The 57,671-nt window shown below is 54.8% G+C and carries 45 protein-coding genes (1 of these 45 running past the window's edge); 11 read left to right on the top strand and 34 right to left on the bottom strand.

The window, feature by feature from the left end:
• Nucleotides 1-1,342, top strand: partial view of an AsmA-like C-terminal domain-containing protein gene (locus HY913_22060; protein ID MBI4965980.1) — the final stretch only. Its footprint begins 1,991 nt before the window's first position; 1,342 of the gene's 3,333 nt are visible here — the last part of the coding sequence; its start codon lies off the left edge, out of view; the stop codon is at nucleotides 1,340-1,342.
• A gap of 47 nt (nucleotides 1,343-1,389) precedes the next feature.
• Here HY913_22060 and HY913_22055 read toward each other — a convergent pair whose 3' ends face one another.
• From HY913_22055 to rpsP, 6 genes are all read right to left on the bottom strand, one after another.
• The gene (locus HY913_22055; GenBank protein MBI4965979.1) at nucleotides 1,390-2,088 is read right to left on the bottom strand and encodes a ribonuclease HII; all 699 of its coding nucleotides are present in this window, start codon (nucleotides 2,086-2,088) and stop codon (nucleotides 1,390-1,392) included.
• Between the two features lie 102 nt (nucleotides 2,089-2,190).
• Nucleotides 2,191-2,550, bottom strand: coding sequence for a 50S ribosomal protein L19 (rplS, locus tag HY913_22050; protein ID MBI4965978.1), 360 nt, complete (start codon nucleotides 2,548-2,550; stop codon nucleotides 2,191-2,193).
• Complete coding sequence (trmD, locus tag HY913_22045) at nucleotides 2,544-3,302, bottom strand: tRNA (guanosine(37)-N1)-methyltransferase TrmD (protein ID MBI4965977.1); 759 nt, start codon at nucleotides 3,300-3,302, stop codon at nucleotides 2,544-2,546. The genes rplS and trmD overlap by 7 nt, the downstream gene beginning before the upstream one ends.
• Nucleotides 3,295-3,801: a 16S rRNA processing protein RimM gene (gene rimM / locus HY913_22040; protein ID MBI4965976.1), complete on the bottom strand. Its 507-nt coding sequence runs from the start codon at nucleotides 3,799-3,801 to the stop codon at nucleotides 3,295-3,297. The genes trmD and rimM overlap by 8 nt, the downstream gene beginning before the upstream one ends.
• Before the next feature lie 60 nt (nucleotides 3,802-3,861).
• Nucleotides 3,862-4,092 carry a KH domain-containing protein gene (locus tag HY913_22035; protein ID MBI4965975.1) on the bottom strand — a complete coding sequence of 77 codons (231 nt, stop codon included), beginning with the start codon at nucleotides 4,090-4,092 and terminating at the stop codon, nucleotides 3,862-3,864.
• Between the two features lie 64 nt (nucleotides 4,093-4,156).
• The gene (rpsP, locus tag HY913_22030; protein ID MBI4965974.1) at nucleotides 4,157-4,414 is read right to left on the bottom strand and encodes a 30S ribosomal protein S16; all 258 of its coding nucleotides are present in this window, start codon (nucleotides 4,412-4,414) and stop codon (nucleotides 4,157-4,159) included.
• Between the two features lie 307 nt (nucleotides 4,415-4,721).
• Between rpsP and HY913_22025 the strand changes: the two genes are divergently transcribed.
• The 3 genes from HY913_22025 (at nucleotide 4,722) to HY913_22015 (ending at nucleotide 7,237) form a co-directional block, all read left to right on the top strand.
• Nucleotides 4,722-5,534 carry an inositol monophosphatase gene (locus HY913_22025; GenBank protein MBI4965973.1) on the top strand — a complete coding sequence of 271 codons (813 nt, stop codon included), beginning with the start codon at nucleotides 4,722-4,724 and terminating at the stop codon, nucleotides 5,532-5,534.
• 156 nt (nucleotides 5,535-5,690) lie between these two features.
• The gene (gene hrcA / locus HY913_22020; protein MBI4965972.1) at nucleotides 5,691-6,737 is read left to right on the top strand and encodes a heat-inducible transcription repressor HrcA; all 1,047 of its coding nucleotides are present in this window, start codon (nucleotides 5,691-5,693) and stop codon (nucleotides 6,735-6,737) included.
• A gap of 290 nt (nucleotides 6,738-7,027) precedes the next feature.
• The gene (locus HY913_22015) at nucleotides 7,028-7,237 is read left to right on the top strand and encodes a YgiT-type zinc finger protein (GenBank protein ID MBI4965971.1); all 210 of its coding nucleotides are present in this window, start codon (nucleotides 7,028-7,030) and stop codon (nucleotides 7,235-7,237) included.
• Between the two features lie 146 nt (nucleotides 7,238-7,383).
• Here HY913_22015 and HY913_22010 read toward each other — a convergent pair whose 3' ends face one another.
• The 4 genes from HY913_22010 to HY913_21995 all read right to left on the bottom strand — a co-directional run bounded on the left by HY913_22010 (nucleotide 7,384) and on the right by HY913_21995 (nucleotide 16,121).
• Complete coding sequence (locus HY913_22010) at nucleotides 7,384-8,583, bottom strand: 2-hydroxyacyl-CoA dehydratase (GenBank protein MBI4965970.1); 1,200 nt, start codon at nucleotides 8,581-8,583, stop codon at nucleotides 7,384-7,386.
• Nucleotides 8,584-8,707: 124 nt separating this feature from the next.
• Entirely contained in the window at nucleotides 8,708-10,921 is a 2,214-nt protein-coding gene (locus tag HY913_22005; GenBank protein MBI4965969.1) for a hypothetical protein, read from the bottom strand.
• 65 nt (nucleotides 10,922-10,986) lie between these two features.
• Nucleotides 10,987-13,185 (bottom strand): hypothetical protein, encoded by a 2,199-nt coding sequence (locus HY913_22000; protein MBI4965968.1) that lies wholly within the window; start codon nucleotides 13,183-13,185, stop codon nucleotides 10,987-10,989.
• Nucleotides 13,182-16,121, bottom strand: coding sequence for a bifunctional proline dehydrogenase/L-glutamate gamma-semialdehyde dehydrogenase (locus HY913_21995; protein ID MBI4965967.1), 2,940 nt, complete (start codon nucleotides 16,119-16,121; stop codon nucleotides 13,182-13,184). The genes HY913_22000 and HY913_21995 overlap by 4 nt, the downstream gene beginning before the upstream one ends.
• 240 nt (nucleotides 16,122-16,361) lie before the next feature.
• Here HY913_21995 and HY913_21990 point away from each other — a divergent pair, with 240 nt between their 5' ends.
• Nucleotides 16,362-16,922, top strand: a complete 561-nt coding sequence (locus HY913_21990) for an ankyrin repeat domain-containing protein (GenBank protein ID MBI4965966.1) — start codon at nucleotides 16,362-16,364, stop codon at nucleotides 16,920-16,922.
• 87 nt (nucleotides 16,923-17,009) lie between these two features.
• Here the strand turns inward: HY913_21990 and HY913_21985 are convergent, their stop codons facing one another.
• From HY913_21985 to HY913_21930, 12 genes are all read right to left on the bottom strand, one after another.
• Nucleotides 17,010-18,275 carry a hypothetical protein gene (locus tag HY913_21985; GenBank protein ID MBI4965965.1) on the bottom strand — a complete coding sequence of 422 codons (1,266 nt, stop codon included), beginning with the start codon at nucleotides 18,273-18,275 and terminating at the stop codon, nucleotides 17,010-17,012.
• Nucleotides 18,272-19,240: a nuclear transport factor 2 family protein gene (locus HY913_21980; protein ID MBI4965964.1), complete on the bottom strand. Its 969-nt coding sequence runs from the start codon at nucleotides 19,238-19,240 to the stop codon at nucleotides 18,272-18,274. Before HY913_21980 ends, HY913_21985 begins: the two co-directional genes overlap by 4 nt.
• Before the next feature lie 123 nt (nucleotides 19,241-19,363).
• A complete protein-coding gene (locus HY913_21975) occupies nucleotides 19,364-20,140 on the bottom strand; it encodes a mechanosensitive ion channel (GenBank protein MBI4965963.1) in 777 nt (258 codons plus the stop codon).
• A 94-nt stretch (nucleotides 20,141-20,234) separates the two neighbouring features.
• On the bottom strand, nucleotides 20,235-21,254 hold the full coding sequence (locus HY913_21970; GenBank protein MBI4965962.1) for a haloacid dehalogenase-like hydrolase: 1,020 nt from the start codon (nucleotides 21,252-21,254) through the stop codon (nucleotides 20,235-20,237).
• 116 nt (nucleotides 21,255-21,370) lie between these two features.
• Nucleotides 21,371-22,966, bottom strand: coding sequence for an arylsulfatase (locus HY913_21965; GenBank protein ID MBI4965961.1), 1,596 nt, complete (start codon nucleotides 22,964-22,966; stop codon nucleotides 21,371-21,373).
• A 240-nt stretch (nucleotides 22,967-23,206) separates the two neighbouring features.
• Nucleotides 23,207-24,898 carry an arylsulfatase gene (locus HY913_21960; protein MBI4965960.1) on the bottom strand — a complete coding sequence of 564 codons (1,692 nt, stop codon included), beginning with the start codon at nucleotides 24,896-24,898 and terminating at the stop codon, nucleotides 23,207-23,209.
• Between the two features lie 272 nt (nucleotides 24,899-25,170).
• The gene (locus HY913_21955; protein MBI4965959.1) at nucleotides 25,171-26,478 is read right to left on the bottom strand and encodes a metallophosphoesterase; all 1,308 of its coding nucleotides are present in this window, start codon (nucleotides 26,476-26,478) and stop codon (nucleotides 25,171-25,173) included.
• A 236-nt stretch (nucleotides 26,479-26,714) separates the two neighbouring features.
• Complete coding sequence (locus HY913_21950) at nucleotides 26,715-28,436, bottom strand: arylsulfatase (GenBank protein MBI4965958.1); 1,722 nt, start codon at nucleotides 28,434-28,436, stop codon at nucleotides 26,715-26,717.
• A gap of 158 nt (nucleotides 28,437-28,594) precedes the next feature.
• On the bottom strand, nucleotides 28,595-31,000 hold the full coding sequence (locus HY913_21945; GenBank protein ID MBI4965957.1) for a tetratricopeptide repeat protein: 2,406 nt from the start codon (nucleotides 30,998-31,000) through the stop codon (nucleotides 28,595-28,597).
• 341 nt (nucleotides 31,001-31,341) lie between these two features.
• Nucleotides 31,342-33,549, bottom strand: a complete 2,208-nt coding sequence (gene katG / locus HY913_21940) for a catalase/peroxidase HPI (GenBank protein MBI4965956.1) — start codon at nucleotides 33,547-33,549, stop codon at nucleotides 31,342-31,344.
• Nucleotides 33,550-33,590: 41 nt separating this feature from the next.
• Nucleotides 33,591-34,994, bottom strand: a complete 1,404-nt coding sequence (locus HY913_21935; GenBank protein ID MBI4965955.1) for a cytochrome B6 — start codon at nucleotides 34,992-34,994, stop codon at nucleotides 33,591-33,593.
• A gap of 311 nt (nucleotides 34,995-35,305) precedes the next feature.
• Complete coding sequence (locus HY913_21930) at nucleotides 35,306-35,767, bottom strand: transcriptional repressor (GenBank protein MBI4965954.1); 462 nt, start codon at nucleotides 35,765-35,767, stop codon at nucleotides 35,306-35,308.
• Between the two features lie 186 nt (nucleotides 35,768-35,953).
• Between HY913_21930 and HY913_21925 the strand changes: the two genes are divergently transcribed.
• Both HY913_21925 and HY913_21920 read left to right on the top strand, forming a co-directional pair.
• A complete protein-coding gene (locus HY913_21925; protein ID MBI4965953.1) occupies nucleotides 35,954-36,478 on the top strand; it encodes a hypothetical protein in 525 nt (174 codons plus the stop codon).
• A gap of 168 nt (nucleotides 36,479-36,646) precedes the next feature.
• A complete protein-coding gene (locus HY913_21920) occupies nucleotides 36,647-38,230 on the top strand; it encodes an FAD-dependent oxidoreductase (protein MBI4965952.1) in 1,584 nt (527 codons plus the stop codon).
• 544 nt (nucleotides 38,231-38,774) lie between these two features.
• On the opposite strand, the gene HY913_21915 is transcribed toward HY913_21920, so the two are convergent.
• The 7 genes from HY913_21915 to HY913_21885 form a co-directional block, all read right to left on the bottom strand.
• Nucleotides 38,775-40,886: a sigma 54-interacting transcriptional regulator gene (locus HY913_21915; GenBank protein MBI4965951.1), complete on the bottom strand. Its 2,112-nt coding sequence runs from the start codon at nucleotides 40,884-40,886 to the stop codon at nucleotides 38,775-38,777.
• Nucleotides 40,868-41,350, bottom strand: a complete 483-nt coding sequence (locus HY913_21910; GenBank protein MBI4965950.1) for a response regulator — start codon at nucleotides 41,348-41,350, stop codon at nucleotides 40,868-40,870. Before HY913_21910 ends, HY913_21915 begins: the two co-directional genes overlap by 19 nt.
• Entirely contained in the window at nucleotides 41,334-42,836 is a 1,503-nt protein-coding gene (locus tag HY913_21905) for a HAMP domain-containing protein (protein MBI4965949.1), read from the bottom strand. Before HY913_21905 ends, HY913_21910 begins: the two co-directional genes overlap by 17 nt.
• 10 nt (nucleotides 42,837-42,846) lie before the next feature.
• Nucleotides 42,847-43,860, bottom strand: a complete 1,014-nt coding sequence (locus tag HY913_21900; GenBank protein MBI4965948.1) for an ABC transporter substrate-binding protein — start codon at nucleotides 43,858-43,860, stop codon at nucleotides 42,847-42,849.
• Nucleotides 43,861-44,706: 846 nt separating this feature from the next.
• Nucleotides 44,707-46,707 (bottom strand): FAD-dependent oxidoreductase, encoded by a 2,001-nt coding sequence (locus tag HY913_21895; GenBank protein ID MBI4965947.1) that lies wholly within the window; start codon nucleotides 46,705-46,707, stop codon nucleotides 44,707-44,709.
• Nucleotides 46,708-46,727: 20 nt separating this feature from the next.
• Complete coding sequence (locus tag HY913_21890) at nucleotides 46,728-47,558, bottom strand: enoyl-CoA hydratase/isomerase family protein (GenBank protein MBI4965946.1); 831 nt, start codon at nucleotides 47,556-47,558, stop codon at nucleotides 46,728-46,730.
• A gap of 47 nt (nucleotides 47,559-47,605) precedes the next feature.
• Complete coding sequence (locus tag HY913_21885; protein ID MBI4965945.1) at nucleotides 47,606-49,996, bottom strand: radical SAM protein; 2,391 nt, start codon at nucleotides 49,994-49,996, stop codon at nucleotides 47,606-47,608.
• A gap of 152 nt (nucleotides 49,997-50,148) precedes the next feature.
• Here HY913_21885 and HY913_21880 point away from each other — a divergent pair, with 152 nt between their 5' ends.
• A complete protein-coding gene (locus HY913_21880) occupies nucleotides 50,149-50,442 on the top strand; it encodes an SEC-C domain-containing protein (GenBank protein MBI4965944.1) in 294 nt (97 codons plus the stop codon).
• Between the two features lie 15 nt (nucleotides 50,443-50,457).
• Here the strand turns inward: HY913_21880 and HY913_21875 are convergent, their stop codons facing one another.
• Nucleotides 50,458-51,018, bottom strand: coding sequence for a hypothetical protein (locus tag HY913_21875; protein ID MBI4965943.1), 561 nt, complete (start codon nucleotides 51,016-51,018; stop codon nucleotides 50,458-50,460).
• 341 nt (nucleotides 51,019-51,359) lie between these two features.
• On the opposite strand from HY913_21875, the gene HY913_21870 reads away from it, so the two are divergent.
• Nucleotides 51,360-51,845 carry a response regulator gene (locus HY913_21870; GenBank protein ID MBI4965942.1) on the top strand — a complete coding sequence of 162 codons (486 nt, stop codon included), beginning with the start codon at nucleotides 51,360-51,362 and terminating at the stop codon, nucleotides 51,843-51,845.
• Between the two features lie 346 nt (nucleotides 51,846-52,191).
• On the opposite strand, the gene purD is transcribed toward HY913_21870, so the two are convergent.
• The 3 genes from purD to HY913_21855 form a co-directional block, all read right to left on the bottom strand.
• Nucleotides 52,192-53,472, bottom strand: coding sequence for a phosphoribosylamine--glycine ligase (gene purD / locus HY913_21865; GenBank protein ID MBI4965941.1), 1,281 nt, complete (start codon nucleotides 53,470-53,472; stop codon nucleotides 52,192-52,194).
• 1 nt (nucleotide 53,473) lies between these two features.
• Nucleotides 53,474-53,965 (bottom strand): thermonuclease family protein, encoded by a 492-nt coding sequence (locus tag HY913_21860; protein ID MBI4965940.1) that lies wholly within the window; start codon nucleotides 53,963-53,965, stop codon nucleotides 53,474-53,476.
• Between the two features lie 337 nt (nucleotides 53,966-54,302).
• The gene (locus tag HY913_21855; protein ID MBI4965939.1) at nucleotides 54,303-54,527 is read right to left on the bottom strand and encodes a hypothetical protein; all 225 of its coding nucleotides are present in this window, start codon (nucleotides 54,525-54,527) and stop codon (nucleotides 54,303-54,305) included.
• 662 nt (nucleotides 54,528-55,189) lie between these two features.
• Between HY913_21855 and HY913_21850 the strand changes: the two genes are divergently transcribed.
• Nucleotides 55,190-55,936, top strand: coding sequence for an ABC transporter ATP-binding protein (locus HY913_21850; protein ID MBI4965938.1), 747 nt, complete (start codon nucleotides 55,190-55,192; stop codon nucleotides 55,934-55,936).
• A gap of 10 nt (nucleotides 55,937-55,946) precedes the next feature.
• On the opposite strand, the gene HY913_21845 is transcribed toward HY913_21850, so the two are convergent.
• A complete protein-coding gene (locus HY913_21845; protein ID MBI4965937.1) occupies nucleotides 55,947-56,255 on the bottom strand; it encodes a hypothetical protein in 309 nt (102 codons plus the stop codon).
• A 253-nt stretch (nucleotides 56,256-56,508) separates the two neighbouring features.
• On the opposite strand from HY913_21845, the gene HY913_21840 reads away from it, so the two are divergent.
• Nucleotides 56,509-57,084: an ankyrin repeat domain-containing protein gene (locus HY913_21840; protein MBI4965936.1), complete on the top strand. Its 576-nt coding sequence runs from the start codon at nucleotides 56,509-56,511 to the stop codon at nucleotides 57,082-57,084.
• The last annotated feature ends 587 nt before the right edge of the window (nucleotides 57,085-57,671 follow it).

Here is a 57,671-nt window from a genome sequence, read left to right as displayed (position 1 = left end):
GGCCTCTGGGAGTCGGGGCCCCGACGGCCTTACCATTGAGGATGCCTATTTGGTGGCCAACCAGAGCCGAATCTCGTCCAAGATAACTGTAAATGGCAACAGAAGGGCCACTATCTTAGTGAACCTCCCACCCAAAGGCATTCAGACCGACGAATTGGTGTCCATAGTTGACCCTGACTTGGAACTTCAACCCGGTGGCCGTCTGGAAGGAGATGCGGTCATAAGGACCAGCCTCGACAGGTTCCAGGACCTTTCACTGGAAGCCAATCTCCTGCTCAACCACGTGTCCTTGCGCCTTCCCGGGTTTCACAAACGCGCGGAAGGCCTGACAGGGAGCATTCATCGCCGTCCAAAATCCATGAACATCACCCTGGAAAGAGCTAAAATCGGCAGCTCGTTGATCCAGGGGACCATGTCCATCCTGGATTTCGAAAACCCCAAAGTCGATATAAACCTCGAGTCCTCTTTTCTCGATACCACAGACTTCACGGCTCCGCGCGGGTACATTCCTAAGATGACGTGGGGCGAATGGATTCGCGTCAACCCGGTATTCAGGTTTTTGGCCCGGAGCAGGGGCGCAGGCCTGGTCAAAATAGCTAAAGGCAAGACTGAAGTAAGGACTTTTTCAAATTTCCAGGCCCAGTTCGAAGGCGCGAACGGGTTGATAAAGTCGCCGAAATGGCAAATGAACTACGCGGACGGAACTATCACGGGCTCAGCGCTGTTCGACATACGGATGAACACCCAGACGCCGTTGACACTGGATTTCCAGGCAGATCATCTAAAAATGGACCGCGTGATGTTGTCGGATCCCAACCGACTAAAAGTGGAGGGAGATACCCTGGTTGAGGGCCGCATGAAATGGAATCTGGGCGATACTGGCCCGAAGAACAACGGATTGTACAAGACCGGGACCATGGAAGTGCGATTGCGTGACGGCGCAGTCCATCGTTTCGAGACACTGTCCAAGATTTTCTCCCTCGTAAACCTGGGGTCATTGCTTAGAGGCCGTTTGCCGGACGTCCTCAGCCAGGGGCTTCCCTATCAACACTTCACATGGAAGATGGAAGTATTCGACAGCAAGTGGAAGATCAAAGACCTTAAGCTGGAGGCCGACGCGGCACGAATCAATTCCACCGGGATGTATTTCGGGGACCAGGACCGGGTTGACTTCAAGGTTGATGTCTCCCCCTTGGTAGGACTCGATACCCTGGTTTCAGGGCTGTTCGGAAATCTGATCACCAAAGACGGGAAGATTCTCACAACCACCTTCAGAGTAAGAGGCCCGTCCGCGTCTCCTGACGTCCGCCTCGAATTCGAAAACTTAAAACAGCCGGATTAATTTGAATAAGGGGAGACCCTTTTGCACAAAGGGTTTTCCATGAAAACTCAGTGGTCGGACCGAAAAAGCGGGGGCTCGATGAATTCCTTGACCCCGCTGAAGCATGTTCGGTGGACAGAGCACGGGCCGTGTTTGATGATGGCTTCTCGATGAGACGCGGTGGCGTAGCCCTTATGCTTAGCGAATCCGTATAGGGGGAACTTTTCGTGCAATTCCATCATGATGCTATCGCGCGTCACCTTGGCGACTATCCCCGCGGCGGCTATCGAGAAACATAGTCGATCACCCTTGATTATTGACTTTTGGGGAATGTCCATTTCCAGGCGCATATTTCCATCAATCAGGAGATAATCGGGGGCAGGGCCCAAATCTGCCACGGCCCTTTTCATGGCCAGTAGAGTGGCCTGGTATATGTTTACCTCGTCAATGGTTTCAGAAGGGATTATTCCGATTCCGAAGGCCGCGGAGCAATCGCGGAGTTTTTGGAAGAGCTTGTCGCGCATTGCAGGGGTGAGGAGTTTGGAATCGTTCAGGTCTGGAATGCAATCGGCGACAGGCAAGATAACGGCTGCGGCTACTACGGGGCCTGCGAGCGGCCCTCTGCCTGCCTCGTCAATGCCCGCGATGCGCCTGGCGCCGCAGCGACGGGCCTCATCCTCGAATCGCGAGGACGGTGAACTTTTCGAGGTTAATTTGTGAGCGGTTCCCGTGAATGAGTCTCTGAAGCTGTCACTCGGCTTCCTCAAAGCAACGGGTCCTCTTTCAATAATTAAGGGAATTCTTGGGAAGGGAGTGCGGGGGAAAACTCTTATGCAAAGAAGTTTTCCCACGCATGCATTTGTTTGGCTTTACCTCGGAGCGCTGTAAACGCGCTCCTTGATCCTTGCGGCCTTCCCTCTGAGCTTCCGTATGTAATACAGCTTGGCCCGGCGCACTTGGCCTCGGTTGACCACTTCCACCTTGTCGATCATAGGCGAGTCGCGCGGAAACACTCTTTCCACGCCGATGCCGTAAGAGACCTTTCTCACGGTGAAGCTGGTTCCGGACCCTTTCCGATTAATCGCGATCACGGTCCCCTCGAATACCTGGATTCTTTCTCGGGTTCCTTCCACTATCCTCACATGGACTTTGACCGCATCTCCTGGGCGGAAATCAGGGAGGTCCAATCTCATGTTCTCTTTTTCAATCTGTTCAAGCACGTTCATGATTCTTCTCCATGCGCCCTATATTGACCATCCGATCGGACTTCCTCCAGGAGTTCTTGCTCCTCAGCGTCCAGTGGCCTACCTTTCAAAAGATCGGGCCTTCTGGCAAGCGTCCTGGCCAGGGCTTGTTTTTTTCGCCATTTTCGTATTTTTTCGTGGTGTCCTTCCAACAGGATAGGCGGAACTTCCATTCCCTCGAAAACCCGCGGTCTCGTGTACTGAGGGTACTCCAGCAACCCCTCGTAGAAGGACTCTCCTTCGATATGGCTGTCTGCTCCAAGGACTCCGGGGATCAACCGGCTGAGCGTGTCAATGATGACCAACGCCGCAGTCTCTCCGCCGGAGAGAATATAATCTCCTATTGAGATCTCGTCGTCCACAAAGGACCTGACTCTCTCATCAAGCCCTTCATACCTGCCACAAACGATGACTACGCTATCCAGCGCCGCCAGCTCTTCGGCCGCGGCCTGGTCAAAAAGCCTGCCCTGGGGCGTCATGAGAACCACTCTGGGGCTTGCCGTCAATTCCTTCACCTGACGTATCGCCCGCACAATCGGTTCCGGCTTCATGACCATGCCGGTTCCGCCGCCGTACGGATAATCGTCGGTGCTCCGATGCCGGTCTTCGGTGAAATCTCTCAGGTCTACGGTTTCCACTTTGAGCAATCCCGCTTCAGCCGCCCTTGCCGGATTGCCGTAGCTGAGAAACGAATCAAAGATCCTGGGAAATATGGTCAGGATCCTTATGTCAAGCATCGGCTATGAGTCCCTCGAGAGGGTCCACGACCATTTTTTTCTTTTCAGTGTCCACTTCCAGCACCACGTCTTCGATCATGGGAAGCAGGACCTCACCGTAAGCTCCTTGCACATGAATCACGTCATTGGCGCCGGTGGCTGTAATTTGGGTAATCTCGCCCAGGTCGCGTCCATCCACCGTGGAGACCTTCATCCCGATCAGTTCAAACCAAAAATACTCGTCTTCCTCCTTGGCAGGAAGGTTTTCCCGATCGGTTTTGACGAGGCTCCCTGAAAGCGTATCGGCCTGTTCAGGTGTGTTCATGCCTTCGAGCGCAACCAGAGCGAAAGTCTTATGGGCCCTAACGCTCACCACTCGGTGGGGGGTTTCTCCGAAGATCAGGATGGAGGAATTGTCAAATGCTTCCAGAGTCTCGGTAAAAACCTTGATTTTGATTTCGCCCCGTATCCCGAATGGTTTGAGGGCCTGCCCTATGACGACGAACGTTTCTTGCGACATCTGTGGCTGAATATGAGAGAAGGCTGCCCCACTTGCCCGTTCGGCCTGTTGGTTCGCGCTCTACTCTATGATCTCGAGGACGGCCCGTTTATCCGCCCTGGTGGAAGCGGCGCTGAGTATGGTGCGTAGGGCTCTGGCAGTGCGGCCTTGTTTTCCTATCACCTTGCCCAGGTCTGTTTTGGCCACCTTCAGTTCTATTACCGCGACCGAGTCGCCTTCCACTTCAGAGACTGATACCTCGTCGGGATTGTCCACAAGCGCTTTGGCAATGTATTCGATCAGGTTTTTCATTCGTCCCCTCTCTTCCCCTGGAAGGGATTCCTCCGGACTGTGAACAACCACATCGGTCAGAGCATTAATTCTGGGCCGTGGCTTTCTTCTTCGCTTCTTTCACGATTCTCCGCACGGTGTCGGAGATTTCCGCGCCTTTGGCGATCCATTTATCGACATCTTCGGTTCTGACGTTGATGCCTCTTTGTTTATTTCTAGGGTCGTATGTTCCCAGCACTTCCAGGAATCGGCCATCCCTGGGGAATCGGGAGTCTGATGCCACGACCCTATAGAAGGGTTTCTTTTTGGCGCCGTATCGCGCCAGGCGTATTTTGACGGCCATATATGGACGCACCTCCAGCCTGGAAATTAATCCTCAAATCATAATCGAACAATATTAGTCAAGTGCCGCGGGACTGTCAAGGGAAAACGTGTTGTTATTCATGTACGCAGTCTTCCTTGACATCAAGCCGGTCATGCCGGTAAATTACAGGCTGGATTCTCAGACACCACCTCTTCTATTTTGAATCGGTGACAAATTCACGAATGGCAGGGACAAAGGCCTGACCGGAGTTGGTCGATTGTGACCACGTGTCCGGGCCCAAAATCGGCCCCTGAGCCGAAGCGTGGTTTTGTCAATGAGGTAAGTAATGGCCAAGAAGAAGGATCAATCTTTGAGTGAACCGGAACTCCGGACCCTTAAGGAATTTGTGGAGAACGCTCTTAGAAAGAGCGGCGCTCTGCTCATGGACATGTACGGCAAAGGGAATCGGCACCTGAAATTTGATGACGAGTTGGTGACCGAAGGCGACAATGCGGCATGGGACCTGATGTCGAAGAAAATCAAAGGCAGCTTTGAGGGGCACTGTTTTTTAAGGGAACTCACCGCGGAGCAAATGGCCGATGATAACTATTGTAGATTCCTGTGGATTATAGATACCCTGGACGGAGCAGCCTCTTTTCAGGCAGGCATGCCCGTGTGGGGCGTGAGCGCTGCGCTTTTCGAGAAGTTCTGGCCGATCATGGGATTTCTATATCTTCCGGTGACCGGAGAACTCTACTCGGCTTACGCAAGTCGAGAAGCCCTATTGAACGACAAGGCCATCCAGGTGAGGGAAGACCCTTCCGTGGACAATGAAAGCCTTGTGCTGGTTTATTCACGGTTCCACCAGGACTTTACCAGCAACTTCCCCGGTAAAATCAGGAACTTCGGGTCTTCTGCCGGTCACATGGCGTATGTAGCCAGAGGCGCTGCAGACGCGTGCCTGATCAAGAACGTGACGGTTCAGGACTTGGCCGCGGGCAGTATCATCCTGGAGGCCGCAGGGGGCGAGATCACCTACCTGGACGGCCGTGCTTTCCACGTGGGTGATTACATGGACGGGAGGAGAGTGGAAGAGCCCCTTATTGCGGCGCCTAAAGGGAGCCACAAATCATTTGTCAAGTATTTCAAGCGCATATAAGGAAATCCGTTTAGCGGAAAACCTTCCCGGAAATAGGGTCTCCCCGTAAGTCCTTCCGAATGCGTTTCGGGCCACTGTTTTGCTTGACGAGTGGGAACACTACCGCTAACTTGGTTGTCGCATCTTACGCAAGGTTTCGCGGCAGAGGCATGGTACATGCACGGTCTGGGAAAACGAGAAGAAAGAATTCTCAGGGCTATCATAGTTGAATATATAGCCACGGGCGAACCTGTGGGGTCGAGAACTCTTTCCAGGGACGACGACATAGGCCTGTCCGCGGCCTCCATCCGGAACGTGATGAGTGACCTCACTGAGGCAGGCTATATTACTCAACCGCATGTCAGCGCAGGAAGGGTCCCCACAGATCAAGGGTACCGTTTTTACGTGGATAGCCTGGTGCAACCGGAACCCTTGGATGTGCCCCAGCAGGTCGCGATAAGGTCACTGATAGAGGGCGCGGGACTTGACGTGCGGGATGTCCTGCGACAATCCTCGTCAATTCTGGCTGCTTTTTCCAAACAGGCAGGAGTGGTGATAGCCTTGCCTGCGGCGGAGCAAACTTTCAAGACTATCGACCTTATCAAGGTAGCTGACGACAAGATCCTGGTAGTGCTGGTGTCCATGAGCGGGTTCCTCCAGAACAAAATGATTTTCGACGAGGACAACATCGGGCAGGAAACGCTGGAGCGCTACGGCCGAGTGCTCAATGACATGCTCAAAGACTTGGACTTGCGGCAGGCCCGCGAGAAAATCGAACAGGAACTGGCCCGTGAAAAGACCAGAGTTGACGCGATGCTGGCAAAGGCCTTGAGATTAGGGCACATAATCCTGTCTCAGCACGTCACAAGGGACATATTCATCGAGGGTCAGACCAATATTATTGACGAGCCTGAATTCGCTGACATTGAGACGCTGAAGGCAGTGCTCCTCACGTTTGAAGAAAAAAGCAACCTTCTCAAAATACTTGATAAAACTCTGGAAGCTCGTGGAATTCAAATCCTGATCGGGTCCGAACATGGCCTCGGCGAGATCCAGTCCTGCGCGATCGTGGCTTATCCAATCCGAACCGAAGAAACCATCCTGGGCAGCATCGGCGTCATCGGCCCTAAACGCATGAACTATCAGAGGGTTGTCCCGATCGTAAACACCACCGCGCGCATTCTAACCCGCCTTATGAAAAGAATAATAGAACACGCCGCTTAAAACCAAGTCTCGTTAATACGAATTTGCGTTCAAGATGCCACCGCCCAGATCGTCGTGGCAGCGTGAGGCGCGCGGTAGGGGCGACACATGTGTCGCCCGTGCGGGCGAGGCATGCCTCGCCCCTACAATTGGCGTCGCATCCTTGCCGGTTTGATCGCAAATCCGAATGCGCTGAGCAGATTAGTGCTACCTTGAACGCAACAGGGTATACGACCGGGAAATTGCCAAGCCCTTTCCTTGACTTGTGGATCGATTTTCGGATCAGGAAATGAGATGAAGGGAATTCCGGGATGAAAGAGACAATGGTAGATACCAAAGTGACCTACACACTGGAATATGGTGGAAAGCTCTTCATGGTTGAAAACGTCCCCGCACGCGTGTGCAGGGAGACGGGCGAGCAGTACTTCGCTCCTGAGACAGTGGAGCATATCCAGGCCATTATCAAGAGCAGGAAAAGGCCTGACAGAGTGATCGAGACTCCAGTGTACGAGTACGCATGAGAGCACCAGCCAACTGGCCCTGCAACCGGGCCGCTGCATACGCAGGGCGGTAGACAGCAGTCGGGCAACATGAGAACTTGTGGCATTTTGGCCAGGCAGGATAGCTTTTTCGGCTCGCCCCTTGTTTTTCTAGATAGGGCAATGCTTCATTTTCTTGAAGCGAGCAATTCCAAGAAGTTGCTTATTTGGGTCTCCAGGGATTCGATGCTGTAAAGCCTCGGGTCGTTGTGGTCCGCCTCCAGGATTACGCCGGGGACGCCGGAACGCTTTGTCACTTCGGCCCTCACCTCCGGAATGTCCTGCGAAACATACTTGCAGCTCCTATTGGAATGATAGAGAAACCCGTCGAGCTGATACTCACGGGCCAATTCCAAATACTGCTCGACTCTCCTATCGAGATACAGATTCGCTGTGTAGAGGTACTGTTTGGTCCAATCCGTGAAAGGATCTGATTCTCCTACAGCCAGCCTTGCCCATGCCCAGGTATACAATGAGGTCACCAGGGAAGCCTTTCGCTCTTCCAAGAAAAGGGACAGGCGGCGCAACTCCGGCCATATAGGCAGATTGTCCCAGAAAAGCCTGAACTGCTCATTCTCAATTGTGCCAATTCCAGCGGCCACGCGCTGTTCAAGCTCCTGGACAAGCTCGCGGTAAAAATCCACGGCAACCTGCGTGCCTCTCTGAGCAACTATAGGCGCCATGGAAATGAACTGATCAAAAACCGTTATAGGTGACGGCTTGGCTGTTCCCGCCTCCAGGACCCTTGTCCAAAGAGCCGACGCTTCCTGAGAAAGCAGGATCGTCTGTCGGAGTCTGTCCTTATCAAGCTTGCGGCCTGTGATTCCCTCGACGACCCCCACGAGATCCAGCAACTGTGATCTTACATAAACCTCCGCGGCCTCATCGCGTTCCCCGCGGCCGGAGTGAGGCACATCGATCAGGAACATAGGGGCGTTGTACATCCGGCTCAGGACCTCAAACCACTTGGTAAGAGTCCCGCATTGGCTGTTTGAGATCACAATAAGGTCGGGCTTGGGCAGGCCCCAAGTCGGGCTCATACCGGTTTTGATAGAGCCGATATCGCACCTGGCGTACGCACATAGGTCCATGGAATATCCCATGCCCTCCGCGGCAGTTGCCAATTCTACAGTCATCTTGCGAGCCCCGATAATAGCAGCGTGATTCTCCGGATAAATGGGAATCATGTCCATCGCGTAAAGCAGCTCCACCGGGGTGAAGGCATTCACATAAGCGATGAACTTACCGTTCTGGCGCGCCATATGAGCGGCGCCGTAGTAATCGACATTTACCTGTTTGAGTTGCTTGAGGGACTCGATGGGCTGCATTTGTGCGTCCTTTTTGTTGATATGTTTTCCGGGGCGGCCGGCGTCTCCTCGAACTTTACAAAAAAAGCCTCCCGGATGAGTTCTCTACCTGGAAGCGTATGCGTGTTAATCTTTTGGTCCGTCTTCAGCGCGAATCGGTGCAATCATCGCACGCTACGGTCCTAATGGCAATCTCTTCATTGGCCGTGCTGTCGAAAATTATTACTCTGCAAAACCCTTTTTGCCTCACGGCCGCGCACAACTCGGCTGAGGTGTCCAAACCCTGATGTCGAGGGCCACCACGGGGGCCATAAATCTCATAACCGTACCCTCTTGTGTCAGTGCATTCCTTGCCGGGCAAGCCATCAATCATGGCTATGCCGGTAATGGCCGGAGCGATAAACGGCAAAGCTTTGCACACGGTCGCAGGCAACCCCCAGTACAGCCTGTTTGTTTTGGGTATGAACAGCAGCGAGCGCCGTTTCTCGTCTGCCGGAAGGGCAGCCAGTTGCTTCAAAGCTGCAATTACCTTGCTGTTTTTCAGATTAGCCGCAGACCATGAGGAACGATCTATGGGGCCAAAAATATCAGGCGCAAGAGCCGTAAATCTGCGGGCCATTTCAATGACCGGCAGTCCGGATAAGGATTTGGTGAATTCCATGGCGATCTGGCCGTCTGAACGCAGCGCTATTCTGGTCCGCGTTTGGCCCCCCAAAAACGTCCGGGTCACCCCGATCCACAAATTCAGCAATGCAGCGATGATCAGAATCAGACTTATCAAGCAGACCACCAAGCCCTGCGGGTGAACTTGATTCAACCATGTGCCTGGTCCTCCGGCCGGCTTCTCGGTCCAAGACCAATCGGCTGTGAATGATGACAGATTTGCAAGGAGAAGAGCTGCGGCCAACCACTTTTGGGGGTCGACAAAGTAAAGACCGCTGGCGTCCGGGATGCCCAGTAGCAACGCGGGAATCGCGCCGCCGACACTCATTACCACGACCGCCTCGGCATCAAGAATTTTGTTGTCGCGCAACGCTCCCCGGATCCCTGCCAATGACGCCAGCCTTTTCTTCCAGATAGTCAATCCTATGAAAAGCCATGACCAAGTGAACGCAGTTATGAGAAAAAAAGGCCACCAGTAAGGATACCAGTTCATCGCGTAAAGCGGCGCCAACTTCAGTCCCTCGGACGATGGAAACACCGTCAACTTCAGAGTGACAACCAGGCCTGCAATCATCACCCCAAAACCGGCCATCACCACGATGTTCTTGTACAGCCGAAGCCTGGCCACAAAATAGAAACACGTCAAACCCAACAGGCCGATCATTGACACCTTGCAGAAGCCGATGACGCAGGCCAAAGCGGGTAAAGCGAGCACCGCGAGAACCACCATCGCCGGCGTGGTCGGACTGCGATCACCCGCGACCCAATCTGCAAGGAAGAGGCAAAGTGACAGGAAAATGAAAGAAAAAGCCAAGGCAGGGACCTGCGACTGGGAAGCCAACACTCCGTTTTCGCCTGGGAAAACGCCTACGCAGACTATGGTCAGTACGGCCCAAAAAATAAAGTCTCTCTTCAGGTCCCACCCGTTCGGACGGAAAGAAAGGCAGCTTTTCAGATCCACCACGGCAATCAACATGCAGTTCAAAAAGAACGGGACGAAAAATACCAGATGGCCCACAGTGACCATCTGGAGAACAGGCAAGTCTGTCAGCGCTGACAGTTGAGCCAATATCCAGTGCGAGCCCATGTGGTAAGGCACATAGGGAACGCCGTCAAGGCCTGTGCTGGGGATTCCGTAGGTCTGTATCATCCCGGTTATGGCCGCGTGCATGAGCGTGTCTCTATGTGCGAGCCCGACGGTCACAAGCTCATCTACCAACGGGTCCTGATAAACGTGAAAAAAGCTCATGAGCGCGATAGGAACCGCGGCGGCCAAGGCGCAAAGGAGGAACAGGCACGACTTCGCGACTCCCCCGGCGCTCAGCCACTTGATGAAGGCCAAGCCAAAGACCGAAACACCAAGGCAGTAAAACAACGGCCCCAAGGTAAAGCCCAGGCGGGACGACAAAAGCCCGCCCAGCGCCAGCATCAGAAGGCCCCACAATGCCATGGCGGCTTCGCTGGCATACCATTGGGGGCCCTTCGGGTTCCGAAGTAGTCGATAACAGTGGGGAAAAAACAGAACGAACAGGGAGAGGACCAGGACCTTTACGAGGGGCAAAATCGAATAATTCGGGAACCCGAGTCTCCAAATCCAAAAAAAAGCGGCCAAAGCAAGTGCAAGTAGTGCGCAAAAGACGCTTGCAGTCAGCTTGGCGTAACTCCAGGTTTGACGCAATCCATCTTCTTCTTGCATTGGAATCCTGTCGTCTCCGTAATACCAACCCGACGGAAAAAGGCTTTCCGCGTCCGAAAACCGTGTCACCGCTTCTTCAGCGAGAACGGCCGGTATAGGAACTCAACCTGGCTCGTGCCGGCAGTCAGTCGAACCGACTTGAAAGTGCCGAAAAGCTTCTCTATCTCGACCGGCCGGCCATTGACCAAGGCCACCCAATCCGGGTCCCAGTTATCGATGAAGCTCAAGAAGACCGACCCACTCGTTGAAACCTGAAGCTCCAGCCGCTCACCGTCATAGGCCTGCACGGTTACCTGCGGGCTAACCAGACGAACCGTCCAGTCCGAGTCTTCAAAAAACTCCCCGACCGTGTTGTGGTCAAGTCGGGTTGACACGAACACTCTGGTTCCATCGACCATGCCCAGTAGGCGACGCATCCCCAGCAGTTCCCCCTCCTGGCCGACGATTTTCGAGAAATCATATGGCCAGAAGACTCGAGCGTGGAAAGACGTGTACCGATCGTAGTGCCAGTCCCACATGTACCCCGCGTTGAAATGCCGGTCCAGCGAAATTGTGTCCAGCAAATTATGTCGAGCGGCCCACATTGACTGGCCTATGGCCTGGGAAATGCCTAGCCGTTTCCTTGCTCCGTACTCTTGCGGAGCCGGATAAGTCCATTGCTGTGCGCCAACATAACGCATGTCGGCTGTGGCCGCGGCGAGGCATACCACAAGTACCGCCAGCCGTGTCCAAGTCCAGCCCAATGGCCGCCGCATGGCTAGGATCAGCAACCCGGCAAGCAACAGGGACGAAACAGCAGTCGCGATTATAAATACGGCTTCGTGGCCTTGGAAATTGCTAAAAGCGTATCCCCAATAGAAGTTGAAACTCTTGTGTGCGTATAACCATGCCTGGGCTGCCATGATTGTTGCTGCGGAGACGGCAACCACTATCAATGCCCACGAGAGTGTCGAGCGTTTTTTGTCGGCCCCTTTCGACCGACCCAGTAGTTCCTCAAGGTTGCCGTAAGACCTGGCCAACAGAAGCGCGATTATCGGCAACAGAGTTATATTCAGCCTTCCCCAGGCTCGCAATTGTGAGAACCCCGGCAAATAGCTCCAGAGCAAGTCGAAAAGATAAGAATCCCTGCCATAGGAAATGTATGAAATGACGGCAGCCCAACCTAGCATAAGAAAGACAAACCACTTGGTGAGGCTTGACGTTTGCTTGATCAGGAAGCTCGTTGCCACGAACAGAACAATAAGAAGCAGGCCCAATATGCTGAAATAGTACCACCCTTCGGTCGACGCCAAGGGTGGGAAGATAAGCGATCCTATGGTGTCGGCAAAATGAAACGGATACGAAGTGGAATAGTCATAGTTCATGCCGCCGCGGCCTGTGGTCTGACGCATAAGGTCGACCATCTTATAAAGGTACGGCGAACAAAGCGCGGTAGCCGCTACAACAGGGACCGCGATAGTGCCCAAGTAACCCCGTCGATCAACTATCGGCCCCGGGCGTTCGAGACGAATCAAGCGTCCGGTGGTGGGGAAAAAGAGAAAAGCAGCGTAAGGAACGACAAGAAACAGGCAGTAGTACGCGTAATACGGGTACCCAGCGGTCAACATCAGCAAGCTGCTGACGAAAAGGACCAGGGAAGCAGCGAGTCTTTTCCCGTCTTCCGCGGCCAAAGTGGTTCCGTAAAGCAGCCACGGCATCCATGCGGCTGCATGCGCGGCATGAGGGAACCGAACAAGCTCGGCCAACTTGAAGCTCACGCCGACCACCAGAACAGCAAAGATCACGGACCGCTTGTTGGACACCAATCGTGATAGCCACAGGTACAGCCCCAGCGCATAGAACGACATGGCCAGCACGGTGAAGGCCTGGTGGTCGAAAACTGAATACCCCCCGGCAGCGTTTGAGAAAAGAAACAACGGCAGATTGAAAGGGTACAAAGCCTGAGCGAACGGACTGGAAAAAAAAGGGAAGCCTCCTCCTTCGGACGGGGACCAGAGCGGAAAGCGCCCGTCTACCAGAAGATCGAGCAGATACGCTTTATATTTGTAAAACCAATAGAAATCATTTCCGATAGTGAGGGAAAAAGAACGGCCGGGAATCAGCAGTCGATAGAAATACACCAGCGGCCAGATAAAAGCCACCGCTGCCAAGGCCAAACCGATCAATTTGGAGAACCGGCCAACATCATTGATGGTTGAGGACGACGAATTCACCCGTCGCCCGCGTTTGTCAGACGGCTGTTCATGCTCTCCCGTAACAGTCATGATGCTTCCGGCGCCTTTGGTGCGAATCCTCTCCTCAAGGTGTTCTCGCTGATGCTCCTGATATTTGTAAATTGGAGCAGGTAGTCAGGACCGCCGGCCTTGGAACTGACCCCGGACATCCCGAATCCCCCGAAAGGCTGTCGCCCTACTAAGGCTCCGGTAATCTTTCTGTTTATGTAGAGATTGCCGACCATGAACTCGGCCTTGGCTTTCCGAATATTGCCGGGACTTCTCGAGAATATGCCCCCTGTCAACGCATATGGGGTGCTGTTGGCAATTTCTATGGCCCTCTCTATGTTCGGGGCCTTGAAAACAATCAACACAGGTCCGAATATCTCTTCTTGTGCAATCTTCGCGTTGGGACTCACATCCGTGAAAATCGCCGGACCCACGAAGCATCCTTCCTCCGGCGCCTTTCTCTTGAGAAGCGGTCTACCTTCGGTTTCCCCCAGCTCTATGTAGCGCAGGATTTTTCGCTTGGCTGCTTCGTCCACTACAGGGCCCATGTAGGTCTGCGGATCTTCGGGCGGCCCGATCATTATGCTCACCATAGCTTCCTTGAGCCTGTCGCAAAACTCTTCGTACAGGTCTCCCACCACTATGGCCCTGGAGCATGCCGAACACTTCTGGCCCTGAAAACTCAGCGCCGACTCAAGGACCCCTTTCACCGCCTCATCCGGGTCCGCCGTGTCGTCTATTATGATGGCGTTCTTGCCGCCCATTTCAGCGATCACTCGCTTCACGCTCCGCTGCCCGAGATGGGTCTCGCCTGCGAGCTTCACAATATTCAACCCCACTTCTTTGGAGCCTGTAAACGCGATGAAGTCCACTCCAGGGTGGGCAACCAGATATTCCCCAACCGCTGCTCCGGGGCCTGGAACAAAATGCAGAACACCAGCCGGCAGTCCTACTCCTCTGAAGATTTCGACAAGCTTCCACCCGAGGATCGGCGAGAGTCCGGAGGGTTTAAAGATAACACAGTTCCCTGCTACAAGACCCGCAGACACCATGCCGGTAGGTATGGCCAAGGGGAAGTTCCAGGGAGATATGACCACGCCTATGCCTCGCGGCTCATAAAGGTATTCGTTAGCCTCACCGGGATAATTCCCCAGGATCTTTGGCTGTCCGAGCTTTATCATCCCCCGTGCATAGTATTCGAGATAGTCTATTGCCTCAGCTACATCGCCGTCGGCATCCGCCCATGTCTTGCCTACCTCGTAAACCTCCAGGGCCATGAGTTCAAAGCGCTGCATTCTCATTTCTTCCGCTGCTTTAAAAAGGTACGCGGCCCGGCCTTCTGCTGGGGTCTTGCTCCACTCTCTCCAAGCTCGCGTCGCCTCGTGGACCGCCTTTTCCGCGTCGTCCTTTGTCGCGACACCTACCTTGCCAACGACTTCAACAGGCGCTGCGGGATTCAACGACAGGCTGTATTTGTCTTTCCAGACTTCGTCATGGCCTATGAGGAGCGGGTAAGTCTTGTTGAATCCCTTCTTGACCTTTTGGAGCGCTTCTTTCATGCGCTGCGGATTTTGGCTGCGGGAAAAGTCCGTGGCCGGTTCGTTAGCGAAATCACGGTCGGGGACTTCATCTGACGCCGGTTCCTCCGGCGGTTGGGGGGCCTTTATCAATTCGTCAAACGGCAGCTTTTCAGAGAAGGATTTTCTTAAGAAAGACTCGTTGGACGTGTTTTCAAGTAGCCGCCTGATGAGGTATGCCATTCCCGGGATGAGTGCTCCCACCGGGGTGTAAGCCCTCACTCTGTAATTCATCTTTTGCAGGGCGGAACGGATCGGTTCCGCCATACCGTAGATCACCTGGAACTCTAGAGCCTCTTTCGGCAGGCCGAGAGAATTCGCTACTGCTATGGCCTGACTGATGCTCCTTATGTTGTGGGTGGCGATAGCAGGCCGAACATATTGGGGATTTTCTAACAGAATACGCGTCAGATCTTCGAAGTTCCGATCCGTCTTCTCCTTTTGGAGGAAAACCGGAACCGGCCATCCTTTCTGGCGGTTTATCACCGTCTCATAGTCCCAGTAGGCCCCTTTCACTAGCCGGACAGTCACTCGTCTGTTGTTCAGTTTCGCCCATTCTATTATTCCCAAAAGATCCGATTTCGTTTCGGGCAGGTACGCTTGGAGGGCTATTCCGCCGAAGGATAGACCGCTGTGTTCTTCGAGTAAGCTTTTCAGAACAGCAATCGTCAGATCCTTGTAATAATACTGTTCCATATCAATCGTGACTGCTGCGCCCAATTCCACAGCTCGTTTGATTACAGGGGCCAGTCCGGCCTTTGCGCGCTGTATGGACACTTCCCAGTCCGTTGGGTCCAGTTGAGAATAGAAGGAGGACACCTTCAGAGAAATGTCTATTCTAGGCAATGGCCCGTGTTGGTCCGCGTCAAGCGTGTGAATTTCCGGCCAGTTCAGCACTTCCGGGCTGAGAGAATTGAGCAAGTTCAAGTACCTCTCCACATATACGGCCGCTTCTTTTTCACTCAAAACCTCTTCACCCAACAAGTCGATGGTAAATCCAATCCCCTGGTCCCTGAGACGCAGAACCGATTTGAGGGTATCCGTATGGTCTCGTCCGGCAATGAACTGAGCAGCCAGGGACTCTACACTCCTTCGGGCGACCTTTGCGGAAATGCGCGGGAGCATGGTTGAAACACGCCCAAGTCCTTGGAGCAGTGGATTGTCTTTTACGCCCTCGAAATATTCGTTGAGCATTCTCACCACCAGGGCGTCGGACTTGAGACAAGGCAGAACGTCCACAAATCTGAATAACTGGACCCTTACGTCCTCATCTTTCATGGCCCATTCCATCAGCCGTCCGTTCCATGTCTTCCGATCGAAGATGGAGGGGACTTCCTGGGTCATCAGTGAGTAAATTTCGCGTCCTATCTTTCTCACCGAGTCTTCCAAGTCTCGAACCATGAATCGCACCTCATTGCCTTGTCGAGCAATCTCGCGGCTATAAAGGGAATGTTCCGGAAAGGCCTTCCTGCAATTAGGTTCCCTCAGCATCTCTCCAAACCAATAAACACGACCTCCCGCGGCCCAGCCTTGACACGGCCGGGTCTTCGGGCTAATTGGTTTATAGTTAGACCGCTGACGCGAAGAATGCAATCTCTTCCCGAGCGTAAGAAGACGGGAATATCTGCCGGGAAACAGTCCATGATCGTAGAAAAACCGCAAACATGGCGAGATTGGGGCCTGAAAGCTCTTCTCTGGATTCTTGTGCCACTTGGAGCGCTGTTTGCTAAAGATATTTACGATTATACGAAATCCGCGATCGAAACCCCAAAGGCCAAACCGGCTGCGGAGTCCAAACCCGAGGCTCGCAAGCCCATAGGGCTTCCCAAGGAGATCGGATCGGGCGCATTGCTGGAGAAGTTCAAAACAGTGGCACCCCAAGCATCGGAAAGGCCTGAGGCCAAAGAGGCCCTGATTAAGGCCCCGATTCCTTTGATATTGGCCGCACGAAACGGTCAAGTCGGAGTGGTCAAGTTGCTGTTGGACAGGGGCGCGGATGTCAATGCCAGGGACAAAGAAACTGAAACCACGGCATTAATGGCGGCAGCCCACCAAGGGCACATCCAGGTGGTGGATCTCCTCCTCCAAAAGGGCGCGGACGTCAACGCCAAGGACAAGGCAGGCAAAACGGCCTTAAGCGAAGCCACGCTATACAAACACGAAGAAGTCGCCAAATTGTTAAAAGAGCGAGGCGCGAAGTAATAGGCATTATCTTGGCGCGGTGCAGCCCTGCCCGAGGAGGTCAGGGCTTCTTCGCTGCGATGTTCCAAGTTTCACTGCAAATCAATATCACGAACCCTGGGCCTTCTTGTCCGCTTGCTGCTTGTCCTCCGGCTGATGAAGCCGAACCATGAGCCACTGCTGCGTCTTGTCTTTGCCGAAGTGAACTAATGCCTCCGTCTGGTCCTGCGTCAGATTGTAGATCCCTGTTTCCATGATGATATCTGTGTTCTTGCCGTCGGCAAACGTCCATGCGGCCCGCTGAGACTTCTTGTCGACCATGCCTTTGATAGGACGAGCCGTATCAGTGGTTGTATTGTAGTACGTCCCGGAAATTGCACCTTGCTTGTTCACAGAAAGCTGAAGCACCGTGTTTGAATCCGCTGCATTGCCTTGACTCAAGGCAAAAACCCCAAGAGGGAGCCAGTCGTCTTCCGGAGTACTTGTGGGTTCCGGGGCTGCAGTCGCTATGTCGCTGGCCTGCTGATAATATTGTTGTGCTGTGGCCACTTGGCTACCGGAAACATAAACGTCGTCGCCATCGTAATAGACGTTTTCTCCATAGTCGTAATAGATGGGATCACCGTAAGACGCAGCGGCTCCGGCAGTCCAACCGGCTATAGCGCCCCAGGTTGCCGCGCGCCACCAGTGATTCCAGGGATGATGGTGATTATCCCAATGGGCTCGGGCGGCATTTGGATGATCCTTCCACCACTGGGGAGTGAATGCGTGGTCGTACTTGTGCTGCAAGTTGTCTCGAATCTGGTTACTAACATGCCTTTCCGGAAGGGTGGACGGTCTGCCCGGCTCGCCGGGTCGGATACCCGCGCCGGGACGTTCGCCCGCAGGTCTATCCAAGCCACCGGGTCTTTGTCCTTCAAGAAGTCTCCGTGCTCCCTCAGCACCCAGGGCTCCTGCAGCCGCGGCGCCCCCCAATTTGGCCAAATCGGAACCTTTACCGGGCGGCAAATGGAGAAACTGCTGAACCTGCCCCTGCGTGGGCCTGCTCATTCGGTCTCCCGGAAGGCCTCCCCCGGGCCTTGTGCCCACTTCCGGCCTTGTTGCGGGTCGCGTGGCGATCTGCTGCTTGGGCGTTGCCTGCCGGCTTACAGGCCTGCTTGGTTGATAAGTCGAAACGCGGTCAAATGACGACCGACTCATGGACGGGGTCCTGACAGCTGCTCCCCCGCCGTGGAACCCACCGTAAGCCGCGCCTCCCCCTCGAAATCCGCCGCCGCCACCACCACCACGAAATCCCCCGCGAGCCATTATCTCCGAGGCTGACACTGAAAGCACGAACAAACAACCTAGCGATATTATTAAAAATCTTTTCATCGTCCACCTCGCTTACTTGTGGCTGGTTGAGGCGCAGGTTGCTTGCGAACAACCGTCACTTCTTCGATGTTCGGCAGAAGTTCGCCGCCCGCTTCGCGTCCGATGGATTGAAAGGTGAACGTGTTGTCGTCCACGTGAGTAAAGATGTTGATGGCGGAAGCTTTCTCGCCACTAGCAAGCACAATGGAGGATTTCGCCTGCCATTGATTGCCCTGCTTAGTCCAGACGCCTTCTCCAAATCCGCCATGAGAGTCAAATACCCATGATCTGATGGTTTTCTTCACAGGGTCCCACCCTATGACTTGCGCCCCCTCGATGTTTAAGCGGCCTTGCACGTTCACAGTGAACGATGAGGTAATAAAGCTCTTATCTCGTGCCCATTGATAAGTCGTCTCTACCGTAGAGTGCTCGTCCGTGTCGGTCCACTCTCCGATGAGCCACTCCAGGTCCTTGAGATGTTCGTAACTGGGTGCTATTACAGGAGCTTCTTCCTCTTTCACACTTGTCAGCTTCCATTGGGCACCCTTTTTCACGTAGGTTGCAGCGTATCGAGTTTCTTCCGGGGTCTGGCCAGGTCGAGTGACAACGGCAGTGCCGGTCTCTGCGGCACGCGTCCTAGATGGGAACGTCAGGGAGGCAGTAGTGACTTGAAGTTGCAGCCCCTGGTTTTCTTTGAAGAAAGCCTTCAGCGCAGCCTCAATTTTCTTGCGTCCTTTAAAGGATTCGCCCGAAGGACTGACATATTCGCCATCATCGCTCCAATGGGCCGCCACTGCCGCGGCATCCCCGCGGTTGTACGCTTCAACGTACGACTGGACAGCTTGCTTGATAGCGTCTTCATCAGCTGTTGGGTTTTGCTGTCCTTCAGAAGCGGCTGGAGCCAAGATTGCCACTAGAATTGTCACAATCACCAGTATTTTAGCCATCGCCCGTTCCTCCGGGTGCTCGTAATTTCGAAGAGCCATGAACAGTTTCTCCTTAGTGTTTTAGATGTCCAATTCTGGTGCAGGATTCCCTCTTTGCCCAAAACAACCCGGGTGACTCCGCACCAAACCTTTCTTTGGGCAAGACCGGTCATGCCTGGGAGTTCAAGGGAACTGGATTTCTTCGGAATCAAAGCGTTCCTTAATTTTTTCGTTCATAGCGACCTTGACTTTCCAATAATCTTGGGATCTTACCCAAATTCCGATTTCAATTTTCACGCTCTTGTCTCCAAGTTCCTTGACGGTAATGTTCGGTTCCGGCTCTTTTAGGATAAGATCGTCTTCGTCGATTAAATTTCGCAAAACCTCTCGGACCTTCTTGAGATCTGTCTTGTAACTCACTCCGACTATTATATCCAAGCGTCGCGTGTCTCTACTGGAATAGTTGACGATTTTGTCAGACATGAGCTTGGAGTTCGGGAGAATTACAGTCAAATTGTCGGCCGTACGAATCTCGGTGCTCATCAATTGAATCTTCTCAACTGTTCCGGCCGATCCTCCGCCCTCGATCTCCTGTCCGAGACTGAATGGCCGAAAGACGATCATGAGCAACCCTGCGGCAACATTGGCCAAGTGTCCCCTTAAGGCGAACCCGATGGCAAAACCCACTGCCCCGATAAGAGCTATCAGGGAGCTGCTTTCCACCCCCAGCTTGTAAAGCACCTCGATGATCACCAGGCCGTATAAGATGACCTCGACGGCACTGTCGACAAAACCAACGATAGTCGGGTCCACCTTCTTCGAGGTGAGGGTTCGATGTATCGTGTTCCTGATGATTTTGGCCAACCAAAGCCCGACTACAAGAATGATGACGGCCGCGGCAACTTTCCAGGCATAAATCCCCAACGTATGAAGTAGTTGTCCTTGAAACCGTTCCCACATAAGGATTCTCCTCCAGGATTATGCGGCCGGCCCGCGGTTTGGCTTTCCATGTCCCTGCGGGGCCATTCGCATGAAGTATTCAGTTGGAGATGATTCACTTGGTGTCGGCCGGGAAAATCACCTTCCAGTCCTTTTTCATGCTGATTACGATCCATCCCTTGTTCTCTGCTTCGGCCATGAGCGCTACCGGGAACGTGCCGACCTTGGTCTCCGGGAGTCCGCCAGCAGGTCCATAAGCATACTCGCGCTCCGCGTCATCGTGCAGCACGAGCATGCCGAGCCGTGCGCCCGCGCCCGCGGTGGTCCATTCCAGCATCTGGCGATCGCCGTCGGAATTGCCGAAGGCAGCGTATGGGCGCTTTCCGATGAAGAGATTGATGCCGACAGGTTTACCCGCGCGGTCGTTGATGAAGAACACCTTGGGCTCACGCATGAGCACGGGCTGGCCTTTCTGGTAGTCATACTTTGTCGCGATGCTCGATCCTACCACCTGCTCCGGCGGAACTCCGTACACCTTCGCTGCGTACGCGCGCACGAATTCCTGTCCCCCGCCCGTGACGATGAAGGTCTTGAAACCGTTGGCTCGGAGGTAATTCAGGACTTCGAGCATGGGCTGATAAACGAGTTCGGTGTACGGCCGCTTAAAACGCGGGTGCTCGCCTTTTGTCAGCCACTGCTTTGCGATTTCGAGAAACGCCTCAGTGGTCATCCCCGCGTGGGTTGCACCTATGATTTGCGCCCAATCCTGTTCGTGGAATTTGGCCATGGCCGCCTTGTCGCCTTCGAGCACCGACCTGAACGGCTCCGTGGTTTGCCATTGTGGATGTTCAGGTGCCAGCGTCCTGACCCTCTCCAACGCAAACATAGCCTGGGTGTAAAGCGGATGCTCGACCCACAGTGTCCCGTCGTTGTCGAAGGTGGCGATGCGATCCTCGGGCTTGACATAGGTATCACGAGAAGAATCGGTTAATTGGTCCACAAAATTCACGATCGCCTGCTTCGCACGACCGTCATTCCACGAGGGCAACGGGTCGGCAGCCTGGGCGGTGGTAACCAGCCAGATCGCCAGCAGCGCGGCGACTAACCTGATAGGAGGTGACTTCATGGTGCTCATCCTGTCGTTGCGGGGTGATGGCACAGCCATGGTCGGGAGGGGCGCCCTTCCCGACCACAGGTGATGTGCAGTTGAATCTTCCGTGGCCGAATGGGACTGGCACGGATCTGGTAAGGTTACTTGTACTGAGACGGAATCATCTCGGTGAAACCAGGGCCATAAGGCTGGTACGGAATGTTCGGGAACTTCCTGAGCCCTTCGAAGAATTCCGCGGCAACTCCCCCGACAAAGAGGGCCATCCAGCCGTTGTCGGACCCGGAGAACCGGCCCGGCGAAGACTTGAGGTCCCCGCGGGTCGGAGCGGCTCCGTTGAAGAGCATGTCGTACTGCTCACCGGGGTCCCACCGAAGGTCATAGATTGCCGGGGTCTTCATGAAGAGGTCCGGCCCGAGCCAAGTATCCTTGGCTGTCCACAGCGCCTTGAAATTCTTCACGCGAACCCCGCCAAATGACTGGTCGTTAAAGTAAATGAAAGCTTCGCGCTTTCCCGGACCCTTTCCGAGCAGCGAATCGCTGAGATCTATCCCGTCGAAAATGATGGGCTGGCCTTCGTTATCTTTCCACTCTTTGGGGGGCGGCTCCAGGCCGACGATCCGGGCCAGAGTGGGCCACCAGTCCATGTGTGAAAACATTTCCGTATTCACCGAACCGGCTTTGACTTTGCCAGGCCACCATGCGATTGCCGGCACTCGGAATCCGCCCTCGAACGATGACCCCTTCATCCCGCGGAACGGAGTATAGCCGGCATCGGGCCAAGCATCGATCCAAGCGCCGTTGTCCGTAGTCCATATGACAATGGTATTTTCAGCGATCCCCAGGGCACGGATCGCCTCAACGACCTGGCCGGAGTTGTCGTCGAGTTCCATGAGCGCGTCCAGATATATGCCGCCGCCCGGCGACTTGCCTTTCCAGCGCGGGGAGGGGTTGTTGGGGTTGTGGACCTTCTCGAAGTTCAAATAGACGAAAAACGGCTTATCGTCTTTGGCATGCTGCTTGATCCACTCGATGGCCTTGGCCCGCATTTCGTCGTCGACGGTGGCCAGATCGTCATAGCCGAACTTTTTCTTTGCAATTTTGGGCGGTTCTCCCGCCTTTCCTTCCCACATGGCGAGGTTCGCCTGACTCCACTCAGCCATGAACCGTTGATCATTCGAAGGAAAGTTCGGATGTAGTGGCAAGTAGTCGTAGGCATAGACCCCCGCGTAGTACGGGAGCATGTAATACATCTCATCGAATCCGTTTGCAGTGGGGAAATTTTCTGGCCGGTCGCCCAGGTGCCATTTGCCGAGCTGCACAGTGGTGTACCCGGCTTGCTTAAGGTACTGGGCAATTGTGGGAGTCTTTTTAGTCAGGCCGTTTGGGTCTCCCGGGACGAGGACGGACGAAAGAGAAGTGCGGATGGGGATACGGCCCGTCATAAACGAAGCCCTGCCCGCTGTGCAACTGGACTGACCGTAATAGTTGACGAAGCGCATACCTTCGGCCGCGAGACGATCCAGATTGGGAGTCGGCGCCCCGCGCATGACACCCCCGCCGTACGCGCCCAAGTCACCCCAGCCCACATCGTCGGTCATGATCATGACAATGTTCGGCTTCTTGACTGCGGCCGAGGCCGGCTGAGCCTTCTTTTCTTGAGCGGGCGCCACGGAAGAACCGAGAGTGAACACTCCCACAAACAACAGAACCAATAATCCAATTTTGCGCAACTCCACCACCGTCCTCCTTTCCGAGGTCCTAATTTGACTCACTAGCGCCAATTCTTTCCTAACTTGCTCCCCAATCTCAAGGAAATTATTTTCTGACTATCATTTCCTCCTTTTTCCAATCAACCATGCGGTGATCACGGACAGCCGCCCTCAGAACTCTTCTTTGGTGGCCTCTTCCACTGATCATGGAACTGTCACAATGAAGGGGGCGCCCCTGAAGGGGCGCCCGTGGTGTTGACGGTTCGACTATTGCCCTCGCTGATTCCGGAGCGCCTCCTCTATTTTTTTCTTTATGGCGTCAAGATTGAAAGTCGCCGGATCCTGCATCGGTGGATACTCCAGGGCAGTCTTCGCTAGTTTTCCCACATATTCCTGAACCATCACGAAGCGCCAGAACTCGCGCGCAAAGAAGTCGTTCATGTAACCGCCACCAAGGTCGTTCAAGCTCTGGCCGCCAGTTGACGGCGTCCGCTCGAACGGATCCTGACGGATGTTCACAATGCTGGGCATGTCGGTCGTCACTTTCGGCCCAGGCCAGCCCTGTGGCTGCTGGAAGAACTGGAACTTGAAATCATCGACACGAATGGCGCCCAGGTGGGGGCCGCCGAAGTAGAAGATCTCATGACGAGCCGACGGCCCTTTGCCAAGCAAGAGGTCCATCTGGTTGTACCCGTCGAGGTGGTTCTTGTACGTGCGGTCACCGAGCTTCGCCCCTTTGAGGAGTTGGTCTTTTATATTGGTGTTGCCGGCCGCGGCCACGAGCGTGGGGAACCAGTCGAGTCCGGAGAAGATGCCGTTCTCCACCGTGCCCGGTTTGACCTTGCCCGGCCAGCGGATGATTGCAGGCGCGCGGAAGCCGCCTTCAAAGACGGTGCCTTTGGTGGCCTTGAACGGCGTCATTCCACCGTCCGGCCAGGTGAACACCTCTGCCCCGTTGTCGGTGGTGAATACTACGATGGTGTTGTCGGTCTCACCGATGTCTGCCAGGTGCTTCAGGAGGGCGCCGATACTATCGTCCAACTGGGCCATTCCTGCCTCTTCCAACCCGTAGTTGCTCTTGGGATTCATGAGCGCCTGGTACTTCGGTGAGAGGTACGTAAAGACATGCATACGCGTCGTGTTGTGCCAGATGAAGAAAGGCTTTCCTTCTTTCTTGGCCTTGTCCATGAAGCCCTTGGTGGTCTCGACCAGCACCTCATCGAAGGTCTCCATGTTGTACTTGGCCTTACGGCCCTCCTGCCAGTTCTGGCGGCCGGCCATGTTGGGGAAGGGAGCCAACGGTCCCTCATCCACGATTTTCTGCTTTCCGACCTTACCCCAGCGGGGCATCTCGGTGGGGTCATCCACGTCAGTGGCCCAACAATGCACGAGATTACGCGGCCCGTACTTGTCCACCCAGTCCTGGGGATAGTCGAACCAGTACGGGTCCGACATGGCGTCGAGGTGGTACAGATAGCCGAAGAACTCGTCGAAGCCGTGCACGGTCGGTAGAAACTTGTTCAGGTCGCCAAGGTGGTTCTTGCCGAACTGCCCCGTAACGTAGCCTTGGCCCTTAAGGGCGGTGGCGAGTGTGCACGCCTGGGCCGGCAGTCCCACGTCTGCCCCGGCCTGACCCACGGTCGTCAAACCGGTCCGGATCGGCAGTTCTCCGGTAATGAAGTTCGCGCGGCCCGCGGTGCAGCTTGCCTCCGCGTAGTAGTCGGTGAACATCATGCCTTGGGACGCAAGCTTGTCGAGATTCGGGGTCTTGCCCGACATCATGCCCCGGTGGTATGCCCCTACGTTGAACCAACCGATGTCATCACCCATAATGAACAAAATGTTGGGTTTCTTCGTCTCCGCCGCCTTGGGTTGCTGGGCAAAGACAGCGCTCACGAATATGATCGTCAGCACGGCTGTCAGCAGCAGAATCCACGTCCTGTTCCTCAGTGTGTTCATAAACATCCTCCCTGCAAAAAAAGTTGTGTCCATTCCTTATCGCCACAATTCCGACTGTCTCAATTTCTTTGCTCGGTTAGTAGTGGTCCCCCTTTCTTTCGCATTATTCCACTAGTCCGTCTTGCCTGTTAAGCGCTATGGCTCGAACGAGAAGAGTCGCTTCCAGTCGTTCTTCATGCTGATGACGACCCAGCCCTGCTTCTTTGCCCTGTCGTGCAGCACGAGTAGGGCAAGCCGCGCGCCGTGAACCTCAAATCACCGGACGGCTGCCTTCATTTGGACGAGCCGAACAACTCTACGGTCGCGAACGGTTCAGCCGACCACGGCCGGAAGCGATTGAGTGTAAATTTCGTCTTCTGTCCGGGTTGGACGTCCACGAGGACGTAGTTGTACTCTTCCTTCGGGGCTTCACCCTTCCAATAGAGATCCGGCGGGTAGTCCGCGGGAACCTTGATGTGCGTTCGGCCGGGAAGAATCGGGTCCTGTTCCGCGCCGCCGCCGCCCAGCAGCAGATATTTCACGCCGTCCACCTCGTAAAGCTCGGTCGTGTGCACGTGCCCGTTGAACACGACGATCTCCAAGTCCTTCGCGTACGAGGCAAGAACCTTGTGGGGATTCTGAGCTTCAGGGATGGCGCCCATGCCGGAGCGGCAAAAGGCCGGGTTGTGGAAGGTGACAAAGACCTTTCGGGTGCCCGCAGACTTGGCCTCATCCAGCCACTGCCGCAACTGCTTCATCTGTTCTTCGTACGAGGGCCGGGTGGCATCCCACGCCGAGGGTGAGCGATAGTCGTACTCCCCGGTCCACAGGTAGATGAAGCGCGCACCGTTGTAATCAAACTTGTAGACGAGCCGGTCGGCCGAAAGGCCGAGCTTCTTCAGGTATGGAACTGCGCTCAGCACGCCTTCGATCTTGGGATCCCCCCACACCTCATGATTGCCGACGGTCGGGAACCAACGTCCGTCGAGACCAGCCGCGCGCAGTGAGGCGTCAGGGGCGGGCAACTGGCTCAACAGAGTCTGGTCCACCCGCTTCCAGTAGGGGCTGTCGAAAACCGTGCGGCCTTGACTTCCCCACCAGACAATGTCCCCGCTGCTGAGCACGAACTTGGCCCGGCCACTCTGGACCGCCTTCACGAGCTCGCGGGCAACCCAGCCGCCGCCAATCAGTCGGAAGATCGTCCGGCGCACTCCGGGAAGCAGTTTCACGTCTTCGACGGACGCCTCGGTGGCCCAGCCCTTGTCCACCGTCACTGTCATGACTTCGCTGTGGGTCATGAACGGCATGACGATCTGCACCAGCTCACCGGTTGCCGGGTCGTAGGTGAGCTTGACATCCTTCCTGACGACCTCTTCCGCGATTTTCTCCGGAAGTACCAGGTTGAACATTTCGACCATCAGCTTGGTAGCCTCTTCATTTTGATCCGACTTGCTCGGGAGGTACATCATCGTTCGTGAGTCACCGTAAGCAGCGAACGAAAACCCGGAATCAGTAGAGTTCCGCACCTGCTGCGCGAATGCCGTGGCTAGTTGAAGAGCCAGCATCGCAGCGAATGCGAGCAAGATAGTCTTGATCTTCATTTCGTACCTCATCTTCGGGCCTCCAGATTGTTTTCCTGTTACACAACTCAAGTGTCCTAATACTTGGCGCGGTCCATAGTGTATGGGGCGAATTTTTCGAGTATTCGCATCGCCTCATTATGACTGGCTGAGACAGCCCACATCCGTGGGCCGTCTCCACGCTCCGTCCTCCGAGCAGAAGGGCGGCCCGTTTTCGAGCCGCCCACCGTCGTTATCAATCCTAAGCTGGCGATCGACTATTGGGACGGGTGGCCCTGCCCCTTCTTGAGCTGTTCCATGACCTGGTCCAGGTTGTAGCTCGCCGGATCCTGCATCGGCGGGTACTTCTGGTAGGTCTCGAGCTCCTTGAGCCACAGCGCCTGGCCGATGGGCAGCAGGTTCCAGTCGTATATCCAAGCCGTGACCGGCCCGGCGAGCGCTCCGCTGAACCAGAAACTCGCTTTTTTCTCCTCGCCCCCCCCCATCGACGTCTCGAATGGATCGCGCTTGAGGTTTACCACGCCGGCTGCGAACTGGGTCTGGACTCCCGGAACGTTGAAGCCCGTCGCGGTTTCGGGCGCGATCGCGAAATACATCTTCCAATTCTTGTAGCGCACCGCCGACGGATGCGAGCTGGAATAGTAGAAGAAGGTGTCGCGCGCGGACTTTGCCGACTTGCCCGTCAGGTAGTCAATCTGATTAACACCGTCCAGCGTCGTCTTGACGATGCCTTTATAGGCCCCTTTTTCGATCTGCGCCTTTAACTCATTGGCTTTAGGACCACCAGCGATCTCAACGAACGTGGGAAGCCAGTCCAGGGACGCGAAGATCCCGTCCAAGACCGTGCCCCGCTTAATGTGACCCGGCCAGCGCATGACGCACGGAGCGCGCATGCCGCCTTCCCAGGTGTTCATCTTGGAGCCCTTGAAGGGCGTGGTGCCGCCGTCGGGGAAGGTGAAGGTCTCGGCGCCGTTGTCGGTCGTGAAGACGACGATGGTATTGTCGAGCTGGCCCATGTCCTCGAGCTTCTTGAGCACGTAGCCGATGTTGTCGTCCATCTGCTTCATGCCGGCTTCATTCACACCCCAATCCTTGCCGCCAGGCTCAGCCACCATCGCCATGTACTTGTCCGACAGTACGGTCGTGACGTGCATGCGCGCCGGGTTGTACCAGACGAAGAAGGGCTTGTTGGTCTTCTTGGGGTCGTTGCGATCGAGGAAGTCGATCACCTTGGCCGAGATCTCCTCGTCCACCGTCTTCGAACGCTCGAGTGTCAGCGGGCCCTCGTCCTTGCATGTCTGGTTCTTCGCCGTGCCGTCCGAGGACTTGCACCAGAGGCACGGCCGCGGGGGCGTCAGGCACACGCCGTCTTTAGGGTCAATTGCGCCCGCGACCTCCGGGATTCCCGGTATGGGCGTGTTCTTGCAAGGCGGACAAATGGCCTGCTCAGTGGGGGTCTTGTTGATATCGGGGAAGCTCACCCCCTGCATGGCGTCCAGGTGGTACAGGTAGCCCCAGTATTCCTGGAAGCCGTGGGCGGTCGGCAGGGAATCCGCATGGTCGCCCAGGTGGTTTTTGCCGAACTCGCCAGTGGTGTAGCCGAGATCCAGCAGGAACTTGGCGAGCGCCGGGGTGCCGGGCCGAAGATAGGACGGGCTGCCCGGGAGCTGCGGCGGGATCATGCCCGTGCGCAGCGGATTCATGCCCGTGAAGAAGGCGTTGCGCCCGGCGGTGCAACTCTGCTCAGCGTAATAGGTCATGAAGATCGCACCCTCGTTCCCGATCCGGTCTATGTTCGGAGTCTCACCGACCATCAACCCGCGATGGTAGATGCCCGGCTGCATCCAGCCGATGTCGTCTCCCATGATAAACAGAATGTTTGGCTTCTTGTCTTGGGCAAATGTTGGGCCCGCCATCAAAGCCAGAACAAGACAAATTGCGGCAAAGGCCGACAGGATTGGCCCTTTTCTTAGTACCATTAATCTTCCCCCTTCGTTTAGTAAGTTTGCTCAAGAACATGGTCGTGATACCAATTTCCTAGGGACCTGAACATTCGACCAGTTCTTTGTTCTTGTACTTTTTTTTCCTCACTCACCCCCTTCCTGTAGAATTCACGCTTATCAAGTATTCGATCGAGTCACTTCTCTGGCTCGTCTTGAGGCGCACCCTTGAGGGCTTCCAGGCGCACCTTCATGCGAATCTTGTACTGGTCCGGCATGCCTGCCACGGCCAGTCCCTTGTTGTACACTCCTTCGGCCTCGGCCTTTTTCCCCTGTTTCTCATAGATCCCACCCAAGAGCACGTAGGCATCAGCATTGGCCGGGTATCTTGTAATGAGGCCGTCCAGTGTGCTGGCAGCTCCCGGGAGGTCTCCCTTCTGTTGTTGATAAAAGGCCAGCGTAACGGCATACCTGGGCATGTCAGGCCGCATTGCTGCGGCATTGCTGCATAAATCCACAGCCTCGTCTATCCGATCCTTGGAGAGGATGACGGAAAGGTTGTACGCTGCCTGAGCCATTTGAGAATCGGCCTTGAGGGCTGCTCTCAGGTGCTTCTCCGCGGTGACAATATCATTCTCCTCGGCCTTGAGCAGGCCCATGTTAAAATTCGCGGCAGCGTTATCAGGGGCTACTTTCAATGCCTTCTGCAAAGCGTCATTGGCCTTTTGGTTCTCTCCCATACGAGCATACGCCATCGCTGCGTTGACCATAGAGAGTACGCCACGGGGCTCCATCTTGAGCGCCGTGTCATAAGAAGCAACGGCCTGCTTGAAATCACCGCGGTCGAGGTAGTAGTTGCCCAGGTTGTAGTGGGAGTCCCACTGGTCCGGCCGCGACAGGATTGAAGCCAGATACTCCTTGCTTGCGGCCTCGACCCTTTTCTTGTCCGCATCCGTCAGCGGGAGGTTTTGGTAACCGGCAAGCGACGCCGCAGCGCGCACTCGAACAAGACGGTACTCATCGCCGGTAGCCTCAACGAGCGCTAGAACAGATTCTTCGGTAGAAACGTTTTGCAGGGCCTGAGCAGCTGCAGAGCGCATAAGGGGCGAGGGGTCCTTGATCGCCTTGAGCAGCGCCGGTACCGCTCGCGGGTCCCCGGAAGCCGGTACAAGGCGGATAAGAGACGTGGCAAAGACCTCGTCCCGATCTTTGCTTGTCACGTAGTCGAGCATGTCCGGCAGCTTGGTCCAGTCACGTTTGCGTGCAGCATCGATCAGTCCTGCCCGGTGAAGTACTGCAGTCTGATAATCTCGTTTGCGCCACTTGCGGACCCATTCATCAGCCCATTCAGTGGTCTGGTCGTTGTGGCAAAGGTTGCAAGCGTTAGGGGACTTGAAGGCCGCGGTTGCCGCCGGGGTCGGTGGAAGCATCGAATGGTCGCTCCTGCGCATCCGAGCGAATTCCGTCATCGGCATATGGCAAGAGATGCATTTGTTGCCAGGACTGTCGGCTTTGTGGTGCGTGTGCTCAGTCGGGTTGCCGACCTTGTCTTGATGGCACGGCATACAGGCCTGGTTGGCTTTTTCTTCGGCCTTGAACTTGTACCGGCCGCTCGAAGTATGGCAGTGGAAGCAGTCGAGCTTGCCTGATTTCACGCAAGGGCTCACAAGCCAGGAGGTGTAAGTGTAGTTCTCTCCAAGGTCACGGCCATCGGGGTAATAATCGGGGCTTTCGAGCGTTACAAGACCGAAATGGTCGAAGAATCTGTCACCGGGTCGGAAGGTCTCCGTGAGCACGGTCGCTTTGGCATGGCAGCTCGAACACGTCGCATTGTTCTGTTCCTTGGAGAAGTCCCGACCGCCTCGAGTAATCTTCAGGTCCTTGGGAACGATCCCTTTCGGCGCGGCTTCGCACACGCGAATATGTTCATCCGCGGGACCGTGGCAGGTTTCACAATTAATGCCCGGCTCCCGCCAGACCGTGTGGTATGTGTCCGTTTTCAGATCATAGTTTGTGGAGACCTGGCTCACGTGACAGCCGTAGCAGGCCGTGTTGAAGGTGTACTGCCAGTCCTTCCAGTTTATCGGTTCATCCGTCTGACCCGGAAAGTGACGCACCCCGCTCGCAGCCATGTCGAGCCATTCCTTCTTGTTCACGTCGTATGCCACGGGAAGGGTCTGGAGGCGACCTCGATCCAGAGTAGTGAGGAAGTAGTAAACGTTCTTGCCCCCCATTGCATGGTCTATCCGGAATTTCTTTTCGCCTCCGGGGCCTCGTTCAATGACCCACCCCGCGTCGTCGCCGAATTCGGCGCGATATTGACGGTCTCCTATGACGATATCTTGCTCTTGGGGTGTGAGCCGGTTCTTGGCGAGTTCAGCGGTATATGGCTGCATTGCCAGCCCGTGATGAGAAGGAGCCCACAATTGGTAGAATTTCTCGTGGCATTTTCGGCAACTGACCGACCCCGTGTAGCCATCCGGGGTCGTAGCCTGGGGGGAGGAGGAGCCGGCATTTGCTATGGTGTGGTGTTGCGCCTGCCAGACGCCCACAGTAGCGAGGAGGATGACACCAAAAACAATTCCGATGTACCAATTCTGCATAAACCCCTCCCTGAACCAACAACAATTAGTATTTTGGATAGGTTAACAGATTCGGCATCCAGAGGCAAGTCATACCACTTCGCCAAAAAAGGATATAATATTGCCGAAAGGTGTCCTTGCGAGGGCGATAAGCCCGAAGCAATCTCATTTTCGGTGGGACCGGCATCTTGCCGGTCATTCTAGAAGACAGGCTGCAAGCCTGTCCCACCAATGGAGATTGCTTCGGGCTACGCGCTCGCAATTGCAGATGTTAGATAATTCGTACCGGGTATCGCCTCCCGATCATCCGATTTGCAGTTCAAAATACGCTTCAGAAGCCCTCCAAGACGTTTATGCGACTATCAGGCGAGGTCGAAGCGGTCAAGGTTCATCACCTTGTTCCACACCGCTACAAAGTCGTGCAGGAACTTCTCCTGAGAATCCTCACATCCGTAGACTTCCGCCAAGGCCCGGAGCTGGGAGTTCGAACCGAAGATGAGGTCGACACGGGTGCCTGTCCACTTGAGTTCGCCCGTTGCGCGATCACGACCCTCGAACATGTTTTCGTCTTCCGAGGTTGCCTTCCACGCCGTGCTCATGTCGAGCAGATTCACGAAGAAGTCATTAGTTAGTGTCTCTGGCCGCTTGGTGAAGACGCCGTGCCGGGTCTGTCCGAAGTTGGCATTCAAGACGCGCATACCGCCAACGAGAACGGTCATCTCAGGAGCGGTCAGCGTCAGCAGTTGCGCACGATCAACCAGCAGTTCCTCTGCCGATACGGCGTACTTGGTTTTGAGGTAGTTACGGAACCCGTCTGCAGCCGGTTCGAGCACGGCGAATGACTCCACGTCGGTTTGCTCCTGCGACGCATCCGTGCGTCCCGGTGTGAAGGGAACGGTCAGGTTGTGACCGGCATTCCGGGCAGCTTGCTCGACCCCTGCGCATCCACCCAGGACAATCAAGTCGGCGAGCGACACCTTCTTCCCTCCTGACTGCGCGCTGTTGAACTCCTTTTGGATTCCCTCAAGGGTCTGCAGCACAGTCGTCAGTTGGGCAGGCTGGTTGACTTTCCAATCCTTTTGGGGTGCAAGACGAATACGCGCCCCGTTCGCACCGCCGCGCTTGTCGGAACCACGGAACGTGGATGCCGACGCCCAGGCGGTCGAGACCAGTTCCGAGATCGACCGGCCCGAGGCAAGGATCTTGACCTTGAGGTTTGCGATGTCCTGCGCGTTGATCAGCTCATGATCGACTGCGGGCACCGGGTCTTGCCAGATGAGTTCTTCTGCCGGAACCTCCGGGCCGAGATAACGTGGCCGCGGGCCCATGTCGCGGTGCGTCAGCTTGAACCACGCGCGGGCGAACGCGTCTGCCAACTGGTCCGGGTTCCCGTAGAAGCGCCTTGAAATCTTTTCGTAGACAGGGTCGAACCTCAAGGCAAGGTCCGTGGTCAGCATGGATGGCGCGTGACGCTTTGACGGGTCGTGCGCATCCGGCACGGTATCGGCACCTGCGCCATTCTTCGGCTTCCACTGGTGCGCACCGGCCGGGCTCTTCGTCAGTTCCCATTCGTAGCCGAATAGGTTCTGGAAGAAGTTGTTGCTCCACTTCGTGGGCATGGTGGTCCAGATGACTTCCAGGCCGCTGGTGATCGTGTCGCCGCCTTTGCCCGTGCCGAAGCTGCTCTTCCAGCCAAGGCCCTGCTCCTCGATGCCGGCGGCCTCGGGCTCAGGCCCAACATGTTTCGCATCACCGGCGCCGTGGGTCTTGCCGAACGCGTGGCCGCCCGCGATGAGGGCCACCGTCTCCTCGTCGTTCATCGCCATGCGAGCGAAGATCTCACGGATATCCTTGGCCGCCATGAAGGGATCCGGGTTGCCGTCCGGCCCTTCCGGGTTGACGTAGATCAGGCCCATCTGCACGGCCGCCAGGGGGTTTTCCAGATCCCGGTCGCCGGTGTAACGGCTTCCGGGCTTGTCGCTCGTAGCCAGCCATTCTTTTTCGGCACCCCAGTAGGTTTCATCCGGCTCCCAGACATCCTCGCGCCCGCCGCCGAAGCCGAAGGTCTTGAAACCCATCGACTCAAGCGCGCAATTGCCGGCGAGGATCATGAGGTCGGCCCATGAGATCTTGCGGCCGTATTTCTGCTTGATCGGCCAGAGCAGCCGGCGAGCCTTGTCGAGGTTCGCGTTGTCGGGCCAGCTGTTGAGGGGCGCAAAGCGTTGGGTGCCGGATCCCGCGCCCCCGCTGCCGTCGCCGATGCGGTAGGTACCCGCGCTGTGCCACGCCATCCGAATGAACAACGGCCCGTAGTGACCGAAATCGGCCGGCCACCAGTCCTGCGAGTCGGTCATCAGCGCATAGAGGTCCTTCTTCAGGGCCTCCAGGTCGAGTTTCTTGAATTCCTCAGCGTAGTTGAACTCCTCGCCCATCGGATTGCTCATGTGAGAGTTCTGATGAAGAATCTTGAGGTTCAACTGGTTCGGCCACCAGTCCCGGTTCAACGTGCCTCTGCCGGTTGCTCGTTTGTTTGCTCCGCCCGTTACCGGGCACCCGCTATCTTCATTCATAAAGTTTGCTCCTTTCGTTGTCTGAAAGAAAGTCAGCATCGTCACAGTGCCAGCATGAATTGAACGAGGTCCTTCTTTTCCTGTGGCGTCAAGTTGAGCTGTTGAATAATGTTGAAAAATTCAACGGTGTCCTCCAGAGTCAGCAGTCTGCCATCATGGAGATACGGAGGCGTATCTTTGATGCCCCTGAGAGGAAAGGTTTTGATCGGCCCGTCCGCGGAAGCCAGCCTTCCATTTATCATTCGAGGCTTATAGAAGCGTTCGGCTTTCAGGTTGTGCATCAGATTGTCGGTGTAATAAGGCGCCGGGTGGCACACGGCACATTTCGCCTTGCCAAAAAATACTTCCTGTCCGCGCATTTCCGATTCAGTCGCCTTCTTCGCGTCCAGCTTACCGTAAATGTCCAGCTTCGGGGCTGGAGGAAAGTCCAAAATGTTCTGCATCTCAGCCATGAAGTGGACCTGGCTGCCTCGTTCCAGAATGTTTACGCCCTTCTTGGTGGCAATAACCGGGTCCCCGTCGAAATAAGCCGCGCGCTGCTCGAATTCTGTGAAATCCTCTACGCTCTTCATCGCTCGTTGCGAACCGAATAGGCGCTGGATATTGACTCCGCGCAATGCCGGTGTATCCAGTCTGTGACGAAGTTCCTGCGGACGAATATCTCCCACCAGATGCGTACCTGCATTAGTGTTCCCGTTTGCATGGCAGTCAAAACATGTCACGCCTCTGCTGGCCTTTTCAGACCGGCGATCATCTGTCTGGTTGAACTGCTGTTGCGGAAACGGCGTCACCAGAAGCCTTAAACCCTCCAATTGCTTGGGGTTCAGAATGCCGTTAAACAACTCGAAGTAGTTCTCAATAGTGACGAGCTTGCCCTGAGACACGTCGCCCAGGTCCGCACGAGTAGTCAAGAAGATGGCTGCCGGAGTCTCGGGCAAAAAATGGGCGGGAATGTCGAAGTCCAGGTCAAAACGGGTAAGGTCCCTGGCCTCTTGTTTCTTGATTTCATCAATATGGGTCTTGGGAAACAACATTCCGCCTTCAGGATGGTTCGGGTGCGGTAGAGGAAAGAAGCCGTCAGGGAAGACATTCTTTTCCTTAATTTCTTCGGGAGTCATGGTGGCCAATTTCTCCCATGTCATGCCTTGCGGAAGCTTGACCCTCACACCTTCCTGAATCGGCTTGCCTCTGAACATGGTCACGCCTTTTGCCGGGCGCTCGCTCAAGTCGTACCTGCTGTTGAGCAGGTCCATTTGGCGTTTCATAATGGCAGGCTTTTCCGTCTTCATTCTTGCCATTTTGGCATCAAGCGGCTCGGTCATTACCACCGGCGAATAGCTGCTGGCCTTTTTTGGTTCCTGCCCACAGAGCAGCCCCGCGGCGAGCACCACAGAACATGCGGCCAGCAAAGTTGCCAACAACAATTTCGTCGAACTGCGTTTCATTGATTGTACCCTCCCATTTTTGGCCTAAAAATTGGCTAGTTGCGACGCGTGCTTTGGAACGGACGCGTCCGGGTTAATTAAGAATTGATGCCATGTCCAAATTATTACTAACTGGCGCCAAATTAACAACCCCCTCCTTGTTGGCTCGGAGGCAGGTATTCATGCCATCTTGCCTGTCTTAAGGGTTCATTCCCGGATCAGGGTCCCACGGTTTGTGCTGCGACGGTAAAATTCCCGGTCTTTTCATCATGTCCTTGGCCGTGGCTCGGACGAGCCCAGGTCCGCTCACCGCTTTGCTTGTTGGACAACGATCAAGGGCGGCCTTTCTTTCGATTCGTGCATTTTAGGCAAGCCGCCCTGACCTCCACGTGAACAGACTTCATGGTTCCCCAGGATTGAACCTCCTTGGGGATTCGTAACTCGTCGGCATCCGCAAACGAGAAATCGCGAATTATTCCGCATTCGATGCATAGAAAATGATGGTGTGGCGCCATGTGAGCGTCAAAACGCGACCGGTCACATAACGCGTACACTCTCGATACAACCCCGAGCTTTTCCAGGGTCGTGAGCGTTCTGTATACCGTGTCCAGAGAAATGACCGGGATTCTTCGGCGCACCCGAGTGTAGATGGTTTCTGCGTCGGGATGCTCCTCTGTTGCCGCAACCTCTTTGTAGATCTCCATCCGCTGATGGGTCATTCTGATACCCGCGGATCGGCAGGCCTCGGCAAAGGCAGCGATCCTGCGCTCTACTTCTTCGGGACTTACGGCCATTGTATCAATTCCTGGCTGGCAACAATTAGTACCTGATAGGATAGTGCCAATTTCGACGTGGTGTCAATTCCTTTTTCGGACGCCGCCGATCAGCGCCCAAGGGAACCCCTCACGGAATCCCTTAACCGTGGAAGCGGTTTAGGTTATACTGGAATTGTTTTGACCTGGCCGGAAAGGAGGCTGCCGATGACAAGCGTGAAGCTACATGTCAAAGAAATCCTGCATGACATCCGGGAAGGGCTGGGTGATGTTCCCATAATGGAAAAATACCAGATCACGCCCGGCCAGTACATGAGCGTTCTAGAGCAACTCAGGGACATAGAAATCGCGAGGCAACGACATGCGCTAATGACGAAGACGGCCTCGCACGACCTTCCGCACCTGCGTGCACTCCCGCGGTGCTACATATTTCGCGATGTGACGGTCTTCGACGCGAAATCACCCGGCAAGGAAGGCAAAGTAAACGACGTCACGGAAAGTGGCATCCAGGTGACAGGAATTATGGCCGAGATAGGGGAAGTGAGGACCTTCACCGTCGTGTCGGATCATGCCGGGGGCCGCACCAAAGCCACTTTCGATGCGGTTTGCCGCTGGATCAAAACTGAAGATGACTTCGGGGAATATGTAGCCGGATATGAAATTACAAAGATCTCAAATGATTCGTTGCTCCGGTTAAAGAGATTGATACAGGAACTCACCCTTTGCGATTGAGCCGGAACAACGGACTAGGTAATAGTAGCTTTTAAGGCCCTAACTAAACGGATCTTTCCCACGCTTGATCGAATGATCACATTAATTAACACGATGCATCGGAATCTATTCTTGTGTTCGGTGGCCGGAAATTATTGTTGATTCTCCATGGTAAGAAAGGAGTGCCAAATGAGCGCGAGGAGAGTTGCCATAGCGAAGACAAATGATGTTCGCGAAGGAGAAATGAAGTCGTTCGATGTCGGGGAAGACAAAATATTGATAAGCAAAATAGATGGTGAATTCTATGCCATTGGAGCGGTGTGCCCTCATTACGGTGCAGATCTGGCCGATGGTGTGCTGAGTGGAGAAAGGGTAGTCTGCCCGTGGCACCATGCGGCTTACAATGCCAAGACCGGTGATTTGGAAGAGCCGCCCTCCCTGGATGCTGTTCCCAGATACGACCTTGAGATCGAAGGAGATGATCTCGTCCTGCTGCTACCGGAAGAAATGGTCCAGAGTCGCAAGCCGGACATGGTCAAGGGTGACCCGCAAGGCGACAACAGGACTTTCGTCATAATCGGCGCGGGTTCAGCCGGCAATGCCGCGGCTCAGACCCTGCGCGAAGACGGGTTCAAGGGCCGCGTGGTCATGATAACCCGTGAGAATCGCCTTCCGTACGATCGCCCCCAATTGAGTAAAGAATATCTTGAGGGCAAGTCGGACGAAGACGCGCTACCACTGCGTTCAAAGGGTTTTTACGCAAAATATGACATCGAGGTCATGCTCGAAACGGAAGTGACGGCAGTTGATTTGGCAAACAAGACCCTATTTCTTGCCCCCGGGGACAAACTGCAATACGATTCCTTACTTCTGGCCCCTGGAGCTGTCCCAAGAAGATTGGATGTGCCCGGCGCGGATTTAATCAATGTTTTCACGCTGAGGAGTTTCGAGGATTCCACGGCAATAGTACAAGCCGCCGAACACGCTTCCAAAGCGGTCATTATCGGTGGAGGCTTTATCGGGATCGAAACCGCTTACAGCCTCAGCCAACGTAACCTTTCGGTCACCGTGGTCACCGGGGAATCCGTGCCATTCGAAGGGATTTTCGGCAAGGAAATCGGACAAATGTTCCAGAAAATGCACGAAGAAAACCGCGTCGAATTCAAACTAAACTCACGGGTGGCCAAGATCGAAGGCGACAAGACAGTGGAAGCGGTTGTGCTCGAGGGCGGTGAGCGCATCCAGGCGGACCTGGTTGTGGTGGGCATCGGGGTCAAACCGGCCACGGAGTTTCTGCGGGGAATAGACCTACTGTCCGACGGCAGCCTGAAGGTCGATGAGTATTTCCGAGCCGGCGCAGACGTTTACGCTGCGGGAGACGTTGCAACATTTCCCGAGCACTATTCAGGGCGGGAACTGCGCATCGAACACTGGCGCACCGCCCAACAACAAGGACGTATTGCCGCTCACAACATGGCGGGCAAGAAGGTCCCTTACAGGAGTATTCCTTTCTTTTGGACCACTCAAGGCGACCTATACTTCCGCTACGTGGGGCATGCGACGCAATGGGACGACATTATTGTTCACGGCGATGTTTCTTCGAGGGTCTTCATCGCGTTTTATGTGAGTAACAACCGCGTGGTCGCAGCGGCCGGAAACAACCATGAAAAGGAAATGGCAGCTATTGAAGAATTGATGCGCCTGGGCAAAATGCCTAGCGCCGAAGAGCTGCGAAACCATTCCGTTGACCTGGTGGCTCTGTTGAAGAAGTAGGATGAATGTGCCACCAGACCAACTCGCCTTCCAAAGGATGATCAGGCGGGCATCCCGCAGGACGCGGAACCTCCACCGCATTATAGTAGGGGCAGTTCGTGAACCGCCCGAAATCAGGGCGCTTCTCGGAGGCTGTCTCAAAAGTCGAACGTTGTATGGAATCGCGGCACGATTGTAATTGCCTGCACGCGCAGTAGGGAACGGACCTCGTGGCGTACTGCCTGTCGGCGCAGAAAGCCAGTGTAGGGGCGGGGTTTATCCCCGCCCCTACAGGCCATCGTGCCACCATTGGAGGCCGTAGGGTACTTTTGAGACGGCCTCCGAGAAGCGCCCCTACATAAGTAATCCTCGTGGTCATGAATTTTGAGAGAGTCTCTCCCTGCCGGCGTCTGTTATAACGGTTGTCAAAATTTTTGTCTTTTTTCATCCGGCTCTGGAAGAGTAGGGATGGTCGCTTGGGTGCCACTGCTGGCTTGTCCAGCAGTGCGACTCCATTCGGAAAAGACTTCTGAGAATCACTATGAGTTATTTGGGGCACAGCACCCTAGTTGTCCATATCATCTTCGCCTTCCCGCTCAATTCCGAACCTCTTCATGTACCGGTACAAAGAGTCGCGGGATATGCCGAGAAGCGACGCTGCCTTTTTCTTGCTTCCCCCGGTCCGACGCAAACCTTCAACGCAAAGCCACTGTATTACTTCATCGGTCATATCGTGGAGTGTCCGGTTGGATTGGAATCGCAAATGATACGACCAATCGGAGGAATTGGCACCCGCTGCCGGTAACGAAATGGTAAGATATTCGCCATCCGACAGCATAAGGGCTCGTTCCACGACGTTTCGTAATTCCCTGACATTTCCCGGCCAGGTGTACTGAGTCAGGGAGCGCATGGAGCCAAGATCTATGGTGGGGACATGCGTGAGCTGCATTTCCTCCGCGAGTTTCGACATAATTTCATCGACCAGCAAGGGGATGTCTTGGACTCTCTCGCGAAGAGGCGGCACCGATATTGTGAAAACGTTCAGACGATAGAACAGTGGTGAAAGGAACCGGCCTTCCGCGACCTCTTGTTCCAGGTCGCGATGAGTTGCTGCGATAAGTCTTGCGTTAACGTGAACGTTCTTTTCTCCACCAACCCGGAGGAAAGATCGCGTGTCCAGAAAGGTCAGCAGTTTCGACTGCAACGGAAGCGGCAATTCGCCGATTTCGTTTAGCAATAGAGTGCCACCTTCAGCTAATTCCAACAAACCTCGTTTTCTGCCACGCGCTCCGGTGAACGCGCCTGATTCGTGCCCAAAAAGTTCCGACTCCGCCAGTTCTTTAGCCACTGCCGCGCAATTCACCGAAAAATAGGGGCCGCCGGCTCGCTTGGAATGCTCGTGTATCCATCGCGCCAAGTAGTCTTTGCCGCTTCCACTTTCGCCCAGAAGGAGAACGATGCTGTCGGTTGCAGCAGCTTTGCGTGCTTCAAGCACCGCGGCTCGCATCGCGTCGGAGTTGTACTTGTCCGCGGCAACTCGAGGAATGGGCAATACTCTCCGGCGTTCGGTCACATCTCTGGAAACGCCGCACATGCCGATTATCGTTCCCGACACATCGAGAAGAGGCACGCTGACATGGTGAAACGTCCGTTCAACTCCATTGATCAGTGCCGCGTGCTCTTCCTCCACCGTTTCGCCGGCCAGCACGCGGAGATCAATATCGGTGATATGTTTCCCCGCCTGTTTGCCAAACAGCTCTTCCGCGCGGCGGCCGATAACCGCGGACGGCTCCAGGCCGTAAAGTTTCCCGAATGCGGGGTTCACATGAGAATACTTGAGATTCTGATCCTTGATGAAAATCGCATCCTGGGCACTTTCGAAGATGGCCCGGAATCGTTCTTCACTCTCTCGTAGGGCCTGTTCGGCTAACTTGCGATCGGTCTCGTCTTCAACATGAATCATCACCAGGTTCGGCGGGACAAATACATAAGTAATTTCCAGGTACCTGCTCCCTGTGACAAAGCTAAATTGCAGCAGTTTCTCCCTCATGAACGTCGTCTTCTCGGAAAAGCACCTTGCAAAGTCGCTAAGGATTTCCGGTTCGGCCCTGAAAACGTCGCCGGCTTTGGTGCCAAGGGGCAGGCGGCTTCCTGCTTCGCGTTCAGCGGCATTGTTGCAGTCGATCAATAGGAAATCGTCGTCTACGTGCTCCCAGGTATATGTGGGCACCGGTATCCATTTGTACTGGGCGCTGAGCCTCTCCTTGCCCAGTTCCAACTCGGTTATGAGTTGTTGGCGCTGAACCGCATAGTTCAAGGACCGGATCAGGAGCCCGGTATCGCCGAAGCCTTTAACGAGATAGTCCTGGGCGCCCGTCCGTACCGCCTCCACGGCCAGGACCTCGTCGTCCAGGCCTGACATGACTACGATCGGCACGCCCTGGGCCGCCCTCTGGGTCTGAAGGAAGGTATCGATTCCCTGTGAATCGGGCAAACCGAGGTCCAAGAGTATTAAATCGAAGCGCTCCTCGGCCAAACGCTCAACAGCATCACTAAGCCGCTGAACATTAGAAACGACGTATGTAGGGCTCTCAACATCGGACAGCTGCTCGCGCAGCACATCCGCGTCGATAGGATTGTCCTCCACGAGGAGGATTTTCACTTCTTGGGAATCCATAACTTGTCCCCATCCGGAGGTAATTTCACCAACTGGAACCAGAAGCCTTCGATTTCCTTCACCACGGAAACGAATTCATTGAGTGTCACCGGCTTGGTGACGAAGCAATTGGCATGGAGTTCATAACTCTTGCATATGTCGTGTTCATCCTGCGAGGTGGTCAAAACGATTACGGGTATACGTTTGAGGTTTGGGTCCTGCTTTATTTCAGCAAGTAGCTCCCGGCCGTCTTTTCTGGGTAGGTTTAGATCGAGCAAGATCAAGTGAGGCCGGGGAGCGTTTGCATACTCTCCTTCACGTCGGAGAAATGCCATAGCTTCTACGCCGTCGTTCACTACGCTAATTTGGTTGGCCACCTTGCCTTCGCCGAACGCTTCCTTTGTTACCATTACATCTACGAGATTGTCCTCCACCAGTAGAATGTGGACAAGTTTTCCAAGCTTCCCCTCAGTGGCCATTCTCATACACTCCGGTTGGTATGGTGAAATAAAATATCGCGCCGCCCTTGCCCGCAGATTCCGTCCATATGCGCCCGCCGTGTCGCTCCACGATTTTTTTTGCAATTGCGAGCCCGATGCCACTGCCGGGAAAATCCGACTTTGCATGGAGGCGCTGAAAGATGACAAATATTCGATCATTGTACTGAGGATCTATGCCGATGCCGTTGTCTCGGACAGAAAATAGCCATTCATGATCGTTCTTTTCAGCGGAAACGTGGATTCGCGGCGGCTCCTCGCCCCGAAACTTGATGCCATTGGAAACAAGGTTCTGAAACAGTTGCGACAGTTGCGTAGAATCGGCGTTTAACGTGGGCATGGGATCATGGGTTATGACTGCACGGGATTCGTCAATCAGGGACCCAATGTTAGCAAGGGCCTGCCGCAAAACCAATTCACAATCAGTGGGCTCCAGCGCCTTGCCTCTGGTCCCGACACGAGAGAACTCCAGCAAGTCGTCTATAAGGGTCTTCATCCTTGAGCAGGAGTCTGCTGCAAAATCAGTCAACTTCACTGCGTCCGGACCGATTCGATCCTTGTATCGACGTTCCAGCAACTGCACACAGTTCGTTACGTTGCGCAGCGGTTCCTGCAGGTCGTGAGAAGCCACATACGCAAACTGGCCCAGTTCTCTGTTGGAGCGAGCCAGCTCTTCGGCCTGTTTCGCCAAGACCTTCTCTGCCAACTTTCGCTGACTCACCTCTGCGCCCAGCTCCTCATAGGACTTTTTCAAATTTGCAGTCATCCTGTTGAAGGCTTTCGCCAAATGTCCCAACTCCCCCGGTCCAGTCACATCCACAGCACGATCGAGAACCCCGGCGCCAACGACGTCCGCTGCATCGGCCAATTTCTGGAGAGGAGCAATGATCAACCTGTAAACGTATATGCCAGTTCCAACTGCTATTCCTGCCATCAGTGCAACGAAAACCATGATAGTTAAAGTGGCTACTTTTTGGCTGTGCGCCAATTTGGCTTGGCTGGCGCTCTCTAAACGGGATGCGTGATCAACCATAGACTGCAATTTTACCGAGAGCAAGCCTTTCAACTTCTGTCCCACTTCCTTCTTCAACGGGGACTCTTCCGGCGGGAAGGAGTCCTTTTCGTGGAGCCCTACCAAATCGGAAAATGTAGAGTCTATCTCGCGATGATTCTCAATCAATCGATTCAAAATTCCGGGGTGATGGCTGTTTCTCTCAGCCGCCTCTTGTAGGAGCTTCCGTAGCGTGTCGTGGGTTAGCCTCCACTGCACCACGGGGCGCTCTTCATTGTAGTTCGCGTAGTCGTCCGCCAGGATGTCGAGATTGAACACATTTCTGACTATAGCGGAGTTGGTCCTCAACCGATGCAGTTGATCCTCTACAGCATTGAACTGGAATATAACGATGAGCCCTGCTCCGAGAACCAGGATCAGACAAATCGCCGAGCTTATCAGCAAGCGGTTCTTAACACTCATGACCATGTTCCTAATGAACTATTGAAACTGTCCCGGGTTTTGCCGCTTCCAGTCCGTCAAAATATATGAAATTGAGAAAATTCGGTGTCTTACCTTTAGAGTAGCCCCTAAGAATATGCCATCTTGCTGCATCTTCCATTGCGACGAGCATTTGCTGATCCAAAGAAACCCTCAATTTGTGATAGGGCCACATTTTGTCAACAGGTCCCTGGGAACCTGCCTGCTGCCGCGCCACTATCTGTTGAGCTTCAGCTTGATTGGAAGCCATGAGATCCTCAGCCAATGCCAAAGCCGCGAACAGCCGCTCAATCGCTTGAGGGCGTTGTTGAAGCAGTTCGCTTTTGCAGAGCAGCACCCAATAGTAGTCCTGCCCATACTGCACCGACCAGGAAACAGCCTTGTGCTCCAGCCCTTGCTGAGCCTGTTCATCGAGAGGACTCCAGACAACAACCGCGTCCACCTCACCTTTTGTGATCGAGTCCACAATTGCGGGAGAGTCGAGGTGTATCAAATCAACATCGTCACGCGTCAGTTTGTTGAATGTCAAAGCTCGATCGAAAAAGAACTCGGACACGGTGCCTTTGGTGAGTCCGACCTTCTTGCCTTTGAGGTCTGACCAATGTCGAATTCCCCTGTCGGTCCTTCCAACCAGTCTGAGAAGATCGGCTGAGGCCACCGCGGCCAGGATCTTCAGATCGTAGCCTCGGAGAATACTCCATGCCGCCACAGAATCCGTCGCAGCCGCGATGTCAATGTTGCCCGACAAGAGGTCTTTTATTGCCAGCACTCCGTATTCATAATGCTTGTTGCTTACGTCGAGCCCCTTCCGGGCAAACAAACCTTGATCTTCAGCGATTAGCAGCAACGCTGACGTAGTATACCGATAGATCCCTAAACGAAGGTCCTCCGTCCGGCCATCGACGCTCCGAGGCTGCTCCCGATAAACCTGGAACAGGAACACCACAAGGCACAGAGCGGAAAAAACAACTATCCAGGGCGCGATTCTTCTTGGTGGGACCCTCATGAGGTTTGCCCCGATGCCTGGTGTAATATCAATTGGGTTTGTCTCTATCCCCTAGCAGGGCGATCCGGACTGATCTCCGCACCTCTTCGAGGCCAGTTCTTTATCGAGGTTTGCCGCATAACCTCATTATTCAATTCTTGAATGTCGACGCAAAGCCCACTAAATCACATTAAGAAATTGCAGCGTCAGTGCAGAGGCCAGATCCCTCGATCTTACGCCACCCCGCGAGGGGTGTCAAGCTTAAACCTGGGGCGATGTTTCGTGTTATTTCAAGATGTTACACTGAAACTGTTTGAAGAGGCTTCGCTGTGCAAGCGCTATCCGAATTTGCTTTCAAATAGATGACTTACGGGGGAGACTTTCTGCTGCAACGGATCATGCCTTTAGCTCCTCCTCATGATGAGGCATCCCATGAACGTTTCATTGCGAGGGCGAAGCTCGAAGCAATCTCCATCGGTGGAACAGGGGTTAGGTGGGACAGGCTTCTAGCCTGTCTATTAGAATGACCAGCAAGGTGAAAATGTCTCAGAATTCGGGAGCACTTCCAAATCGGGGCACGACTGACGTTCGCCTGCGGTCACCACCCTCACCCCAACCCTCTCCCAGAGGGAGAGGGGGCGTTTGAGGAGCCACTTTTTGAGTCCCCTCTCCCCGCGGGAGAGGGACAGGGTGAGGGCCATTCGTGCTACGATTTCCACCCAAATTTGAATTCTAAGACAGTTTCAGATGCCGGTCCCACCAGCAATTGGATTACTTCGGGCTGTACCTCAGCAATGACTGTCTGAAACTATCCTATGTGTTTTGTCGGATCAGCGGGCCCGCTAAAGAAAATTCCCCAAAACCGCGTCACACCTCGCACCCGAGATCAAATCCGTCGTCAATGGCATTGCCGATACGGCCGCATTTGTTCGCGTCGCCGATTACTCGGACCTTGACGCCGGCATCTTCGAGTTTCTTGGCCAGTGAATTCTCCGGCCGCGATCCCATTGCAAGTACCACCGAATCAGCGGGTAGAGTTACGTCGTTGCCCTGAGCGTCGGTGTAAACTATGTGCTCAGGCGAAATGTCCTTCATTTTTGCCTCGGTTATCAACTCCACGCCCCTCAATTTAAGCTCTTTGAGGAGCACCCAGCGAGTGGACGGGCCAACATCCTGCGCGACCCTCCGAACCATTTCGATCACAGTGACCTTTTTGATTCCCTTAACCATAAGATCGCGGAGCACCTCAGGCGATTCCGCGTCGTGAAGCGTCAGGAAATAAAGCTGCTCAGGCGATATGGTTCCTTTGGAGGCAAGGAAGATAGCCGTTTCAAGTCCCACGGAACCTCCGCCTACCACCACTACGGATGCGCCGGTCTGTGCCGTGCCCTTTAACACATCCCAAGACTGGTAGACATTCGGGGCTTCTACGGCTTCAATAGGGGGCTTGAAAGGGGCCGCTCCCGTAGCCACTACCACCAGGTCGGCCTTTTCTTGGGCCACCAGGTCAGGGGTGACTTCAACCCCGGTGCGAAGCTTGACACCGTGTTTGGGCAGGACTGCCCCATAGTAATCAAAAATGTAGTGGAAGTCGTACTTGTGTGTGACGTCCGCGGCCCAGGCTACCTGGCCCCCAAGGCGATCTTCCTTTTCACATAGTATGACCTTGTGTCCCCGTTGGGCCGCGATCAAAGCAAATTCGCACCCGGCAGGACCGGCTCCCGCCACCAGGATCTTCTTGGGTGCGGCAGCGGCCGTGAACTCTGTTTCCTTTTCCCGGCCGGCCCTGGGATTGACCATGCACCCGACCGGCAGCAATTGAAACACGTGGTCGAAACACCTCTGGTTGCACGCGACGCAGTGGCGTATTTCATCAATCCTGCCGTCCCGCGCTTTGTTGACGAATTCAGGGTCCGTTATCAATCCCCTGGCAACCCCCACGAGGTCCGCTATACCTTCTCTGAGCACTTCCTCCGCGATATAAGGATCGTTGATTCGATTACAGCCGATTACGGGTATTCCGACGCTTTTCCTAATGCCTCCGGCCAGGTACACGTACCCGGCCTGGGGAAGATCCATGGTGATTTGAGGCACGCGGCTTTCATGCCAGCCGCCGGTGACGTTGATGCAATCCGCTCCTGCCCGCTCCACGGCCGCGGCAAAAATCCGAGCTTCCGCATTGGTATGGCTTCCGGGCACAAAATCATTTCCTGCTACTCGAACAATAACGGCCACATCCGGGCCGGCCTCTTCCTGGACCCGGCTGATGGTCTCCAGTCCGAACCGCATCCTGTTTGCCAGAGATCCTCCATAGTCGTCGTCGCGCTTGTTGGTTACGGGCGAAAGAAACTGGCATATAAGATAGCCGGCGGAAGCAATCACTTCCACCGCGTCGAAGCCCGCTTCTTTAGCTCGCCGCGCAGCCTGGACAAAGTCGTCCTGCACTCGCTGAATGTCTTCCAGCGTCATGGCCGTGGTTTTTTGGCGCGTGAAGTGGCTCACGTATTCCGAAGGCGCGAGAGTCGGCAGACCGCTGAGGCCGCAAAAAGAATAGGCTCCGGCCATGTACAATTGCACCGCGGTCTTTCCGCCTTCGCGATGAATCGCATCCGTAAACTTCTTCAAGCCCGGAATATACTTGTCATCCTTGATGGACAGCATCATGTCTACTCCGGAGGCCTGATCGTTGATTTCCGCCCCACCCACCATTATCAGGCCCGCGCCGCCTCGCGCTCTTGCCGCGTAAAAATCTATAAAACGATCGTTGACCGCTCCCCCAGGGGTGTAATTAAGGTGCATGGCGGTCATGACAACTCTGTTGGACAGGGACATCGGACCCACGTCTATCGGCTCAAACAGCTTGGTAATCACTGAACCCTCCTGATTGGTTAGGCGCCTTTGAAATTGCCTTCGCGTTTTTGCAAGTAAGCGGATATTGCCTCCCTGATATCTTCCGAAGGCATGACCATGCTGGACCGTGCCGCAGTATAATCCAGGGCCTGGTCTATTGGAACGGTCTCATTGTAGAGAAACACATCCTTGGCTCCCTGAACGGCAAGAGGCGGGTTGGACGCGATCTCTCGCGCCATTTCGAGGCCCTTTGCATCGAGCGTCTGTTTATCCGGATAGAGGTCGTTCACCAGATTTATGGCCAGAGCACGCTCCGCGTCGAATCGGTGCCCACGAAATGCTATTTCCCTGGCGTGGCCCGGACCCACTACTTTGGGTAGACGCTGCAAGCCCCCAACATCCGTGATAATTGCAAGCTTGGCCTCAGGCATTGCAAACGTGGTGTCCACCGAGCAAAGGCGGATGTCGCAGCAAAGCGCCAGTTCCAGACCCGCGCCAAGGCAATGCCCGTGAATCAAGCCGATAGTAGGCTGCGGGAGCCGTTCGAAACGAGTATGAATGTCCTGAATATGCTTTATAGATTTGTAGAGGCTCATCTTTTGCGCAGCGGACGGCTCCCCGCTGAGCGTGGAAATCACCTCGTTTTCCGGGCTCAGGTCCAGGCCCGCGCAAAAGGATTTACCGGCCCCGCACAATAAGACCACCCGGGCTTCCTTGTCCTCCCGCGCCATTTCCGTGGCCGCACCCAATGCCTCCCACACGGCATGGTTCAGTGCGTTACGCTTGTCCGGCCTGTTCAGTGTTACAAATCCTACATGATCCTCGCGGTGATAGGTAACCAGACCGCGATCTGATGATTCACTGCTCATATCCATCCCTCTCCTTACTTCAATTGCTTATTCGAGAACGACATTCCCTATGAATCATTCTCTGAAGCTCCATGCACTATCGGTGGTCCCGAAAGTTGTGAAGACCGCGAGACCGCCTCCCGTCCAAGAGCGGCCGTGACCCGAAGATTCAATACGTGATGCTCAAGCGAAGGGATGCGGCTCGAATCACTCTGGGCCGCCTTAAGACATTCAAGCAACGTCTCTTGAAATTCAATGCTCGGGCCCTCGGGAATCGTCAGGAGGAGCTTCATGGCTCGCTCCGATTCACCCAAGTTGAGATGACATCTGACTATCTTCATGAGCGATGACGGCAGTTCCTTTGAAATAGCCTCATAGTACTCGGCGGCCCATGCGCATTTGCCTGCGGCCGAAACAGTGTCGGCAAGAGCGTTCAGGGCGGCAGGTTTTCCGTTCAGCATGGAGGCGAGGCTCCGGACCTGCTCCTGCTTGCCTAGTTTGGCAAGGCAATGGACCAGCATAAGGAAATGGCTCGGCGTCTTGAGCAATGCTTCCGGTTCAGAGTCCCTCAGCGAGAGATAGTAAAGGATCTCATTCTGCTCCCGCAAAAGTTCCAGGTCCTTAAATGCATAGTGATTACGCATGCCGAGATTCTTCACTTCATCCACGCTTCGGGCTTCCACAGATTTGAACACTTTGTGAATCTTAGCTTGGACCTCGACCTCTTGTCCTCTCAGCTCCTCCTGGACATAATCATCCGGAAAGACGAAACGGAACGTGGCATCCTCGCCTTGTCGCACTCCGACAAACCCGCTCTCAAAAGAGGGGAGCAAGAGTCCTCTACCCAGCAGTACGTCCCAATATTTTCCGGAAATCCCGGTAAAGGGGACACCTTGAATCCAACTGCGGGAATCGAAAATGACTCGATCCATCGGCCCGGCAGGTTCATCGACCTCCTTGAAGAAGCTCAGCCCGGAAATAAGTTCCTCTACGTCGGAGTTTTCTACTGACTGAAGGGCGGCATAGCCTTCAAGGAACCGGACCAACAGATCAAATTCTTCAATTGCGCTTGCGGCAAGGGCGCCATACGCATGAAAAGCGGGCTCATCTTTAAGGTCTTCGCGATTTTGTAGGAGGAAATCCAAAACCTCGAAGATGCGCTGCTTGTAATAGACATCCCGTTCCAGCTGTTCGTTGGCAAGCGCCCACATGTTGCGGACCTTCCGGAGATCGGCCCGCGACATCGCGTCGGTTTCGTACCGGTCTCCCACAGATAGGAATCGCGGTCTGTATGCAGGCAGAGGATTTATTGCAAAACGAGCGGGTGTCTTCTCGTATATGGAGCCGAAATAGAGCTGCATTTGTTGCGAGCCGGAATTCGATTGGATCGGTATGCCCAAAGAGCGCACGAATTCCAGGGTTTGCCTGGCGTCGTCAACGGTTTCGTAGGGAAGACCGAATACCGAGAAGAGTTCGGTTTCCAGGCCCAGTGATTGAGCCGCTGATATGTTCTCGCGCAACTGTTCTAGGACGATGCGCTTATTTGTCTTTTCCAACACGCCCGGGCTTCCTGACTCCAGTCCGAAGGCGATCGTGTCCGCGCCCGCGGCCTTCAGCTTTTTCATCAACGAAGGGTCTATGAGGTCGCTTCGGGTTTGAAACCAGAATGGTGTGGCAATTCCGCGGTCAATTTTCGCCCGCAAAAGCCTCTCGGTTCTTTCCCGGTCGTCGGTGAAATTAGGGTCAGCGAACCAAATGCGTTCGATTCCTTGGTCTGTCAGTAACTCCATTTCGTCGACCACCCGATCGACCGAATGGTACCGGATCTTTCCTCTACATATCTTGGGAGTAATGCAGAACCAACAAACGTGGCGGCAACCCCTGGAAGAAAGCAGGATGGCCGTATTCTTTCCCGCGAGGTTCAGCAGGTTCAGCAGATATGGTGAAGCATAAGCATCCAAATCTTCCGGTGGCTCAGGCCCGAAGCCGGTGTCGGCGATTCCGCCGTTGCACTTGCATGTAATGCCTTCAACTGTGTCAAGGGCCTTCCCGGACTTAAGCGCGCGGGCGATTTCTTTCATTACTATTTCGCCTTCGCCGCGCACCAGCACATCCACATCCTCGAGGTCCTCCAGACCCTCTGACGGCATAACCGCGGCCTGCGGGCCGCCCAGCACAATCTGAATCCGGCGATGGCGGGATTTGATGTACCGGCAAAAGAAGCGAATACGATTCATCGTGCTTTGATAGGCAGTGAACCCTATCACCATCGGATCAACGCGGAGGATCCATTTTTCCAGGCTCTTGAGGGTCAACGGCCTATCCCTGACGTCGTCGAGTATGACTCCGTCCCAGCCATCGGCTCTCAAAGCAGCCAAAATGTATCCAAGAGAAATTGGAATGCTTTCCGAAGATTCATATCCTACGTCGTGATTGACGTTGATAAAAAGAAATGACACAAACGCATCCTTCCTTTATGCAAACGGTGGGCGACGCCCGAGAATAACATTAAACGCAATCGCTGAACAACTACCCATATTGCAGCCGGACCCTCTGCCCTGTTATAGTCCTAACACCCGGCTAATTGAAATCCCGAGGTAGAAATCCATATATGAAAAAGATCAAGAGTCCGTGGTACGGTGTCGTCTGGATAGTCATATGGACAATTGGGCTTGCAATGCTCCTAAAATTCGGAGGCTTCGACCAAAGAGAAAGTATCGGGCTGATCCTGGTCTGGGCGGTCCTGGTAGGTGTTACGGGTTACCTGCTGGCGCGATATCTCCGGATGGCTCATAAACGAAAGAGTACTGAGCCTAAACCAAGCAAGGCGGCCCCTGCCTTGAATGCGCCATGCCCATGCGGTTCCGGGCTGAAATATAAGCGATGCTGCGGCGCGAGTGATTAGGCCGGCGGACGATAATCAGCGGGCCAGTTTATATGTGCTTTCTATTGTGGATATTACCTGGCTCTTAGCCTGCTCCATATTCCAACCATTCTTCAGCAGGCACGTGAGGTATTGTCGAGCGGCCATTTGCATCTCGGGTTCGGACCGGGAACGCGCGATCACCATCGGGTACTGAGAACAGTCGGGGCGGTCTTGCACCGGCCCGGCAGGGGGAACCGCTGCCATGGGCGGAGGAGCGCTCGACGGTCCCGGATAGCCCGGGCCACGCGAAGCCCTGGGTCCGGCGGGCTGCTGCATAGCCGGCGGCGCGTCCTGAGGCACGTAAGGTCGTACTGTGCGGTAGTCGCTCCCATATTCTTGGGGCATTTGGTCTTGGCGGGCGCGGGAGCGTTTCTTTCGAGGCGGAGTCCCTGTTTCTACCTCACTTGAGGAGAGAGCGTTTCCGCTCTCATCGAATTCAGGGGCCTGCGGTACAGCATAGGGAAAATCCTGCGCGTCCACACTGTGTGGAGCTAAGGCAAACCATCCGATGAGCAACCCCAAGATCGCGAAAAAGACAAATCCCAATCTACTCATTATCCAACACCCTCAACGTAGCGACCGGACTATAGCACACAGGATCGCAAAAGGCCATTGCGATCTATCAGGTCAGATGCCGACTCGGGATGGCCCTTCGGCCGACCACATCCCGCGGTCTCGACATCGCCACGAGTGTTGCTGAGCCCGCCCGTCACTAAACGCCTGCACTCCGGTGACGAAAGACATTGACAGAGTCAATGTGATTATTTACCTTCTAAAGGCCCAAAAAGCACGCGAAGAGTTCAGTAGGCCGAATTGTTGTGTCGTCGGCTGAATGAGAGCCGCGACGGAACGATGTCCCGAAAAGCCCTGAACTTCACAGACTGGAAGAGGATCTGATGGCGAACATTGGAATACTGGACGGCAAACGAATTCTGGCGGTGGATGATGAGCCTGATGTGCTGGAGGTCATCAAAGACCAACTACCCCAATGCCAGGTCACCACGGCAGGGAACTATCAAGCGGCTTTGCACCATATCGACAACGAGAATTTTGATCTGGTCATCCTTGACATCATGGGGGTTAACGGCTTCGCATTACTGGAGGCATGTCGGAAACACGGCTTGTTCGCATCCATGCTCACTGCCCATGCCGTAACGGTGGACAGCATCAATAGGTCCATCAGACTGGGAGCGGTCTCTTTCCTTCCAAAAGATGAGCTGACAAGATTGCCGGAGCTTGTGGCTGAGATTCTCGAAGGCCTGGCCGAAGGACGAACCCATTGGCAGCAATTGTTCAAACGTCTGGGACCGTATTTCAGGGAGAGACTCGGCGTTGACTGGGAGGACCTGGAAAAACCCCCGACCCCGCCTTATATGTATTGATACCTCGCTACTGATTGCCAAAAGAAAATTCTGAAAACGTGGTACGGTCCAGGGCGTTGGCAACGACCACAGTCGGCGGGCACGGCCCGCCCTACGACTGGAGCGCGCAGAAAAAATTCGGCAACACCTATATAGGAAGTGTCAAAAAGAATGTCCCGTTACGAAAAGCGCCTCCTGGAAATTGGTGGGTGCCGGCCTCCGTGCCGGCACATTTGTGAGATACAAATCAAGTAGTTAGGCCCGGCAGGGACGCCGAGCCCCACCAATTCTCCTACAACGCGGGCTGCACAAAAGGTCAAAATTTGTGGGAACTGGTATAGATGAGTATTAGCGCTTCGAGGACTTCTCACCCGCGGTTCAGCGCCTTCCTACCTATGTCCTTGCGGTAGTGCACGTTTTCCCAATGGATTTTTTCCACGGCTTGGTACGCTTTGTCGATCGCATTGCCGATCCCTTCAGCCGCTGCGGTCACGCCCAGGACTCGGCCGCCGTTAGTTACGATACCGTTCTGGCCTTTTCCCGTACCAGCGTGGAAGACTTTCACCCCTTGGATCGCGTCGGCCTGTTCAATTCCGGTGATCTGTTTTCCTTTTTCGTACGAGCCGGGATAGCCGCCTGAAGCCATCACAACACAAACCGCATCCTCGGGCAGCCACTCAATGGCCATTCCTGCAAGATTTCCTTCGAGGGCCGCCATCATCAGTGGAACCGGGTCGGTCTTCATTCTAAAGAGCAGGGGCTGAGCTTCCGGATCCCCCATACGGGCGTTGAATTCAAGCACCTTGGGTTGGCCGTCCGCGATCATCAGGCCCGCGTACAGAAACCCCATGTAGGGTGTATCCTCATTTTCCAGGGCCCGCACCACCGGAACCATGATCTGCTCCATGATGCGGTCGTGGACTTCGGGTGTGACCACAGGTGCGGGTGAATAAGCGCCCATGCCGCCTGTGTTCGGTCCCCGGTCGTCATCGAACACGGGTTTGTGATCCTGAGAGCTTGCCAGCGGAAGGACCGTCTTGCCGTCCGTGAAAGCGATAAAAGACGCCTCCTCGCCGAAAAGACATTCCTCGACCAGGACCCTGTTGCCTGCATCTCCGAACGCCTTTTCTTTTATGATCGTCACCAACGCTCGCAAGGCCTCGGTTTGATCGCGGCAGACAAACACTCCTTTGCCGGCTGCCAGACCGTCTGCTTTAAGGACCACCGGGCCGGTGATCCTTTTCAAGTGCAAGGAGGCCTCTGCAAAATCGTCGAACACCGCAAAATTGCCACTCGGGATCGCGTACTTTTGCAGGAGCCGCTTGGTGAATACCTTGCTCCCTTCCAACTGAGCGGCCTTGGCCGTGGGGCCGAAAACCTTCAGGCCCGCGGCCTGGAAATCGTCAACCAGACCCGCGACCAGCGGAGCTTCGGGTCCGACGACAGTGAGATCCGGCTTTTCTTCCAGGGCGAGGTCCCGGAGCCGAGGGACGTCTTCTGCAGACACGTTGGCCAGCCTACATTTAGGCTCCATTGAAATACCGACATTTCCGGGAGCGACGATCACCTCTTTAACGAGGTCCGATTGTGCTATCTTCCACGCGAGGGTATGTTCCCTGCCGCCCGAACCTACGATCAGGATTTTCATTTCATTTCACCCCCGGGCCGGACTCTCGCCACAGGCCCCTCCTTTGTCTTTTGGCCTCTTGTTCCAGCTCGATGTATGGTCGAATGTCGAAGTCTTTCTCCTCCCGGTCAATTTGCGCCAAGCCTTGTCGAACCATGCGCGCGTTTATGTCGTCACCCGACAGAAGGACGAAGCCCTCTTTAACACCCTTGGGTTCTTGACGCAGGGTCTTAATCCTCACCCAGTTGTTCAGAAGGGTCTTCGAAAGGAATTCCCTCGCCGCTTCTTCTTGAGATGGCGGAACCAGCAAACCGGTCAGCCTGAACTGAATAACTTCTCCTGAACCTTTCAGGCTGAGATTTCGGGAATCTATCACTTTCGCGACGTTCCACAAATACTCCCCTCCTTCCATCGGAGGGCGGCTTGCCATATACAGATAAACGGCAATTACTATGAACAGGGCCGCGATTCCGGCCCACAGTTTCCATTCACCTTCCAGACGCAATTTCGCCATAAAGAATGCTCCTCCAAGCCTGCATTCGTATCACGGAAAGAGGGATTTCAAGTCACTACCAATGTTGAAGACCGCCTCAAAACCATCCAGTGTCGGGCAAGCGTACCACACCGGTCGGCACGGAGACGCCGCCCCATCGTTTCCCAAGGAACAGAAGGCGCGTTCCGTGAGGCGACAAAACCTCTAATGAGGGCTGCCAAAGCGCACGGTTATCCACCGGGCTCCTTTGGCTCAGCGACCCGGGTGCGTGACATCCGCTTCACCCGGACAGGGTCATCACCGACCCGGCGGCACTATTTCGAGCTGAAAACGATTGCTGAGACAGCTTCCGAAGGGGTCACTCTCCTGACGCGCGCGACTGTCGATCAGGAGCGCCGGGAAGCTTGGCAACCTCCGTGTTGAACACCTCTTCGGCCTTGGACGGATCCGGCCCAATATAGCGATGGTGCAGCTTCCCGTCCGCGGGGGAACGCACAACCACCGCGAAATCATCCCCATCAAGCTGAATGAGCTTGACAAAAGCCCCGTGATCACCCTCTGCATGTTTCGTTATCCTAAACATCCGCTTAATATAACATGAAAGCTTAAAAGGAAAGGCAAATTCTGGAATCCGAGTGTCCCTTCACTTACGTGCGGGAATTGTCGATTTTCTGTCATTGCGAGGAGTGAAGCGACGAAGCAATCTCTGCCTTTAAGCGCTGAGATTGCTTCGCTTCGCTCGCAATGACAATCTTTCGCCCCTCGTAACTGAATGATTACCAATCCGAGTGTCGGTTCAGCCTCCCGGTGAGACCGTAAGGGTTGCAGAAAACCATCCGCGTTACCGAGCGGTCACCCGTTCCGTAACCATTCAGACTTGCGGGGGTAGAAGGGATTCTGAGCCCTGAAGGGGCGTACCAATGGTAGCCACGGGTGTAACCCGTGGACCGGAAGCATTGGCACAGCGCTGAATCACCGACCCTGGAGGGGTCGACCAATCCCGAAGTCCAACTCACATTCATCGGCGACCCCTCCAGGGTCGGTGATCCAAATGATTGTGTGGACCATTCTCCACGGGCTTACGCCCGTGGCTACTGTCGGGCTGCCCCTTCGGGGCATGGGAGACGCTCCCGCACATAAGTGAATGATTACCACGTTCCATCAATCAAAAGTGGTCATCAGCGGCAGGTTGGGTTATACTACTGTCTCATGGCAACAAAAGGATAGCGGAGATACTGGGGAAGAATGGGAACCGAACTGATAATAGAGACCCGCGATTTGACCAAGGACTATGTTGACGGCGGAAACGTAATTCAGGCCCTTAAACCGACTAACGTAAAAATCTATCGCGGGGAAATGGTAGCGATAATGGGACCTTCAGGGTCCGGGAAGTCCACGCTGCTTTATGTCCTGGGGCTTCTCCAGCCGCCCACCGCCGGGGCCTATCTCTTCAAAGGCAATGACATCCTGACGTATTCTCGCGAAGAACAGGCGCATTTCCGCAACAGCGAACTTGGATTTGTTTTCCAGAGTTGCGATCTGCTGGCAAATTCCACAGTGTTCGAGAACCTTGAGCTGCCTCTTATCTATGCAGAAGCCAATAGGCACGTTCGCAGGAAGAAAATCCTGGAAGCTCTGGATCGCGTCGGGCTTTCTCACCGGGTCGATCACTGGTCCAATCGCTTATCAGGCGGGGAACGCCAGCGCGCTGCGATTGCAAGGGCCTTGGTGAACAACCCCTCGCTTATCCTGGGGGATGAACCCACAGGGCAGCTCGATCAGAAGAATACCGAAGTGGTTGTGGACCAATTGCGGGCTATCGCCGGACAAGGATTCACCGTCGTATTGGTGACCCACGAGGACGAAATAGGTGGAGCGTGCGACCGAATTATTAGGATCCGAGACGGCTTCGTGGTTTCAAACGGCGATGACCAGTTAGACGCTCCTCCATTTGAAGAGCCTGCAAACCAAGGGCCGAACGTGGCGCATTAACAGCCGGTTGTCAGGCGTGGCACTCGCAAGACCCGGCCGCGTCCGAGATGGGAAGGCTGTAAGTAAGTTCCAGGCTGTTTCCGGAGCGCTTCAGCAATCCTGCACGTTCAATAGTGTCAAGAAGGTCCGAACAAACCGCCCAATCCTTAGAGAGATAAACCGGCAGAACTTCCCTGTACGTCTCAAGCTGGTTGCCCGCATCCAATGAATACAGAACCATAACTACCTGCTTGTGAATCAGGTCCAGAATGGGATTCGACATCATTTCCTGAATTTTGGGATCGTTCATGACTGCTTGGCAGACGCCGTCCATACACATATGAAACCTCCGCATTCAGCCGGTCCAAATAATCCGTAAGCTTAGCTTACGACGCCGGAGCGCTGTTGTCCAGAGGCCGTGCAAACTTGTCGGCCATCCCCACCAAGGTCCCGCGTCGCGGCCCCTACGGCAAAGAACGTCCAATTTCGAGAAATTTACTTTGCCCGCAAAGCAGGCCCAGGTATGATGCCCAAGCGAGGCAAGGCTGACAATAAGTCGCGTCCCGTGCAGAGAACACAGGAGACCTCAAAGTATGGAAGAAGAGGTTTTGGCCGCAGTAAAGTCATGTGACCTGACCACCCTGAGAGCACTTCTCGGCAAAGGCTCCGGCTCGAACACCCGAGACGCGCTTGGTTGGTCGCCGCTGATGTGGGCTTCGGCGATGTGTCTCCCGCCCATAGTCAGAGTGCTTCTGGAGCACGGTGCCAATACGGAAGCCAGCGATGAATATGGTGCTACTGCCTTGATGAAAGCATGTCGTCAAGGAAGCGTAGAGGTCGCGGACCTGCTGCTCAAGTACGGGGCTGATGCCAACGCGGTCGACGCTCTGGGGTGGACCGCACTTATGAGGGCCGCGTATCGAGGTCACGACGCGGTCGTGAAACTCCTACTTGAAAATGACCCGAAAACGGAGACGGCTGACTACAACGGCTCTACAGCTCTCATACTGGCTGCGGCCCAAGGCCACACGAAAGCCGTCAAAGAGCTTCTGGAATGGGGCGCAGACCCCGAGACAACAGACGGAACCGGAAAGACAGCATTGATGTGGGCTGTCGCTAACGGCCACTCCGAGGTCGCTGAGCTACTCAAGGCAGCAGCGGAACAATAGACGAAACAGACCCTGACAAAAGCGGCATCGCGCATACCAGCATGCTGACTCAAAAGAAAACAAAAAAGGAAAAGGGGGGCATCTGCTCTTAGCATACGTCTACAGCAAGTGTAAAAAATAGTGTCCGATTATGAAACGCGCCTCCTGGAATTTGGTAGGTGCCGGCCTCCGTGCCGGCACATTTGTCGTATATAAATCAACTAGTTCGGACCGGCAGGGACGCCGGTCCCTACGAATTCTCTTAGATCGCGGGCCGTGTAAAGGACCAAAACTAGTAGCCACCACTGTAGACGCTGGTGATATAGCCTCCAGGCAATCATCGGTTTGCTGATTTGATCGCCGAACCTGATATTGAGCCTGGCATCCCTCCGGGAAAAGTTGTTGTCAATATGGCTGGAGAGAACTCTTCATGTCAAACCAGGCTTTGGAACGAGCCGCGGGGAAAGACAATTCACAGCGGAGACCGAAGATACGTAGGGGCACGGCATGCCGTGCCCCTACTCTGCGCTGTCGGCGCCTGCCCCGGACTTTGATCCACGGGTGATCCCGCGCGGAACGCGGGACTTACGCTCTTACAGCATGAACCG

The organism is Desulfomonile tiedjei (assembly GCA_016212925.1).
Lineage (GTDB): Bacteria > Desulfobacterota > Desulfomonilia > Desulfomonilales > Desulfomonilaceae > JACRDF01.
Note: the sequence above shows the minus strand (reverse complement) of the source record. Positions and strands in the feature narration are given on the sequence as shown.

Excerpts from the sequence above, each read along its gene's own strand:
- hrcA (MBI4965972.1), top strand. The coding sequence starts at position 5,691 with ATGCACGGTCTGGGAAAACGAGAAGAAAGAATTCTCAGGGCTATCATA.
- HY913_21905 (MBI4965949.1), bottom strand. The coding sequence starts at position 42,836 with ATGAGTGTTAAGAACCGCTTGCTGATAAGCTCGGCGATTTGTCTGATC.
- HY913_21950 (MBI4965958.1), bottom strand. The coding sequence starts at position 28,436 with ATGGTACTAAGAAAAGGGCCAATCCTGTCGGCCTTTGCCGCAATTTGT.
- HY913_22035 (MBI4965975.1), bottom strand. The coding sequence starts at position 4,092 with ATGAAAAACCTGATCGAATACATTGCCAAAGCGCTTGTGGACAATCCC.
- HY913_21845 (MBI4965937.1), bottom strand. The coding sequence starts at position 56,255 with ATGTGTATGGACGGCGTCTGCCAAGCAGTCATGAACGATCCCAAAATT.
- HY913_21935 (MBI4965955.1), bottom strand. The coding sequence starts at position 34,994 with ATGAAACGCAGTTCGACGAAATTGTTGTTGGCAACTTTGCTGGCCGCA.
- HY913_21900 (MBI4965948.1), bottom strand. The coding sequence starts at position 43,860 with ATGAGGGTCCCACCAAGAAGAATCGCGCCCTGGATAGTTGTTTTTTCC.
- HY913_21920 (MBI4965952.1), top strand. The coding sequence starts at position 36,647 with ATGAGCGCGAGGAGAGTTGCCATAGCGAAGACAAATGATGTTCGCGAA.
- HY913_21875 (MBI4965943.1), bottom strand. The coding sequence starts at position 51,018 with ATGAGTAGATTGGGATTTGTCTTTTTCGCGATCTTGGGGTTGCTCATC.
- HY913_21995 (MBI4965967.1), bottom strand. The coding sequence starts at position 16,121 with ATGGTTCGAGACTTGGAAGACTCGGTGAGAAAGATAGGACGCGAAATT.
- rimM (MBI4965976.1), bottom strand. The coding sequence starts at position 3,801 with ATGTCGCAAGAAACGTTCGTCGTCATAGGGCAGGCCCTCAAACCATTC.
- HY913_21910 (MBI4965950.1), bottom strand. The coding sequence starts at position 41,350 with ATGAGAATGGCCACTGAGGGGAAGCTTGGAAAACTTGTCCACATTCTA.
- HY913_21975 (MBI4965963.1), bottom strand. The coding sequence starts at position 20,140 with ATGTGGGAACGGTTTCAAGGACAACTACTTCATACGTTGGGGATTTAT.
- HY913_21955 (MBI4965959.1), bottom strand. The coding sequence starts at position 26,478 with ATGAAGATCAAGACTATCTTGCTCGCATTCGCTGCGATGCTGGCTCTT.
- katG (MBI4965956.1), bottom strand. The coding sequence starts at position 33,549 with ATGAATGAAGATAGCGGGTGCCCGGTAACGGGCGGAGCAAACAAACGA.
- HY913_22025 (MBI4965973.1), top strand. The coding sequence starts at position 4,722 with ATGGCCAAGAAGAAGGATCAATCTTTGAGTGAACCGGAACTCCGGACC.
- HY913_21925 (MBI4965953.1), top strand. The coding sequence starts at position 35,954 with ATGACAAGCGTGAAGCTACATGTCAAAGAAATCCTGCATGACATCCGG.
- rpsP (MBI4965974.1), bottom strand. The coding sequence starts at position 4,414 with ATGGCCGTCAAAATACGCCTGGCGCGATACGGCGCCAAAAAGAAACCC.
- HY913_22005 (MBI4965969.1), bottom strand. The coding sequence starts at position 10,921 with ATGCAAGAAGAAGATGGATTGCGTCAAACCTGGAGTTACGCCAAGCTG.
- HY913_21930 (MBI4965954.1), bottom strand. The coding sequence starts at position 35,767 with ATGGCCGTAAGTCCCGAAGAAGTAGAGCGCAGGATCGCTGCCTTTGCC.
- HY913_22010 (MBI4965970.1), bottom strand. The coding sequence starts at position 8,583 with ATGCAGCCCATCGAGTCCCTCAAGCAACTCAAACAGGTAAATGTCGAT.
- HY913_22015 (MBI4965971.1), top strand. The coding sequence starts at position 7,028 with ATGAAAGAGACAATGGTAGATACCAAAGTGACCTACACACTGGAATAT.
- HY913_21945 (MBI4965957.1), bottom strand. The coding sequence starts at position 31,000 with ATGCAGAATTGGTACATCGGAATTGTTTTTGGTGTCATCCTCCTCGCT.
- HY913_21990 (MBI4965966.1), top strand. The coding sequence starts at position 16,362 with ATGATCGTAGAAAAACCGCAAACATGGCGAGATTGGGGCCTGAAAGCT.
- HY913_21860 (MBI4965940.1), bottom strand. The coding sequence starts at position 53,965 with ATGGCGAAATTGCGTCTGGAAGGTGAATGGAAACTGTGGGCCGGAATC.
- purD (MBI4965941.1), bottom strand. The coding sequence starts at position 53,472 with ATGAAAATCCTGATCGTAGGTTCGGGCGGCAGGGAACATACCCTCGCG.
- HY913_21855 (MBI4965939.1), bottom strand. The coding sequence starts at position 54,527 with ATGTTTAGGATAACGAAACATGCAGAGGGTGATCACGGGGCTTTTGTC.
- HY913_21870 (MBI4965942.1), top strand. The coding sequence starts at position 51,360 with ATGGCGAACATTGGAATACTGGACGGCAAACGAATTCTGGCGGTGGAT.
- HY913_21915 (MBI4965951.1), bottom strand. The coding sequence starts at position 40,886 with ATGGATTCCCAAGAAGTGAAAATCCTCCTCGTGGAGGACAATCCTATC.
- HY913_21840 (MBI4965936.1), top strand. The coding sequence starts at position 56,509 with ATGGAAGAAGAGGTTTTGGCCGCAGTAAAGTCATGTGACCTGACCACC.
- HY913_22000 (MBI4965968.1), bottom strand. The coding sequence starts at position 13,185 with ATGACTGTTACGGGAGAGCATGAACAGCCGTCTGACAAACGCGGGCGA.
- HY913_21970 (MBI4965962.1), bottom strand. The coding sequence starts at position 21,254 with ATGAGCACCATGAAGTCACCTCCTATCAGGTTAGTCGCCGCGCTGCTG.
- trmD (MBI4965977.1), bottom strand. The coding sequence starts at position 3,302 with ATGCTTGACATAAGGATCCTGACCATATTTCCCAGGATCTTTGATTCG.
- HY913_21890 (MBI4965946.1), bottom strand. The coding sequence starts at position 47,558 with ATGAGCAGTGAATCATCAGATCGCGGTCTGGTTACCTATCACCGCGAG.
- HY913_21880 (MBI4965944.1), top strand. The coding sequence starts at position 50,149 with ATGAAAAAGATCAAGAGTCCGTGGTACGGTGTCGTCTGGATAGTCATA.
- HY913_21985 (MBI4965965.1), bottom strand. The coding sequence starts at position 18,275 with ATGAAAAGATTTTTAATAATATCGCTAGGTTGTTTGTTCGTGCTTTCA.
- HY913_21980 (MBI4965964.1), bottom strand. The coding sequence starts at position 19,240 with ATGGCTCTTCGAAATTACGAGCACCCGGAGGAACGGGCGATGGCTAAA.
- HY913_21960 (MBI4965960.1), bottom strand. The coding sequence starts at position 24,898 with ATGAACACACTGAGGAACAGGACGTGGATTCTGCTGCTGACAGCCGTG.
- HY913_21850 (MBI4965938.1), top strand. The coding sequence starts at position 55,190 with ATGGGAACCGAACTGATAATAGAGACCCGCGATTTGACCAAGGACTAT.